General features: G+C 73.5%; 49 protein-coding genes (2 of these 49 cut by a window edge). 32 read left to right on the top strand and 17 right to left on the bottom strand.

Translation table 11 applies throughout. The features are described from left to right. The 3 genes in view from JT723_RS26770 to thpR are tightly spaced (at most 40 nt apart) and all read left to right on the top strand, a layout consistent with a single transcriptional unit that may run on beyond the window. A protein-coding gene (locus tag JT723_RS26770; protein ID WP_205047396.1) for a MarR family winged helix-turn-helix transcriptional regulator crosses the window boundary here: on the top strand, nt 1–256 show its 3' portion. The gene continues 122 nt to the left of window position 1, outside the view; 256 of the gene's 378 nt are visible here — the last part of the coding sequence; its start codon lies off the left edge, out of view; its stop codon occupies nt 254–256. Between the two features lie 40 nt (nt 257–296). Further along, nucleotides 297–1718 (top strand): MFS transporter, encoded by a 1422-nt coding sequence (locus JT723_RS26765; RefSeq protein ID WP_205047363.1) that lies wholly within the window; start codon nt 297–299, stop codon nt 1716–1718. After that, nucleotides 1715–2410, top strand: coding sequence for an RNA 2',3'-cyclic phosphodiesterase (gene thpR, locus JT723_RS26760; RefSeq protein WP_205047362.1), 696 nt, complete (start codon nt 1715–1717; stop codon nt 2408–2410). Before JT723_RS26765 ends, thpR begins: the two co-directional genes overlap by 4 nt. Before the next feature lie 145 nt (nt 2411–2555). On the opposite strand, the gene JT723_RS26755 is transcribed toward thpR, so the two are convergent. After that, on the bottom strand, nt 2556–3551 hold the full coding sequence (locus JT723_RS26755) for an aldo/keto reductase (RefSeq protein WP_205047361.1): 996 nt from the start codon (nt 3549–3551) through the stop codon (nt 2556–2558). A gap of 704 nt (nt 3552–4255) precedes the next feature. Here JT723_RS26755 and JT723_RS26750 point away from each other — a divergent pair. Beyond that, nucleotides 4256–4696, top strand: coding sequence for a helix-turn-helix domain-containing protein (locus JT723_RS26750; RefSeq protein ID WP_251512991.1), 441 nt, complete (start codon nt 4256–4258; stop codon nt 4694–4696). Between the two features lie 31 nt (nt 4697–4727). On the opposite strand, the gene JT723_RS26745 is transcribed toward JT723_RS26750, so the two are convergent. Further along, nucleotides 4728–5408 (bottom strand): GDSL-type esterase/lipase family protein, encoded by a 681-nt coding sequence (locus JT723_RS26745; RefSeq protein ID WP_205047360.1) that lies wholly within the window; start codon nt 5406–5408, stop codon nt 4728–4730. Nucleotides 5409–5455: 47 nt separating this feature from the next. Between JT723_RS26745 and JT723_RS26740 the strand changes: the two genes are divergently transcribed. Further along, on the top strand, nt 5456–6508 hold the full coding sequence (locus JT723_RS26740) for a PD40 domain-containing protein (protein ID WP_205047359.1): 1053 nt from the start codon (nt 5456–5458) through the stop codon (nt 6506–6508). A gap of 33 nt (nt 6509–6541) precedes the next feature. On the opposite strand, the gene serC is transcribed toward JT723_RS26740, so the two are convergent. Beyond that, nucleotides 6542–7660 (bottom strand): phosphoserine transaminase, encoded by a 1119-nt coding sequence (serC, locus tag JT723_RS26735; RefSeq protein ID WP_205047358.1) that lies wholly within the window; start codon nt 7658–7660, stop codon nt 6542–6544. A 132-nt stretch (nt 7661–7792) separates the two neighbouring features. On the opposite strand from serC, the gene JT723_RS26730 reads away from it, so the two are divergent. Then, nucleotides 7793–10753, top strand: a complete 2961-nt coding sequence (locus JT723_RS26730) for an FAD-binding and (Fe-S)-binding domain-containing protein (protein ID WP_205047357.1) — start codon at nt 7793–7795, stop codon at nt 10751–10753. Between the two features lie 208 nt (nt 10754–10961). Here the strand turns inward: JT723_RS26730 and JT723_RS26725 are convergent, their stop codons facing one another. Then, entirely contained in the window at nt 10962–12062 is a 1101-nt protein-coding gene (locus tag JT723_RS26725) for a citrate synthase 2 (protein ID WP_205047356.1), read from the bottom strand. Nucleotides 12063–12287: 225 nt separating this feature from the next. On the opposite strand from JT723_RS26725, the gene pdxH reads away from it, so the two are divergent. Continuing rightward, nucleotides 12288–12950, top strand: a complete 663-nt coding sequence (gene pdxH / locus JT723_RS26720; RefSeq protein ID WP_205047394.1) for a pyridoxamine 5'-phosphate oxidase — start codon at nt 12288–12290, stop codon at nt 12948–12950. Between the two features lie 286 nt (nt 12951–13236). After that, on the top strand, nt 13237–14670 hold the full coding sequence (locus tag JT723_RS26715) for a PAS domain-containing protein (RefSeq protein WP_372441385.1): 1434 nt from the start codon (nt 13237–13239) through the stop codon (nt 14668–14670). 118 nt (nt 14671–14788) lie between these two features. Here JT723_RS26715 and JT723_RS26710 read toward each other — a convergent pair whose 3' ends face one another. Further along, a complete protein-coding gene (locus JT723_RS26710) occupies nt 14789–15550 on the bottom strand; it encodes an SIS domain-containing protein (RefSeq protein ID WP_205047355.1) in 762 nt (253 codons plus the stop codon). A 194-nt stretch (nt 15551–15744) separates the two neighbouring features. On the opposite strand from JT723_RS26710, the gene JT723_RS26705 reads away from it, so the two are divergent. The 4 genes from JT723_RS26705 to JT723_RS26690 all read left to right on the top strand — a co-directional run bounded on the left by JT723_RS26705 (nt 15745) and on the right by JT723_RS26690 (nt 19087). Beyond that, nucleotides 15745–16437, top strand: a complete 693-nt coding sequence (locus tag JT723_RS26705; protein WP_205047354.1) for an iron-dependent transcriptional repressor DtxR — start codon at nt 15745–15747, stop codon at nt 16435–16437. Between the two features lie 405 nt (nt 16438–16842). Further along, nucleotides 16843–17787, top strand: a complete 945-nt coding sequence (locus tag JT723_RS26700) for an alpha/beta fold hydrolase (RefSeq protein ID WP_205047353.1) — start codon at nt 16843–16845, stop codon at nt 17785–17787. A gap of 324 nt (nt 17788–18111) precedes the next feature. Further along, on the top strand, nt 18112–18615 hold the full coding sequence (locus JT723_RS26695; protein WP_205047352.1) for a hypothetical protein: 504 nt from the start codon (nt 18112–18114) through the stop codon (nt 18613–18615). Nucleotides 18616–18820: 205 nt separating this feature from the next. Continuing rightward, nucleotides 18821–19087 (top strand): WXG100 family type VII secretion target, encoded by a 267-nt coding sequence (locus tag JT723_RS26690; protein WP_205047351.1) that lies wholly within the window; start codon nt 18821–18823, stop codon nt 19085–19087. Nucleotides 19088–19219: 132 nt separating this feature from the next. On the opposite strand, the gene JT723_RS26685 is transcribed toward JT723_RS26690, so the two are convergent. Further along, a complete protein-coding gene (locus JT723_RS26685) occupies nt 19220–23722 on the bottom strand; it encodes an FtsK/SpoIIIE domain-containing protein (protein ID WP_205047350.1) in 4503 nt (1500 codons plus the stop codon). 398 nt (nt 23723–24120) lie between these two features. On the opposite strand from JT723_RS26685, the gene JT723_RS26680 reads away from it, so the two are divergent. The 10 genes from JT723_RS26680 (at nt 24121) to JT723_RS26635 (ending at nt 33692) form a co-directional block, all read left to right on the top strand. Continuing rightward, a complete protein-coding gene (locus JT723_RS26680; protein WP_205047349.1) occupies nt 24121–24888 on the top strand; it encodes a hypothetical protein in 768 nt (255 codons plus the stop codon). Between the two features lie 19 nt (nt 24889–24907). After that, nucleotides 24908–25708 (top strand): hypothetical protein, encoded by an 801-nt coding sequence (locus JT723_RS26675; RefSeq protein WP_205047348.1) that lies wholly within the window; start codon nt 24908–24910, stop codon nt 25706–25708. Beyond that, nucleotides 25705–27012: a TadA family conjugal transfer-associated ATPase gene (locus JT723_RS26670; protein WP_205047347.1), complete on the top strand. Its 1308-nt coding sequence runs from the start codon at nt 25705–25707 to the stop codon at nt 27010–27012. The genes JT723_RS26675 and JT723_RS26670 overlap by 4 nt, the downstream gene beginning before the upstream one ends. Beyond that, complete coding sequence (locus JT723_RS26665; protein WP_205047346.1) at nt 27012–27917, top strand: type II secretion system F family protein; 906 nt, start codon at nt 27012–27014, stop codon at nt 27915–27917. The genes JT723_RS26670 and JT723_RS26665 overlap by 1 nt, the downstream gene beginning before the upstream one ends. Then, entirely contained in the window at nt 27914–28819 is a 906-nt protein-coding gene (locus JT723_RS26660; RefSeq protein WP_205047345.1) for a type II secretion system F family protein, read from the top strand. The genes JT723_RS26665 and JT723_RS26660 overlap by 4 nt, the downstream gene beginning before the upstream one ends. Before the next feature lie 95 nt (nt 28820–28914). After that, a complete protein-coding gene (locus JT723_RS26655) occupies nt 28915–29160 on the top strand; it encodes a hypothetical protein (protein ID WP_205047344.1) in 246 nt (81 codons plus the stop codon). A gap of 65 nt (nt 29161–29225) precedes the next feature. Continuing rightward, nucleotides 29226–29690, top strand: a complete 465-nt coding sequence (locus JT723_RS26650; protein WP_240166226.1) for a TadE/TadG family type IV pilus assembly protein — start codon at nt 29226–29228, stop codon at nt 29688–29690. A 7-nt stretch (nt 29691–29697) separates the two neighbouring features. Further along, on the top strand, nt 29698–30168 hold the full coding sequence (locus JT723_RS26645; RefSeq protein WP_205047343.1) for a TadE/TadG family type IV pilus assembly protein: 471 nt from the start codon (nt 29698–29700) through the stop codon (nt 30166–30168). Further along, entirely contained in the window at nt 30165–30626 is a 462-nt protein-coding gene (locus tag JT723_RS26640; protein ID WP_205047342.1) for a pilus assembly protein TadG-related protein, read from the top strand. The genes JT723_RS26645 and JT723_RS26640 overlap by 4 nt, the downstream gene beginning before the upstream one ends. Before the next feature lie 108 nt (nt 30627–30734). Continuing rightward, nucleotides 30735–33692 carry a LysM peptidoglycan-binding domain-containing protein gene (locus tag JT723_RS26635; protein WP_205047341.1) on the top strand — a complete coding sequence of 986 codons (2958 nt, stop codon included), beginning with the start codon at nt 30735–30737 and terminating at the stop codon, nt 33690–33692. A gap of 423 nt (nt 33693–34115) precedes the next feature. Here JT723_RS26635 and JT723_RS26630 read toward each other — a convergent pair whose 3' ends face one another. Continuing rightward, complete coding sequence (locus JT723_RS26630) at nt 34116–34709, bottom strand: CGNR zinc finger domain-containing protein (protein ID WP_205047340.1); 594 nt, start codon at nt 34707–34709, stop codon at nt 34116–34118. Between the two features lie 96 nt (nt 34710–34805). Between JT723_RS26630 and JT723_RS26625 the strand changes: the two genes are divergently transcribed. Continuing rightward, a complete protein-coding gene (locus JT723_RS26625; protein ID WP_205047339.1) occupies nt 34806–36050 on the top strand; it encodes an MFS transporter in 1245 nt (414 codons plus the stop codon). Nucleotides 36051–36072: 22 nt separating this feature from the next. Here the strand turns inward: JT723_RS26625 and JT723_RS26620 are convergent, their stop codons facing one another. The 3 genes from JT723_RS26620 to JT723_RS26610 form a co-directional block, all read right to left on the bottom strand. Then, a complete protein-coding gene (locus tag JT723_RS26620; RefSeq protein WP_205047338.1) occupies nt 36073–37719 on the bottom strand; it encodes a transporter in 1647 nt (548 codons plus the stop codon). Continuing rightward, nucleotides 37716–38603 (bottom strand): ABC transporter ATP-binding protein, encoded by an 888-nt coding sequence (locus tag JT723_RS26615; RefSeq protein ID WP_205047337.1) that lies wholly within the window; start codon nt 38601–38603, stop codon nt 37716–37718. The genes JT723_RS26620 and JT723_RS26615 overlap by 4 nt, the downstream gene beginning before the upstream one ends. 147 nt (nt 38604–38750) lie before the next feature. Then, complete coding sequence (locus JT723_RS26610) at nt 38751–39407, bottom strand: bifunctional DNA primase/polymerase (RefSeq protein WP_251512989.1); 657 nt, start codon at nt 39405–39407, stop codon at nt 38751–38753. Between the two features lie 418 nt (nt 39408–39825). Here JT723_RS26610 and JT723_RS26605 point away from each other — a divergent pair, with 418 nt between their 5' ends. Both JT723_RS26605 and JT723_RS26600 read left to right on the top strand, forming a co-directional pair. Further along, the gene (locus tag JT723_RS26605) at nt 39826–41205 is read left to right on the top strand and encodes an NsdA family TPR-like regulatory protein (protein ID WP_205047336.1); all 1380 of its coding nucleotides are present in this window, start codon (nt 39826–39828) and stop codon (nt 41203–41205) included. Nucleotides 41206–41432: 227 nt separating this feature from the next. Next, complete coding sequence (locus JT723_RS26600; protein ID WP_205047335.1) at nt 41433–42899, top strand: hypothetical protein; 1467 nt, start codon at nt 41433–41435, stop codon at nt 42897–42899. 57 nt (nt 42900–42956) lie between these two features. Here JT723_RS26600 and JT723_RS26595 read toward each other — a convergent pair whose 3' ends face one another. After that, nucleotides 42957–44105 carry an ABC transporter substrate-binding protein gene (locus tag JT723_RS26595; RefSeq protein ID WP_251512987.1) on the bottom strand — a complete coding sequence of 383 codons (1149 nt, stop codon included), beginning with the start codon at nt 44103–44105 and terminating at the stop codon, nt 42957–42959. Nucleotides 44106–44376: 271 nt separating this feature from the next. Between JT723_RS26595 and JT723_RS26590 the strand changes: the two genes are divergently transcribed. Continuing rightward, nucleotides 44377–44823, top strand: coding sequence for an SCO4402 family protein (locus JT723_RS26590; RefSeq protein WP_205047334.1), 447 nt, complete (start codon nt 44377–44379; stop codon nt 44821–44823). A 45-nt stretch (nt 44824–44868) separates the two neighbouring features. Beyond that, nucleotides 44869–45747: a formyltetrahydrofolate deformylase gene (gene purU / locus JT723_RS26585; RefSeq protein ID WP_205047333.1), complete on the top strand. Its 879-nt coding sequence runs from the start codon at nt 44869–44871 to the stop codon at nt 45745–45747. A 46-nt stretch (nt 45748–45793) separates the two neighbouring features. On the opposite strand, the gene JT723_RS26580 is transcribed toward purU, so the two are convergent. Then, nucleotides 45794–47170 (bottom strand): maleylpyruvate isomerase N-terminal domain-containing protein, encoded by a 1377-nt coding sequence (locus JT723_RS26580; protein WP_205047332.1) that lies wholly within the window; start codon nt 47168–47170, stop codon nt 45794–45796. Beyond that, nucleotides 47167–47778, bottom strand: a complete 612-nt coding sequence (locus JT723_RS26575; protein ID WP_205047331.1) for a sigma-70 family RNA polymerase sigma factor — start codon at nt 47776–47778, stop codon at nt 47167–47169. Before JT723_RS26575 ends, JT723_RS26580 begins: the two co-directional genes overlap by 4 nt. Before the next feature lie 236 nt (nt 47779–48014). Between JT723_RS26575 and JT723_RS26570 the strand changes: the two genes are divergently transcribed. Together JT723_RS26570 and JT723_RS26565 are read left to right on the top strand one after the other, a co-directional pair. Beyond that, a complete protein-coding gene (locus JT723_RS26570; protein ID WP_372441383.1) occupies nt 48015–48389 on the top strand; it encodes an STAS domain-containing protein in 375 nt (124 codons plus the stop codon). A gap of 375 nt (nt 48390–48764) precedes the next feature. Further along, entirely contained in the window at nt 48765–49172 is a 408-nt protein-coding gene (locus tag JT723_RS26565) for an ATP-binding protein (protein WP_205047330.1), read from the top strand. Between the two features lie 63 nt (nt 49173–49235). On the opposite strand, the gene JT723_RS26560 is transcribed toward JT723_RS26565, so the two are convergent. Beyond that, nucleotides 49236–50321, bottom strand: a complete 1086-nt coding sequence (locus JT723_RS26560) for a GlxA family transcriptional regulator (protein ID WP_265749809.1) — start codon at nt 50319–50321, stop codon at nt 49236–49238. A gap of 71 nt (nt 50322–50392) precedes the next feature. Here JT723_RS26560 and JT723_RS26555 point away from each other — a divergent pair, with 71 nt between their 5' ends. After that, nucleotides 50393–51718, top strand: coding sequence for an MFS transporter (locus JT723_RS26555; protein WP_205047328.1), 1326 nt, complete (start codon nt 50393–50395; stop codon nt 51716–51718). 111 nt (nt 51719–51829) lie between these two features. Here the strand turns inward: JT723_RS26555 and JT723_RS26550 are convergent, their stop codons facing one another. The 3 genes from JT723_RS26550 to JT723_RS26540 all read right to left on the bottom strand — a co-directional run bounded on the left by JT723_RS26550 (nt 51830) and on the right by JT723_RS26540 (nt 54715). Then, nucleotides 51830–52999, bottom strand: coding sequence for a flavin-containing monooxygenase (locus tag JT723_RS26550; RefSeq protein WP_205047327.1), 1170 nt, complete (start codon nt 52997–52999; stop codon nt 51830–51832). Nucleotides 53000–53091: 92 nt separating this feature from the next. Next, nucleotides 53092–54045: a trypsin-like serine peptidase gene (locus JT723_RS26545; protein ID WP_251512985.1), complete on the bottom strand. Its 954-nt coding sequence runs from the start codon at nt 54043–54045 to the stop codon at nt 53092–53094. A 22-nt stretch (nt 54046–54067) separates the two neighbouring features. After that, nucleotides 54068–54715 (bottom strand): TetR family transcriptional regulator, encoded by a 648-nt coding sequence (locus JT723_RS26540; protein WP_205047326.1) that lies wholly within the window; start codon nt 54713–54715, stop codon nt 54068–54070. Between the two features lie 307 nt (nt 54716–55022). Here JT723_RS26540 and JT723_RS26535 point away from each other — a divergent pair, with 307 nt between their 5' ends. Then, nucleotides 55023–55817 (top strand): VOC family protein, encoded by a 795-nt coding sequence (locus tag JT723_RS26535; RefSeq protein ID WP_205047325.1) that lies wholly within the window; start codon nt 55023–55025, stop codon nt 55815–55817. 237 nt (nt 55818–56054) lie between these two features. Then, on the top strand, nt 56055–57110 hold the beginning of the coding sequence (gene afsK, locus JT723_RS26530; RefSeq protein WP_205047324.1) for a protein serine/threonine kinase AfsK. It continues 1323 nt past the right edge of the window; the window shows 1056 of its 2379 coding nt (coding positions 1–1056); it begins with the start codon at nt 56055–56057; its stop codon lies beyond the right edge, outside the window.

Raw genomic sequence — 57110 nt, 5'->3', positions numbered from 1 at the left:
GGAGCACGTGCAACCGCCGTCGATGACCCGCATCGTGGCGATGCTGGAGTCCAAGGGGCTGGTCCGCCGGGAGCCGCACCCCGACGACCGCCGCCAGGTCGTGGTGACCCGCACCGAGCAGGCCGCCGCGATGCTGGAGGAGAGCCGCGCCAAGCGGAACGCCTGGCTGGCCGCGCTCGCCGAGGGCCTCACCCCCGAGGAGCTGGCCGTCATGCGGCAGGCCGCCCCCGTCCTCGAGAAGCTCGCTCACCTGTGACCGGACCGGAAGTACCCGAAGAGGGGGAGGCGAGTACCGATTGAGTTCGGCAGCCGGACAAGACACCGCAACCGAACCTGACCGTCCCGCGGACAAGACGGGCACCTTCAGCGCCCTGCGCATCCGCAACTACCGGCTTTTCGCCACCGGCGCCGTCGTGTCCAACACCGGCACCTGGATGTCGCGGATCGCCCAGGACTGGCTGGTGCTCAGCATCACCGGCTCCTCCTTCGCGGTGGGCATCACCACCGCGCTGCAGTTCCTGCCGATGCTGCTCTTCGGCCTCTACGGCGGAGTCATCGCCGACCGCTACCCCAAGCGGCAGATCCTGCTGTGCACCCAGGCCGCGCTCGGCCTGCTCGGGCTGCTGCTCGCCGGGCTCACCCTGGGCGGCGTCGTCCAGGTCTGGCACGTCTACACCATCGCCTTCCTGCTCGGCATGGTCACCGTCGTGGACAACCCCACCCGGCAGACCTTCGTCGTCGAGATGGTCGGCCCCGCCGTGATGCGCAACGCCGTCTCGCTCAACGCCGCCAACTTCCAGGCAGCCCGCCTGGTCGGCCCGGCCGTCGCCGGTGTGCTGATCACCGCGGTGGGCAGCGGCTGGGCCTTCCTGATCAACGGCCTGTCCTTCATCGCCCCGCTCACCGGCCTGCTGCTGATGCGCACCGCCGAACTCCACACCATCGAGCGGGCGCCGCGCGCCAAGGGCCAGCTGCGCGAGGGACTGCGCTACGTCGCGGGCAAGCCCGAACTGATCTGGCCGATCGTGCTGGTCGGCTTCATCGGCACCTTCGGCTTCAACTTCCCGATCTGGCTGTCCGCCTTCGCCAACAAGGTCTTCGACAGCGGCGCCGGAACCTACGGCCTGCTCAACACCCTGATGGCCGCGGGCTCCCTGCTCGGCGCGCTGCTGGCCGCCCGGCGCAGCCGCACCCGGCTGCGGATGCTGGTGGCCGCGGCCGCCGTCTTCGGCCTGCTGGAGGGCGCCGCGTCGCTGGCGCCCGCCTTCTGGCTCTTCGCGGCGCTGCTGGTGCCGATCGGCATCTTCGGCCTGACCTTCAACACCACGGCGAACGCCACCGTGCAGCTGGCCACGGAGCCGGTCATGCGCGGCCGGGTGATGAGCCTGTACATGATGGTCTTCGTCGGCGGCACCCCCGTCGGCGGCCCCGTCATGGGCTGGGTCACCGACACCTACGGCGCCCGGGTCGGCTTCCTGTCCGGCGGCCTGATCTCCGCCGCCGCGGCCGTCGCGGTGGGCCTGGTCCTGGCCAGGGCGGCGGGCCTGCGGCCCCGCCTGGACCTTCGGCGCGGCAGCGGACGGGCACTGGTGTCCTTCGTGCCGCGCGAGGGGGGTGCGGGTGCTTCCGGTGCCGCCTCCGAGGGCGACCCGGCGGGGGACGGCGAGGCCGCGGGCAGCGCGGGCGGGTCGGCTCCGCGGCTGACGCCCGCCGCATGAGGCTCTTCGCGGCCCTGCTGCCGCCGCCCGCCGCGGTCGAGGGCCTGGCCGCCGCCCTGGAGCCGCTGCAGTTCCTGCCCGGCGCCCGGCAGCTGCGCTGGACGGCGCCCGCGGGCTGGCACTACACGCTGGCCTTCCTCGGCGAGGTGCCCGACGACGTACGCCCCGCCCTCGACGAGCGGCTCGCCCGCGCCGCCCACCGCCATGCCCCGTGCGAACTGCGTACCGCAGGCGGCGGGCGCTTCGGCGACCGGGCGCTGTGGACCGGCGCGGAGGGCGACCTGCGGGCGCTGTCCCGGCTGGCCGACACCGTACGAGCGGCGGCGCGCAAGGCCGGGGCGCCCGGCGACGAGCAGCACGGCTTCCGGCCGCACCTGACGCTGGCCCGCACCTCGAAGGGCGTGCCGGTCGACCTGCGCCCCTTCGCCGCGGCCCTCACCGACCACCGCGGCACATGGTGGCGGGCGGACACCCTCAGCCTGGTCTCCAGCGCACTGCCGCGCTCCGGCGTTCCCGGCGAGCAGCCGGTGTACACGGCGGTCGGCACGTGGCCGCTCGGCGGTCCCGACGGGGAGGGGGCCGCCGGTGCTTCCGGCGCTTCCGGTGCTTCCGGTGCTTCCGGTTCTTCGGGTGCTTCCGGTGCCGGGGACGCCCGGCCGCCCGGGCACAAGGCACCCGGTACGGCCGGTTAACCTCGGAGGGTGGACCCCAAGACCCGTACCCGTGTGATGACCGCCGCCTTCGTCCTGATGCTCGTGGTGGTGGTCGTCGCCGCCGCGGTCCACTGACCCGCGGCGGCGCCACCCGTACGGCCGGCCGCAAGCTCCGGCGGAACCGCTACCAGGCGAAGGCCTCGGGGGAGGGGCCGGTGCCGGGGAAGATCTCCTCGAGCGAGGCCAGGAAGTCCGCCGACAGCTCCAGCTCCACCGCCCGCAGCGCGGAGTCCAGCTGTCCCGCGGTGCGCGGCCCGACGATCGGCCCGGTCACCGCGGGGCGGGTCAGCAGCCACGCGAGGCCGACGTCGCCCGGCTCCAGGCCGTGCTTGTCGCACAGGTCCTCGTAGGCCTCGATCTTGCCGCGCAGCACCGGGTCCGCCAGCGCGTCCGCCGCCCGCCCGCCGGCCGAGCGGCCCGCGCCGCCCTCGCGCTGCTTGCGCAGCACACCGCCCAGCAGCCCGCCGTTCAGCGGCGACCAGGGGATCACCCCGAGGCCGTACGCCTCCGCCGCCGGGACGACCTCCATCTCGGCCCGCCGCTCCACCAGGTTGTACAGGCACTGCTCCGACGTCAGGCCGAGCGAACCGCGGCGCCGCGCGGCCTCGTTGGCCTGCGCGATGTGCCAGCCGGCGAAGTTGCTCGACCCGGCGTAGAGGATCTTGCCCTGGGTGACCAGGACGTCGATGGCCTGCCAGATCTCGTCCCACGGCGTGGAGCGGTCGACGTGGTGGAACTGGTAGAGGTCGATGTAGTCGGTGCCCAGCCGCTTGAGGCTGCCCTCCACCGCCCGCCGGATGTTCAGCGCCGAGAGCTTGTCGTGGTTGGGCCAGGTCTCCCCGTCGGGGGCCATGTTGCCGTAGACCTTCGTGGCCAGCACGGTCCTGTCGCGCCGGCCGCCGCCCTTGGCGAACCAGCTCCCGACGATCTCCTCGGTGCGGCCCTTGTTCTCACCCCAGCCGTAGACGTTGGCAGTGTCGAAGAAGTTGACCCCGGCGGCGAGCGCCGCGTCCATGATCGCGTGGCTGTCCCCCTCGTCGGTCACCGGACCGAAGTTCATGGTGCCGAGCACCAGACGGCTGACCTTGAGACCCGTGCGTCCGAGCTGTGTGTACTCCATGGCCTCAAGCCAATCCCTTGGAGTGCGCTCGAATCAAGGGGCCATTGCGGCACCCGCGCACACCTTCCGAGGTCGGCGGAGCGGTTCCCTCCGGGGGCGGGCTCGGGGGCCTCGGGCGGGCTCGGCACATAGGGAAACCCCTACCCGTCGGCCCAGTGCCTGCCGGGCCGCGCGGGCGGTTCCGCACACTCATGCGTCGGCGCAGGTCGCCCCGCCGCGAGATCCGCGGCGGTGCGGCCGTACGCGCCCGCTGCCCCGCACCGCCCCCTGCACCGCAGCGGTGTCCCCCCATGCAGGAGGTGAAAAACCCCGCGTCCCATGTGCATACGAAGAGTCGTGACGCTCACGACGGCGGCACTGGCCTGTGTGTCCGCCGCCGCGTTAGGCCTCCCCGCTGCGGCCGCCGCGGCGCCCGCAGCGCAGGCCCGCGCGCTGCCCGCCGGCCAGGCCGCGTTCAGCGCCGCCCCGTTCACCACCGACCCGTCGCCCGCGGTCCGCGGCCGCGTCGCCGACCTCGCGCAGAAGGCGCTGGCGGCCCACGCCGGCGACATCTTCGGCACCATGGTCGAGTTCTACGCCGACAACCCGGTGGACACCCCGGACTACACCATGGGCGAGCTGATCAACATCAACGGCGACCGGCAGCCGCTGCGCTGGATGTACCAGTCAGCGAGGCCCGCGGCGACCTGCGCCCCGCGGCCGCCGTGCTGCAGGACGCCGAGGCCCGCTTCCGCGCCGCCGGCTACCCGCTTGAGGAGGCCCGCACCGCCCTGGCCCTGGGCCGGGTCCTGCGCCGCCTCGGCGACGAGAACGCCTCGCGGGCCGCCTTCGCCGAGAGCCTGCGGATCTTCACCAAGGCCGGCGCCAGGGCCTGGATCGCGGTCGTCCGGGCGGAACGCGACGGCGCCGACGCCTGCCGTGCCCCGCTGCCCGACGAGACCGGCGCCTGGTCCGAGCAGCTGACCTCCACCGAGCGCAGCGTCGTCGCCCGCGTCGCCCAGGGCGCCACCAACCGCGAGATCGCCGCGGGCATGGTGCTCAGCGTCAAGACCGTCGAGGCCGCCCTGACCCGCGCCTACCGCAAACTCGGCGCGAAGTCCCGCGTCGACATCACCCGCATCGTGATGGCCCGCCCCACCGTCTAGACCCGGGCCGGGCAGGGCGCGTCAGGACTGGTCAGGACTCGGCGTAGGGCGCCCCGAGGCCCCAGGCCTGGTACATCGCGTCGGCGAAGGCCGCGGCCAGCTTGTGCTCGCCCGACGCGTTGGGATGCGTGCCGTCGTAGGTGTCGAGCAGGATGTCGTAGTCCTGCGGCCGGGACGCCAGCAGCAGCGGCGAGGCGGGCGTGTCCAGGTCGGCGACCGCCTTGGCCAGCAGCGTGTTCAGCTCGGCGCACTGGTCGGCGAAGCCCGGGTCGAGGTCGGCGCGGGTGTTGGGGATGACCGGCAGCAGCACCATCCGCACGCGGGGCGCCGCACCGCGGGCCGCGGTGATGAAGTGCTCCACATTGGCCGCGGTCTGCCCGGCGTCGGTGTAGAAGCCGAGGTCGATCAGGCCGAGCGATATCAGCAGCACGTCAGGCCGGTGCTCGCGGACCACGTCGCCGATTACCGGCGCCAGGTGCAGCCAGCCCTCGCCCCAGCCCGCCAGATGGCGTCTGGCGCGCGGGGGGAAGGCCGGGTCGGCGTAGTCGGCGGAGACCGCCGCGTCCGCGGCCCGGTCGTACAGCCCGTCCCGCGGGCCGACCACGGAGAAGGGCTCGCCCAGCCCGCACAGGTGCTGCCACATGCGGTAGCGCCAGGTGTAGTCGCCGGCGGCGCCAACGGTCATCGAGTCGCCGACGAAGAGGTAACGCATGCCGGGCATCATCCCCGACCGCCCGCCGACCAGGGACACTGGGGTTCATGCGCGCGTACACCCCGACGGCCGCGGCCTGCGCCGCCCTCGTCCTGGCCTGCGCCTTCGCGGTGCCCGCCGCCGCGGACTCCGGGCCGTCCACCGCCTTCACCATCACCGACCCCCGCATCACCGAGTCCAGCGGCCTCGCGGCCAGCCACCTGCACCCGGGGATCTACTGGACGCACAACGACAGCGACGACGGCCCGTACGTCTACGCGGTCGACTCGGCCACCGGCAAGACCGTGGCGCGGGTGACGATGCGCGGCATCCACCCGCGGGACGTGGAGGCCGTCTCGATCGGCCCTGACGGCGACCTCTACGTCGGCGACATCGGCGACAACCTCGGCGGTGCCTGGTCCGAGGTGTGGATCTACCGCTTCCACGAGCCCGCGAAGCTGCGCGACCAGACCGTCGACGCCACCCGCTTCACCGTCCGCTACGCCGCGGGCCCGCGCAATGCCGAAGCGCTGATGGTGCAGCCGCAGACCGGCCGGGTCTACATCGCCAGCAAGAACGAGGACGGCGGCGGCCTCTACCGCGGCCCCGCCAAGCTCAGCGCGCACGGCGTCAACGTCTTCCGCAAGATCGCCGACGTGCCCTGGGTGACCGACGGGGCCTTCTCGCCCGACGGCAGCCGGCTGGTGCTGCGCGGCTACTTCTGGGCGGCCGAGTACCGCTGGAGCGGCGGCCTCCCGCACAAGCTCACCGACCTCGGCGTCCCCATGCAGCCGCAGGGCGAGGGGGTGACCTTCACGCCCGACGGCAGGGCGCTGATGTACAGCAGCGAGGGCCGCAACAGCCAGGTGTGGCGGGCGCCGCTGTCCGCGGACGAACTGCCCGACAGTGTGCCGACGGCCCCTTCCGACGCCGCCAAGGGCGCGGGCAGCACGCAGGGCAGCAGGGGAACCGCCGCTCAGGAGTCCTCGACGGGCGGCACCGGCAGCGGCGGAAACAGCAGCGGCCTCGGCGGCGACAGGGTGCTGGGCTTCGGGGTGCTGGCCCTCGCGGGGGCGCTGGGCCTTGGCCTGCGCCGGGCGATGCGCCGCCGCCGGGCATGAACCCGGCGGCGGCGCCCTGCCGGCGTCAACGGGTCAGAGCTGACCGATGACGTAGTCGATGCAGGCGGTCAGCGCCTCGACGTCCGACGGCTCGACGGCCGGGAACATCGCCACCCGCAGCTGGTTGCGGCCCAGCTTGCGGTAGGGCTCGGTGTCCACGATGCCGTTGGCCCGCAGAGCCTTGGCCACCGCGGTGGCGTCGATGCCGTCCTCGAAGTCGATGGTGCCGACGACCTGGGAGCGCTGCGAGGGGTCCGTCACGAACGGCGTAGCGTACGAGGCCTTCTCCGCCCAGCCGTACAGCCGCGACGACGAGTCGGCGGTGCGCTCGGTCGCCCAGCTCAGGCCGCCCTGCCCGTTGATCCACTCCAGCTGCTCCTTGAGCAGGAAGAGCGTGGCCAGCGCGGGCGTGTTGTACGTCTGGTTCTTCTGCGAGTTGTCGATCGCCGTCGGCAGGTCGAAGAACGCCGGGATGTGCCTGCCGGACGCGGCGATCGTGGCGGCGCGCTCCAGGGCAGCGGGCGAGAACACGGCGATCCACAGGCCGCCGTCGGCCGCGAAGGACTTCTGCGGCGCGAAGTAGTAGACGTCGGTCTCGGCGATGTCGACGGGCAGGCCGCCGGCGCCCGAGGTGGCGTCCACGACGACCAGGGCGCCCGCGTCGGCGCCGGCGACCCGGCGGATCGGGGCGGCGACACCGGTCGAGGTCTCATTGTGCGTCAGGGCGTAGACGTCCACGCCGGCTTCCGCGACCGGCTCGGGGTGGGTGCCGGGCTCGGACTTGACGATCGTCGGGTCGTCCAGCCACGGGGCCTGCTGCGCGGCCTTCGCGAACTTGGACGAGAACTCACCGAACGACAGGTGCTGCGACTTGGTGCCGATCAGGCCGTGGGTGGCGACGTCCCAGAAGGCGGTGGACCCGCCGTTGCCGAGGACCACCTCGTAGCCGTCGGGCAGCGAGAAGAGCTGCTTGACGCCGTCACGCACCTGCCCCACCAGGTTCTTGACCGGCGCCTGCCGGTGGGAGGTGCCGAGCAGGGACGTCCCGGTGGCGGCCAGCGCGTCGAGCGCCTGCGTCCGGACCTTGGAGGGACCCGACCCGAATCGACCGTCGGCGGGCTTGATGTCAGCGGGAATCTGGATATCGGCCACGAGCGCAGCGTAGCCCGTTACGGGGCGGTTTCCGCGGGCGTTCCATCCGGTGAGACGGCCTGTCGGCGCGGCTTTCGACCGGACGCGCCGGGCGGCGGCGGGCACGGGGGCGGGTCGTGCAAGGTGAGGGGTATGACGGGTGGCCGGGTCGACGAGGTGGAGCAGTCGCTGCGCGCGGTCGTGCGCGGGGAGGTGGAGTGGGGCGCGGGCGCGCGGGCGCTGGTGACGATGGACGCGTCCAACTACCGCAGGGTGCCCAGGGGAGTGGTGGCGCCGGCGGACGCGGCGGACGTGGCAGCCGCACTCGCGGTGTGCCGGGAACACGGTGTGCCGGTGACGGCCCGCGGCGGCGGGACGTCGATCGCCGGGCAGGCCATCGGCACCGGCGTGGTGCTGGACTTCACCCGGCACATGAACCGGCTGCTGGAGATCGACCCGGCGGCGCGGACCGCCCGGGTCCAGCCCGGCCTGGTGCTCGACGACCTGCGGCGGGCCGCCGCCGCGCACGGCCTGACCTTCGGCCCCGACCCCTCCACGCACAGCCGCTGCACCCTGGGCGGCATGATCGGCAACAACGCGTGCGGCTCGCATTCGGTGGCCTGGGGCACCACCGCCGACAACGTGCGCGCGCTCGACGTCCTGACCTACCGGGGCGAGGCCGTGCGGCTGGCGGGCGCCGAGCGGGACTGCGCCCTGCCCGGCCGGCTGCGGGAGGGGATCGCCCGGCTGGCGGACGGCAATCTGGCGCTGCTGCGCACCGGTTTCCCGCAACTGCCGCGCCGCATCTCCGGATACGCCCTCGACCGGCTGCTGCCCGAGCACGGCAGGGACGTGGTGCGCGCCTTCACCGGCAGCGAAGGGACGCTCGGGGTGCTCACCGAGGCGACCGTGGCGCTGGTGCCCGCGCCGGCCGCGCGGGCGCTCGCGGTGCTCGGCTACGCCGATGAGAGCGCGGCGGCGCAGGCCGCCCACCTGCTGCTGCCGTTGCGTCCGCTGACGGTCGAGGGGATGGCCGCCGACCTGGTGGGCGAGGCCGCGGCCCGCGAACTGCCGCGCGGCGGCGCCTGGCTCTTCGTGGAGACCGGCGGCGACTCCCCCGCGCAGGCCCAGGCGCTCGCGCGGGAGGTCTGCCGGGCGGCCGACGGCGTGACCGGTCACGCCGTCGTCGCCGACCCCGCGCGGCAGCGCGCCCTGTGGCGGATCCGGGAGGACGCCGCCGGAACCGCCACCCGCATGCCCGACGGCACCGAGGCATGGCCGGGTTGGGAAGACTGCGCCGTTCCCCCCGCCCGGCTGGGCGCCTACCTGCGGGACTTCCGGGCACTGATGGCCGACCACGGGCTGCGCGGGGCGCCCTACGGCCACTTCGGCGACGGGTGTGTGCATGTCCGGATCGACTTCGACCTGGTCGGTCCGGCCGGCGTCGCACGCTTCCGCCGCTTCTCCGAGGCCGCCGCCGACCTGGTGGTGTCGCACGGCGGCTCGCTCTCCGGCGAGCACGGCGACGGGCGGGCGCGCGCCGAACTGCTGCCGAAGATGTACGGCCCGGAGGTGATCGCACTCTTTTCAGATTTCAAGGATCTCTGGGACCCGGACGGCGGGATGAACCCGGGAACGCTTGTTCGTCCCGACTCCATTGATAGCAACCTCCGCTTCGCGGCGCTGCCGGCTTCCGGCTCGCGAGCCGTCGATGTGGAATTCACCTATCCGGGTGATGGCGGTGATTTCGTTGCCGCCGTCCGACGGTGCGTCGGAGTGGCCAAATGTCGCTCCTCCGCGGCCGTGAAAACCGGCGGGTCCGATGTCATGTGCCCGTCCTTCCGGGTCACCGGCGAGGAGCGGCACTCCACCCGCGGCCGGGCCAGACTGCTGCACGAGATGCTGGCGGGAGAGGTCGTCACGGACGGCTGGAGGTCCCAGGAGGTCAAGGGGGCACTGGATCTGTGCCTGTCCTGCAAGGGGTGCAGGTCGGACTGCCCGGTGGAGGTGGACATGGCGACGTACAAGGCGGAATTCCTCCACCAGCACTATCGGGGGCGGCTGCGGCCGCGTTCCCACTACGCGATGGGCTGGATTCCGGTGTGGCTGAAAATCGCCGCCCGATTCGCCCGGCCGGTCAATTTCCTTGGCAGGCTACGGTCAACCGCATGGCTGCTGAAACGTATCGCCGGGGTCGCGGAAGAGCGCGACATGCCCGAACTGGCGCCCGAGACATTCACTCGATGGTGGCATACCGGCGACACGAACGAGGGACGGCCGGAGGCGGCGGGCGGCCCGGCGCCCGGCCCGGCCGACGGGCCGTCAGGCGGCCCTGCAAGCGGCGCCCGCACGGTCGTGCTGTGGCCCGACACCTTCACCGACCACCTCTCGCCCGAGGTCGGCAAGGCCGCGGTGCGGGTGCTGCGGGCCGCAGGACTGCACGTCACCGTCCCGCCCGCCGCCGTCTGCTGCGGTCTGACCTGGGTGTCCACCGGCCAACTCGACCGCGCCCGCACCGTGATGCGGCGCACCCTGGACCGGCTGGCGCCGGCCCTCGACGCGGGCCTGCCGATGGTCGTGCTCGAACCGAGCTGCGCCGCCGCCCTGCGCTCCGACCTGCCCGAACTCATCGGCACCCGTGACCCGCGGGCCGCGCGGCTGGCCGCTTCCGTGCGGACCTTCGCCGAGGCGCTGGAGGAGTACGCGCCCGGCTGGCAGCCGCCGCGCCTGGACCGTAAGGCAGTCGGCCAGACGCACTGCCACCAGCACGCGGTGCTCGGCGACGCCGCCGACCGCCGGCTGCGCGAACGCGCGGGCCTGACCGGCGAGCTGACCGGCGGCTGCTGCGGGCTGGCCGGCAACTTCGGCTTCGAGGCGGGCCACTACGAGGTGTCGGCAGCCTGCGCGGAGGAGGCGCTGCTCCCGGCGCTGCGCGCGGCAGCGCCCGGCGCGGCGGTGCTGGCCGACGGATTCTCCTGCCGCACGCAGATCGCCCAGCTCGCCGACGGCACGACGGCCCGCCACCTCGCCGAAGTCCTCGCCGAAGCACTGCCAGGTCCGGCGCCCGATGTAACGCCCGCGCGGCCTACCGGCCCCGCTCGGCCGACCGCGTAAAGCTGCCTCGCGCGCGCCGTGATGGATCGGGGCGGGCAGGCCGCGCGGACCCGTGCCGTGCCGCCGTCAGGACATGGCCGTCGTGGCTCCGCCGGCCGACCGCGTCAGGCCGCCTCGCGCGCGCCGCGGCCGGCCGGTCCCGCCGGGCCGACCGCGTGAAGCGGCTTCGCGCGCCGGTTGCGGGTCGGCGCGCGTCGGGGAGCCGGGGTCAGGACAGGGTGGTCGGGTCGCCCTCGATTTCGTGGAGGCTGCGGGGGCCGGGGCCGATGTAGCGGGCCGAGGGGCGGACCAGGCGGCCGGTGCGCTTCTGCTCCAGGATGTGGGCCGACCAGCCGGCCGTACGGGCGCAGGTGAACATCGACGTGAACATGTGCGCGGGCACCTCGGCGAAGTCCAGCATGATCGCCGCCCAGAACTCGACGTTCGTGGCCAGGACCCGGTCAGGGCGCCGCTCGTGCAGCTCGGCGAGGGCCGCCTTCTCCAGCGCCTCGGCCACCTCGAAGCGGGGGGCGCCCAGTTCGCGGGCGGTGCGGCGCAGGACGCGGGCGCGCGGGTCCTCGGCGCGGTAGACGCGGTGCCCGAAGCCCATCAGGCGCTCGCCCTTGTCGAGCGCGGACTTCACATAGCCCTCGGCGTCGCCCGTGCGCTCGATCTCCTCGATCATGCCGAGGACGCGGGAGGGGGCGCCGCCGTGCAGCGGCCCCGACATGGCGCCGACCGCGCCGGACAAGGCGGCGGCCACATCCGCGCCGGTGGAGGCGATGACGCGGGCGGTGAAGGTGGAGGCGTTCATGCCGTGCTCGGCTGCCGACGTCCAGTACGCGTCCACGGCGGCGACATGCCGCGGGTCCGGCTCGCCGCGCCAGCGGATCATGAAGCGCTCGGTGATGGACTGCGCCTTGTCGATCTCCCGCTGCGGCACCATCGGCCTGCCCTGTCCGCGCGCGGACTGGGCGACGTACGACAGCGCCATGACGGCGGCGCGCGCGAGGTCGTCGCGGGCTTCCTCGGCGTCGATGTCGAGCAGCGGGCGCAGGCCCCACACCGGCGCGAGCATGGCCAGTGCGGACTGCACGTCCACCCGGATGTCACCGGAGTGCACGGGGATGGGGAAGGGCTCGGCGGGCGGCAGCCCCGGGTCGAACCGCCCGTCGACCAGCAGGCCCCACACGTTGCCGAAGCTCACATGCCCGACCAGTTCCTCGATGTCGACGCCCCGGTAGCGCAGCGACCCGCCTTCCCTGTCGGGTTCTGCGATCTCCGTCTCGAAGGCGACGACTCCTTCGAGCCCGGGTACGAAGTCGGACATGCGGCGGCTCCTCTAGATGCGGTCGATGCGCGCGGCGGCACTCCGGTCATGCCCCGTCACCGGAGTGCGCACCCTGCTCCATTCGGACCAGCCATTCTCGCGGCATGTGGACATGTCAGAAAGCGCGGGATGCCCGTGAGATGCCGCACACCGCCCGTGCGACGCCCGCACACCGGCCCCCGCGGGCACTGCAAGGATGGGCGGGTGCGAGAACCACACGACGACATGCAGAGCCGGTCCGACCCGGCCGCCATGCGCAAGCGCTACCGGACGACGGGCATCAGCGAGGACGACCTGGCGGCCGAGCCGTACGCGCAGTTCGCGCGCTGGTTCGCCGACGCCGTGGCCGCGACCGAGGCGGGCATCATGGCCGAGCCGAACGCCATGGTGCTGTCCACCGCGGACGCCGAGGGCCTGCCCAGCTCGCGGACCGTCCTGCTCAAGGGTTACGACAAGCGCGGGTTCGTCTTCTTCACCAACTACGGGTCCCGCAAGGGCCGCGCCTTGGCCGCCAACCCGCGGGCCTCGCTGCTCTTCCCCTGGCACGCGATCGCCCGCCAGGTCATCGTCGGCGGCCCCGTCACCAAGGTCTCGCCCGAGGAGACCGCCGCGTACTTCCGCAGCCGACCGCACGGCTCGCAGATCGGCGCATGGGCGAGCGAGCAGTCCAGCGTGGTCGACTCGCGGGCGCTGATCGAGAAGCGGTACGCGGAGCTGGCCGCGCGCTGGCCCGAGGGCACCGAGGTGCCTGTACCGCCCTTCTGGGGCGGCTTCCGGGTCGACGCGGCGAGCGTCGAATTCTGGCAGGGCCGTGAGAACCGGCTGCACGACCGGCTGCGGTACGTACGCGAGGCGGGCGGCTGGTCGGTGGAGCGGCTGGAGCCGTGAAAACGAACGACCCGCGGGCTGCTCCCCGGAGCCTTGCGGCTCCGAGCACCGGCCGGACAAGTCCGACGAGCCCGCGGGTCGGGTGAACTGCGTGGGATTGGCGCGCATCGCGCACGCCCAGTGCGCGGAGCTAGCCCGCAGCCACCTCACGTGTCCGACTGCAACTCATGCTTCAGACCACCTCCCTTCGTGTGTGCCGCAACATTAAGAACCCGACCTGGAGCAGCACAACTGATTTATGTAAAAAGCGTGTGACGCAGCCCACACGAGGGTTGAATGTTGTGACGTGCAGCCTTTCGATGCGCAACCCAAACCGCTGGGCGACGGCAGCGGTGACGACGACAGCGGCAGCTCAGCGGGGGTTCCGGCCCCGGCGGGCGCCGAGGGGCACGAGGGCGACGAGCAGCTGCTCGCGGCATTGCTCGACGGCATGGAGGCGGGCCTGTGCGCCTTCGACCGCGCCGGGGTGATCACGCACTGGAACGCCGAGGCGGCCAGGATCCTCGGCTGGAGCGCGGGCGACGCGGTGGGGCGGCGCGGCTTCGCCGGGTGGGCGGCCCGCGCCTCCGACGCGGCAGAGGTGGAGGAGCGGCTGCTCGGGGCGATGGATTCCCCCGGCCGCCATGTGCACGAGTTCGCCCTGCTGACCAAGGACGGGCGTCGGGTGCTGGTGCGTACCCAGTCGGCGGCCGTGCAGGGCGCCGACGGGCGGCCCGCGGGGGTCTACTGCGCCTTCTCCGAGGTGCATGTGCAGATCGACCTGGAGCGGTCCATCGCGCTCAGCGAGGCGCTGTTCACCGACGCGTCGTGGGGCGTGGTCCTGATAGACGCCGACCTGCGGCCCGCCGTGGTCAACGCGCGGGCCGCCCGTATGCTCCAGACCGGCAGGGACGAGGTGCTGGGGCGCCCGCTGGGCGACCTGCTCACCCTCGGCGTGGAGGAGCTGGAGAACGCCCTGCAGCATGTCCTCGCCGAGGGGGCGCCGCCCGCCACCGCCGACCTGTGGCTGGCGCTGAGCGCCGACCCGGAGCACCGGCGGCGCTGCTGGCGCAGCGGATTCGTCCGGCTCGGCTCACCGCTGGGCGAGGAGCCGGTGCCGCTGGGCGTGGGCTGGCTGTTCATCGACATCACCCGGCAGAAGGCGACCGAGACCGACGCGGCACAGGTCAGATTCCGCTACCAGCAGCTCCACCGCGCCGACCGGGCGGCAGCCGAGTGCGGCACCGCCCTGGAGGCCGCCGCACTGCAGCTGGACTTCGCCCTGGCCGGGTTCGCCGACCATGCGCTGCTCGACCTCGCGGACGACGCCGAGCGCCTGATCCGGATCGCGGCCACCCCCACGGGTGAGCCCGGTCCCTGCGAGCTGACGCCGGGAGCTGCGGAAAGCGGCATCCCGGTGGGTTACCCGCCCGCGCACCCCGCCCTCCAGGCGCTGGAGCGGATCGGCACCGTACGGACGAGTTTCGGACCGCAACCCGCGGGAGAAGACAGCGGCGGCACCAGGGCCGACGAATGGGCGGCTGCCAGGCGCTGGCCGCCGGGAACGGTGCACGGGCTGGTCGCGGTGCTGCGCAGCCGCGGCCGTACGGTCGGGGCGCTCACCTTCCTGCGCGGCCCGGGCCGCCGGCTCTTCGACCGCGCCGACGCGGCCTACGCCGAGGACGTGGCCGCGCGGGTCGCCGCGGCGCTCGACCTGGCGGGGCTCGCGGGGGAGCGCTGACCCGCGGCGCGGGGCGCCGGGACCCTGCGGCCAGGCTGGCCGGCGGCCCCTGCAGCCTCAGTGGCGGACTGGTCGCGAACCCCGCGCTGCGCGCCGGGCCGCCGCGGCCCCCGCGGGCTCAGTGGCGGAAGAAGATCCGGTCCCGGTACTGCTCGAAGATCTGCGCGTTCCACTCGTGGCCGCCGTCCACGTTGCCCGAGCGCAGCATGGGCGGGGTGACGCCGCGAGCGGCGAGGTCGGTGGCCGCGGTGGCGACGACCACCTGCATCAGGGCGCTGGTGACGACGGTGGAGGCCGGAGCGAACGGCGCGGGAATGGCGTCGTCGGACAGCACCGCGTCGCCGACCGCGATCTTGGAGTCCAGCACGATGTGGCAGTGGTCCTTGAGGAAGGTGCCCGACACGTGCCGCGAGCTGGTCTGCTCGGCGTAGGCGACGGACGTCACGCCGATGACGGTCAGGCCGAGCGCGCGGGCGTTCTGCGCCATCTCCACCGGCAGGGCGTTGCGGCCGGACAGCGAGATCACGAACAGCACGTCGCCGCGCCGGACCGGGCTGGTGGCCAGCACGACGCCAGCCAGGCCGTCCACCTGCTCCAGGGCGCTGCCCAAGGTGGCGGGCATCACGTCGACGCCGACGACGCCGGGCACGGCCAGCAGGTTCATCAGGGCCAGGCCGCCGGCCCGGTAGACCACGTCCTGGGCGGGCAGCGAGGAGTGCCCCGCACCGAAGACGAAGATCCGGCCGCCGTCCGCGACGGCGTCGGCGACGGCGGTCGCGGCGGCGCCGATCGCGTCCGACTCCTCGTCCCGCACCCGGCGCAGGAGGCCGATAGCAGCTTCGAAATACCGGTCGGCCAGGTCCTCGCGGGGCTCAGTCATGCGGATCACCGTGGGGCCGACGCGCAGCCGGTGTCAAGAATCGGGTGCGCGCGGGCCGGGCGGGCCGCGCGAACGCCCCCGCGGGGCGCTTTCCTGCGGTCCGCGGGGAGGGCGGGCGCTCGCGGCGGGGCCGGTTGTCGGTGGCATGCGTCAGAATTGGTTCAGGGCCACGCACGAATGAACGAGGGGCGCGCATGTCCGGACTGATCGACACGACGGAGATGTATCTCCGCACCATCCTGGAACTGGAGGAGGAGGGTGTGGTCCCCATGCGCGCCCGAATCGCCGAGCGGCTCGACCAGAGCGGCCCGACGGTCTCCCAGACGGTGGCGCGGATGGAGCGGGACGGGCTGCTGCACGTGGCCGGTGACCGCCATCTGGAACTGACCGAGGAAGGCCGCCGCACCGCGACCCGCGTGATGCGCAAGCACCGCATCGCCGAGTGCCTGCTGGTCGACGTCATCGGCCTGGAGTGGGAGCAGGTGCACGCCGAGGCCTGCCGCTGGGAGCACGTGATGAGCGAGGCCGTGGAGCGGCGGGTGCTCGAACTGCTGCGGCATCCCACCGAGTCGCCGTACGGCAACCCGATCCCGGGCCTTGAGGAGCTGGGCGAGAAGGGCGAGGCCGACCCCTTCCTGGAGGACGGCATGGTCAGCCTGAACGACCTGCGGCCCGGTACGGCCGCGGCCAGTGTGGTCGTCCGCAGGATCGGCGAGCCGATCCAGACCGACGCGCAGGTGATGTACACGCTGCGGCGGGCCGGTGTGCAGCCGGGTGCCGTGGTCAGCGTCACGACCGCGCCCGGCGGTGTGCTGGTCGGCAGCGGCGGCGAGGCCGCCGAGCTCGACGCCGACGTCGCCTCGCACGTCTTCGTCGCCAGGCGGTAGCTCCAGGCGGCAGGCGGCAGGCGGCAGGCGGTAGGCGGTACGAGGTACGAGGTACGCAGAGCAAAGACGTACGGGATACGCAGAGGAGAGGGGCCGCCCCGGCGCCGTGACGACGGCGCCGGGGCGGCCTTTCCCTCCCTCGTCCCTCCCCATGGGGACCCCCACGGAGGAGCCGGGACCCCGAGCTTCCCAGTGCCTCCCCGCGACCCGCTTCCCCTTCGTGCCGCGCCCCGCTGAAGATCTCCCCTCGGCCCGGTCCGTCAATCCTTGAGCGTTGTCACTCGAACGAGCGGTGTTGGGCGCGTGAGCCCCTTGTTCGAATAAAAGTTCGATAGCGTGGTTTCTGGAAGGCCCAAGGAGCCAGATCGAGGACGGACGACGACCGGAAGGAAGGGGGTGCGGCACATGAAGCAGCACGTGGACCAGCACACGACCCTGCGCTTCGAGGTGACGGGAGCGGGCGGCACGCGCCTCGCGGCCTGGGACTACGCGGCGGCGGCCACCGTCGCCCGCACCGCCGCCGAGCCGGTGGCAGAACCCGGGGGCGGCGCCGGTCCCGCCGACCGCCCCGGCGTCCTGCTGCTGCACGGACTGCTCGGCCGGGCCTCGCACTGGGCGGCGACCGCCCGGCGGCTGGCACCGCGCTACCGCGCGGTCGCGCTCGACCAGCGCGGGCACGGGCACAGCGAGCGGCCCGAGGGTCCCTATTCGACCGAGGCGTATCTCGCGGACGCCGTCGCCGCCGTCGAGCAGCTCGGCCTGGCCCCGGTCACCGTGGTCGGCCACTCCACGGGCGCGCTCACCGCATGGCAGCTCGCGGCGCACCGGCCCGACCTGGTCGCCGCGGTCGTCATCTGCGACATGCGGGCCGTCGCGCTGGGAGAGGCGGGCCAGCGCGAGTGGGAGGACTGGACGCGGTCCTGGCCGCTGCCCTTCGCCACGCTCGGGGACGCCCGCCGCTGGTTCGGTGAGCAGGACCCGTGGGCCGACCCGCCGGACCCGGTGCGGGGCGACTTCTTCGCCGAGGTCATGGTGGAGGACGAGGACGGATGGCGCCCGCAGTACGCCCCGCGTCATCTGCTGCGCTCCCGCGACCACTGGATACGGGACGCGCACTGGGACGAGCTGGCCGCCGTGGGCTGCCCCGCCCTGGTGGTGCGCGGGCTGGACGGGGAGCTGGGCCGCGCGGAGGCCCAGGAGATGGTCCGGGTGCTGCCCCGCGGCCGGTACGCCGAGATCCCCGACGCCGGCCACCTCGTCCCGTGGGACCAGCCGGACGCGTGGGGCGACACGTTGGAGCGGTTCCTGCGGGAGGTGGCCCGCGAGCCGCAGCACGCGACCCCGGCATGACGCCCGGCGAGGGTACGGCGGCACCCGGCGGGCGGGGGTGGGCGGCACAAGCGGAGGGGCGCGGATGCGGGGGCCCGCGGCGCCTGGCGGGGGCGGTGCGGAGGGTGCGGAATCGGGGTGAGGGTGCTGTGAGGGGTCGGTGATAAATGGCGGCGCCGAGGGGGATCGCGGGGGTGCGGCAGTCCGGGCCTGCCGGGGGCGTCGGGGCTGCGTGGACGGTACGCGGCGGGTCGCGGCCGGCAGGGCGGGCGGGCGCGCACACACTGTCCTGGCCTGCTGGTAGCTTGCCGTCGCTGGATTCGTATCGCGTCATGGGGGAGCACAGTGCGTCCGACGTTCACAAGATCGGGAATCGCCGCGGTGGCGGTCGCCGCCGTGCTGGCGCTGAGCAGTTGCAGCAGCGGCGACAACGACGGGGAGAAGAAGCCGACGGCCACCAGCAGCGCGAGCGCGACGGGCGGGCAGCCGACGCCGTCCGGGTCCACCTCCGCGGTGCAGGAGCCGACGGCCACGGCCACGACGCCGGTGGAGTCGGCGGGGAGCGGCGACGCGACGCAGACCGTGGAAGGCGTGTGGCTCGCGACGCAGGACACCACGAAGGTGCAGCTGGTCCTCGGCAAGGGCAAGGCGGCCCTGACGAGTACGCATCTGTGCGGCGGGGGATACACCGACCGGGACGGCATCGCGCTGACACTGACCTGTATGGACGGCGACACCGAGCGCACCACCGGGCACGGGGTGCTCGCCGCCGACGGCAAGACGCTCACCGTGCAGTGGACCGGCGGCACGACCGACGTCTTCTCGCGCACCGGGCTGCCCAGCAGCTGACGCCCCGTCGGGCGACCCGGCGCGGAGGCGGGAAGGCAGGCGGGAAGCCGGAGTTGTGCGTCCCGGTCGTGTCATTGCCGCGCTACAGGTGTGTAGCGGTGGCGGGGCTTCCGAAGCTACTACTGCATTCGTGGCCCTGTTGCGCTAGCGTCCCTCGGGCGGGCCGAAGACCCGCGGAAGTCCTGAGAATACGGGGAGGCTAGATATGTCCATCCACGGCGCTGATATTCAGCAACTGCGGGACCTGTCAACGAAGTTCAACACGGAGGCGGGCAACCTCGGCACGCTGATCGGGCACCTGCAGAGCGCGACGAGCAGCAGCGACAGCTACTGGAAGGGTCCGGCCGCGGAGCGCTTCCGCAGCGAATGGGCACAGCTGAAGCCCACCTTCGACAAGTTCGTCGCCACGCTCCACGACGCCCAGAAGTCCGCCAGCACCAACGCGGACAACATCGAGGCTGCCACCCGCTGAGCGCGCGAGCGCTCGCGGCCGCGTATCCGCACCGAAGGCGCGATACGCAGGGGGCCGGACCCGGGAACACCCCCGGTCGTCCGGCCCCTTCGCTTTTCCGCGCTGTCGCGGGGAAGTCCCCCGAGCCCGGGGTCAGTCCAGGCCGACCGCCTGGATCTGCACGAGCTCCCCGCCGCGCACCAGCAGTCCGCGGCCGGTCGGGCCGCCGCCGACGTCCCGTGGCAGCCGCACGTTGAACAGGTCGCCCTCCGTCGAGCCCTGCGGGGCGAGCAGCAGGCCGTTGCGCGAGCGCCGCGCCTCGACCAGGAAGCCGCGGTACTGCGAGCCCATCTGGTCGGCGTTGCCCGCCGCGATCAGCGCGTGGTCGCCGTCCAGACCGGACTTGACCACCTCCTCAAGGGCGGCGTCCAGCGGGGTGTCGTAGATCAGCTCGCCGTCGTCGACGACCACGACATACGGCCCGCCCTCCGCCTTGGCCGTCAGCTCGCGCAGGTCGTCCTGGCTCGCGTCGGCGCCCAGCACACCCAGCACCCCGTCGGCGCCGGCCAGTTCACGCAGCGGCGAGCGGCGCGGGGTGACCAGCACCACCGGCACCCCGCGCGCCAGCACCGAGCGGGCCGCGGCGATCAGCGTCGTGGACCGCCCCGACTTCTGCGGCCCCGCGATCACGAACCCCGGACCGGACTCCTGCAAGTCCACGCCCAGCGGCTGGAGTTCGTCGCCGCCCACGCCCAGCAGCGCCCACAGCGGCGACGGCGGGGTGAAGTCCGGCTCCAGAGCCATCGCCTCGGCGACCGTGATGCGCGGCGGCAGCGGGTCCACCCGCATCGGCCGGTTGCGGCGCGGCAGCCGGCGGTAGCGCTCGGTGGCGCCGCGTGCGATCCGCTGCAGCGCCTCGACCTGCGCCTGGCCCGACGGCTCGGGCGCCAGCAGCGCGATCTGGCTCTCCTGCACCCCGCGGTCGGTGGGCCGCAGCGCGCGCCCTGACGGCATGGCCTTGGGCACCTCGCGGGACGACAGGCCGCCGGTGGTGTAGTCGTTGGGGTCGGCCATCCGCAGGATGAGCTTGTCGGCGAAGACCGAGGAGATCTGCCCGTTGAACCCGGAGCGGTCCGCGGTCATGACGACCTTGAGCCCGGCCGCCGCGCCCTCCCGGAAGAGCCGGTTGGCGCCCTCGACCAGCTTGCCGTAGTTGTACGCCTCGAAGGTGGAGGTGTAGCCCTCCCAGTTGTCGAGCAGCAGCACCATCCACGGCAGCCGCTCCTCGGGGTTCGCGGCCATCGCCCGCTGCTCGGCCGCGCTCGACGCCCCGCGCATCGCCAGGAGTTGCTGGCGCCGCGACACCTCGGCCGAGAGCCGGTCGAGCAGCCGCGCCAGCCGCTCCGGCTGGTCGCGGGTGACGACGGCGCCGCAGTGCGGCAGGCTCACCAGCGGCAGCAGGGCGTTGGCGCCGCAGTCGATGCCGTAGAGGTGCACGTCCTGCGGCGACGAGCCGCGGGCCAGCGAACCGGCGAACGTACGCAGCGCCGTGGACCGCCCCGAGCGCGGGCCGCCGACGATCAGCACGTGCTCGCCGTGCACGACGTCCACCGCCAGCGGCGTCCTGGCCTGCTGTGCGGGCAGGTCGGTGAGCCCGTACGCGACCGGCGGCACGTCCTGCCAACTCCCGCCGGAGGCACTGCCCCCGGACGCACCGCCGGAGGAAGACCCGGCCACCCCCGCCAGTTCCTCCACCGTCACCTGCTCGGGCAGCGGGTCCAGCCAGGGCTTGCGCGGCGCCGGAAGCCCCAGCAGCTCGGCGGCGTCCCGGATCGCGTCCACCAGCACCGCCAGGTCGGTGACCATGGTGCCGTCGTCCCCGTCGTCGTCCGAGCCGCGCGGCAGGGGCCGGCCGAGCGAGGTCCAGCCCAGCGGCTGCACGCCCGCCTTGGCGCGCTGCTGCCCGCGCGCGGGCCGGCGCCCGCCGATCCGCGCCGACTGCACGCCGACCAGCGACTGGGCGCCGGAGCGCACATAGGCGCGGCCCGGTGTGGACTTGGCGATGGCGCCGGAGTCGGGGGCGTCGATGACGTCCCGCGACTCGTCGGCGTCGGTGACCCGCAGCGCGATGCGCAGGTTGGTGTTGGCGCGGATGTCGGCGCTGACCACGCCGGCCGGGCGCTGCGTGGCGAGCACCAGGTGCACGCCCAGGGAGCGGCCGCGGCGGGCGATGTCGACCAGCCCCGCGACGAAGTCGGGGAGTTCCGCGACCAGCGAGGCGAACTCGTCGATGATCAGCACCAGTCGCGGCATCGGCTCCAGCTCGGAGCGCAGCCCCCGGGCGTCGTTGTAGTCCTCGATGTCCTTGGTGCCCGCGGCGAACAGGACCGTCTCGCGGTGGTGCAACTCGGCGGCCAGCGACGCCAGGGCGCGTTCGGTCAGGTGCGCGTCGAGGTCGGAGACCATGCCCACGGTGTGCGGCAGCCGGGCGCAGTCCTGGAAGGCGCTGCCGCCCTTGTAGTCGATGAGCACGAAGTTGAGCGCGTCGGGGCGGTTGACCACGGCCAGCGAGGTGATGACGGTCTGCAGCAGCTCGGACTTGCCCGCGCCGGTGGTGCCGGCGACCAGCGCGTGCGGGCCGTCCCTGCGGATGTCCAGCACGAAGGTGCCGTCGGCGCCGACGCCGATCGGGGCGGCGGTGCTCGACCCGCCGCGCTGCCAGACCGCCGCGACGTCCCCGCCGGTCGGGTCCGGCATGCCGAGCAGGTCCAGCAGCCGCGCCGAGGTGGGCAGCGCGCTGTCGGCGTCGTCGCGGCTGACGTCGCGTACGGGGGCGAGCGAGCGCGCCACCAGGTGGCACCAGTCGCCGCCGACCTGGTCGGCCAGCACGTCGCCGAGCACTTCCAGTCCGGCGCCGCGCACATGCACCCGGCTGCCGTCCTGCGGCGACCAGCACACGGCCGCCCGCACCTCCTCGGGCAGCAGCCGCTCGTCCTGGTCCAGGCACAGCGCGTACATCCCGAACCGCGGTCCCTCCTGCAGCAGTTGGGGTATGCCGGGGGTGCGCCGCAGCAGCCGGGCGCCGTCCAGCACCACCAGGACGTACGGGTCGGGGCGCATCCGCCCGCCGCCGGAAGCGGCCAGCGCGTCGGCCTTGCGGCGGTTCAGCTCCTGCAGCAGCTCGGTGATCCGGTGGGCCGTGGCCTCGCCGTCGGTGCCGACCAACGCCACGCAGTCCTGGCCCTGTTGGGGTGCCAGGTGCGGCAGCCAGTGCGCCCAGCCCCACGCCTGGTCGGCGTCAGGCTCCGACGACAGCAGCACCATCGACAGGTCGCGCGGGCTGTGCAGGACGGCCGCCTGGGCCACCAGCCAGCGGGCGGTCGCCAGCGCCCTGTCGCGGGTCCCCGCCACCCCGACGACGCCGAGTTCGGGCAGCGGGAGCGGCACCGGCACGTCGTTGACCTGCGGCGGCACCGGGTGCGGTGCGCCCTCGGGGAGGTGGCCCGCGGGCTGCAGCTCGATGTCGGCGGGCAGGTCGGCGACGCCGATCCGCAGCCGCAGCGCGTCCGGGTCGGTGATCCGCCGCTCCCACAGCCGGCGGCGCGGCCCGGTCGCGAAGAGCAGGATCTCCGCCGCGTCGGGGAATGCCGCCCGCCGTTCCGCCCGGTCGGTCAACCGCGCGGCCTCCAGGGTGATTTCGTGGGCGGCAAGATCGGCTTTGTACTGCTTGGCGGTATTGCGGTTACGCTTCTTTCCCTCGCGCGATTCACTGATCCACTGGCCGAGCAGCATCACCGGGCTCATCACGCAGAACAGCAGCATGTACACCTGCTGCACCATGAAATACATGGCCAACCCGAATACCAGCGGCACCAGCGCGGCGATCGTCTGGAATCTGGCCGACTCGGTCTTTCCCGGCGGCTGCGGCACATACAGACGCGGGCGCGGCGGAAGGGACTTCAGCCGCGGCGGCCGGTTGTAGGCCAGGCCGCCCTCGCCCATCGGCGACAGGTGCGCGTCCGACTCGCTCGGCACGTCCAGCACCATGACGGTGCTGCCCGCCCTGACCTGCGCACCTGTCGGCCACTGCCGCTCGACCGCGACGGGGTCGCCCTCCAGGGTCAGCCCCGCGTCCGCCTCGGCCGCGAGCGTCACCCTGCCGTCGGCGCCCACCGACACCCGGGCGGCCAGCGCCGGCAGGGTGTCGTCGGGGACGGACACGGTGCAGCGCTGACCCGACCCGACGGTCGCCGTACCAAGGCCGAGTCGCGCCACCCGGCCCGCGCCCGGACCCGCGCACACCCGCAACTCGTAGCGCCCCGAGGGTTCTCCGGCCCGCATGAAGGGGCCGATCGAGTCGTCCACGGTGACCCGCATGCCGTCCCGCAGCACCGCCGCGGCCGGCGCCTGCGGGTCGCAGCCGACGCCGTCCGCCCACAACTGCGGTGTACCGGTGGCGGGTGAGGGGACGGGAGCGGTGCCGGGGAAGGCCACGACGGTGCCGCCCGACCCGCCGCCCCTGCCCGGCGGCGGTACGACTCCGGTGGCCCTGGCCAGTGCTGCGGCCACGTCCTGCGCGGTCGCGCTGTCGTCCGCCGTGACGACGACGTCCTGCGCGTCCGCTCCCTGCTGTACGACCGTCACGGTCACCCGCATGGGACGATCCCTCCCCGTCGCGGCCCGCCCCGCGGGCCGCCGAATCCCGGCCCCGCCCGAGCCGGCGCACCTGTCCAAGGAGGCTATCCGCCTCCCGAAACCTCACGTAACCCCCTTTGATGCGGGGCCGATGTGAGCAATTGGTGAACGTATCGACGAAACCGCCCCGGTCCTCCCGTACCGGCCCACTCTGGCAGCGCCGTTGGACTCCCGCCGGTGGTGCGGAACTGTTGCACGCCTGTGCCTGCCTTGTCGCGCAACACTCCTTGAGGGGGTTTATCCGGCGCTGATAGCGTGCCGTGACTTGACATCGGCAACGGGGCGACGCCGTAACGGAATACGGCGGCCACCCCCCATCGACGGCCGATTTCGGCGCACGCAGGACTACGGGGGCAGTCGTGAGGACCAGGGACCGTTCGAGTGCCGGCGGCGGCGCGGGCCGCCCGGCAGGCGTACCCGCACCGTCACTGGGAGTTCCCGGCGGTGAACGCCTTCCGGTGGCGCCGCGGGAGCGCAAGCCCGCACTGGCCGCGCTCGCCGTGCTGCTCATCCTGCTGGGCGCGCTCGGCGCCACCGTGATGGTGATGCGGGCCGGCGACAAGGTCTCGTACGTCGAGATCACCCAACCGGTCGCGGCCGGCGACCAGATACCGCAGTCCGCGATCCGCGAGGTGATGCTCTCGGAGAACACCGGGCTCGGCCTGATCCGCTGGGAGCAGCGCGGCGACCTGGTGAAGAACTACCGGGCCGCGGTCACCCTCGTCCCCGACTCGGTCCTGTCCGACCAGATGATCACCAAGAAGGACAACGTCCTCACCGCGGGCAAGTCGCTGGTCGGACTGTCCCTCAAGGACGGCCAGTTCCCCAAGGGCGGCATCAGCGTCGGCGACACCGTGGCCGCCTACGTCGTCGGCAACGACGCGGCCAAGAGCCAGAACAGCGGTGCCACGAGCGGAACGTCCGGCGACACCGGAAATGCTCCGCGCAGCACGCTGATCAGCAACCGGCTCATCGTGAAGTCGATCGGCACCGACAACTCCGACCTGGGCACCGGCGACACCAACGTCACCGTGATCGCCGACACCGCCGACGCAGGCCCGCTGACCATCGCGGCCTCCGCCAACAACGTCGCCCTGGTCCGCGTCCCGCCCGCCGGCGGGAACTGAGCGAGCGGCGGACCACGTCATGGCACTCATCGCCATCGCCGCCGACAAGGGCTCACCCGGCGTCACCACCGCGGCACTCGCGCTCGCCGCGGTGTGGCCGCGGCGCGCCCTGCTGGCCGAGACCGACCCGGCCGGCGGCGACCTCGTCTACCGCTCGCGCGGCGCGCACGGCGGGGTACTCGATCCCAACGTCGGGCTGCTGTCGCTGGCCGCGACCGCCCGACGGGGCCTTGCCGCCGAGCAGTTGTGGGACCACGCGCAGCCGCTCAGCGGCGGCCTCGACATCCTGGTCGGCATCGGCAGCGCGGAACAGGCCGCGGGACTCAGCGGGTTGTGGCCGATACTCGGCCAGGCCTTCGCCACACTGGCCGAGTCGCCCAATGGCGCCGCAGACGTCATCGCCGACTGCGGCCGCATCGGCGGCGACACCCCGGCGCTCGGCATGCTCGCGCACGCCTCCCTGGTGCTGCTGGTCGCCAGGACCGAGGCCGAGCAGCTGGCGCGGGTCAGGGACCGGGCCGGTGCGCTGTCCGCCAAGCTGCACGGCTCGCAGCGCGGCGCCGCCGCCCTCGGCTACCCGCCGATCGGCGTCGTCCTGATCGCCGAGCCCGGGCAGAGCGCCAGGATCGCCGCCCAGGCCAACGAGATGCTGGTCGCCTCGCAGATCGCCGCCCGCGTCGTCGGCACCCTCGCCCACGACACGGCGGGCGCCGAGATGCTGGGTGGCCGCCGCCGCGGCCGGCTCGACAAGTCGCTGCTGATCCGCTCGGCCCGGCAGGTCGCCGCCGACGTACCGCAGCGCTACGGGGTCTTCCGATGAGCGAGATCGACCACCAACTGGTCAAGCGGTTCCGGCAGGAGGCCGGCGACCGTATCGCCGAGCAGCGCCGGCTCGACCAGGTCGCCGGCGAGATCGCCATGTCCGCTGAGGACGAGCGGCAGTTCGCCCGGGCGATCATCGCGCAGATCCTGGAGGACTACGCCCGCGCCGAGATCACCGTCGGCCGCACCCCGCCTGACGCGCTCGCCGAGGAGGCCTACGCGGCGGCCGTGCACGCGGCGCTCTTCGGCGTCGGCCGGCTGCAACCGCTGCTGGACGACCCGGAAGTGGAGAACATCGACATCAACGGCTGCGACCAGGTGTTCGTCGGTTACGCCGACGGGCGCGAGATCCAGGTCGAGCCGGTCGCCGAGACCGACGACGAACTCGTCGAGCTGATCCAGGTGCTGGGCGCCTACTCCGGCCTGTCCTCGCGCCCCTTCGACTCCGCCAACCCGCAACTGGACCTGCGACTGCCCGACGGTTCGCGGCTGTCCGCGGTGATGGACGTGACGCGCCGCCCCGCGCTGTCCATCCGCCGCGCCCGGCTCGGCAAGGTCTTCCTCGCCGACCTCGTCGGGAACCACACGCTCACACCGGAGCTGGGCAGCTTCCTGTCTGCGGCGGTGCTGGCCCGCAAGAACGTGATGATCGCCGGCGCCACCAACGCGGGCAAGACCACCCTGCTGCGGGCACTGGCCAACGTCATCCCCCCGCAGGAGCGGCTGATCACCGTCGAGCGCGCCCTGGAACTCGGCCTCGACCAGTTCCCCGAACTGCACCCCAACGTGGTGGCGTTCGAGGAGCGGCTGCCCAACTCCGAAGGCCAGGGCGCGATATCCATGGCCGAGCTGGTACGCCGCTCGCTGCGCATGAACCCCTCGCGGGTCATCGTCGGCGAGGTTCTCGGCGACGAGATCGTCACCATGCTCAACGCCATGTCGCAGGGCAACGACGGCTCGCTGTCCACCATCCACGCCAACAGCTCGGCCGAGGTCTTCAACCGCATCTCCACCTACGCCCTCCAGGCGCGCGAACGGCTGCCCGTCGAGGCCTCGCAGATGCTCGTCGCCGGCGCGATCGACTTCGTGGTCTTCGTGCAGCGGCGCAACGACTACCAGCACGGCGGCACCCTGCGCCGCGTCGTCACCTCGGTCCGCGAGGTCAACGGCGTGGACGGCAGGGTCCTTTCCAGCGAGGTCTTCGCCGAGGGCCGCGACGGTGTGGCGATGCCGCACGCACCGCTCGCCTGCCTCGACGAACTCCTCGCCTGCGGCTACCAGCCCACGGGGGTGTGGCGGTGATGACCGGAGTCTTCTCCCTGACCGTGATGTACGCACTTCTCGCCGGTGCGCTGGCAGGCGGCGGCGTCGCGCTTCTCGTGGTCGCGATCCGCGGCTGGGCGCCCAAACCCGCGGTGGCGGGCCAGACGTCCGCCGACCGCGCCTCCGACTTCGTGCGCTTCCTGTCGCAGCGCGGCTCCGTCGCCGCGGTGGCCGGCATCGCCGTCATGGCGCTGACCCGCTGGGCGGTGCTCGGCATCGCCACCGCACTGCTGGTCTTCACCTGGGACCGGCTCTTCGGCGGCGCCGCCGAAGAGCGGGCCGCGATGAAGCGCGTCGAGGCGCTGGCGTCGTGGACGGAGTCGCTGCGGGACACCATCGCCGGCGCCGTCGGCCTGGAACAGGCCATCCCCGCCTCGGCCCGTGCGGCGGCACCGGCGCTGCGCAGCCACCTGGAGTCGCTGGTCGACCGGCTGCGTTCGCGCACCCCGCTGCCCGACGCGCTCCAGCACCTCGCCGACGAGATCAACGACGCCTCCGCCGACATCATCATCGCCGCCCTGATCCTCAACTCCCGGCTGCGCGGCCCCGGGCTGCGCGACGTGCTGGGCGCACTGGCCAAGTCCGCCCGCGAGGAAGTGGACATGCGGCAGCGGGTCATGGCGCAGCGGGCCAGCACCCGGCGCAGCGTGCAGATCGTCGTCATCGTCTCGGTGGTCGTCGTGCTCGCCCTGGCGATCTTCAACCGCGGCTTCGTCAAGCCCTACGGCACGCTGGTCGGCCAGCTGGTGCTGGCCGTGGTGTGCGCGCTGTTCGCCGGCGGCTTCTGGTGGCTGCGCAGCCTGTCGAAGGTCGAGACGCCCGCCCGCTTCCTCGTCCACTCGCCCGAACTGCACGCCCAGCGCCAGGAAGCGGGGCACCTGTGAACGACATCGCACTGTCCGCACTGCTCGGCGCCGTCACCGGGCTCGGCGTCTTCGCCCTGATCAGGGCGCTCGTCCCGCGCCGCCGCAGCGCCGCGGCGACCATCGCGGAGATCGACGCGCTGCGCGCCGCGGGACCCGCCTCGGGGCCGGCACCGCGCCCCACCGACCTGCGCGGCAGGGTCGGCCGCCGGATCGCCGCCTTCTACCTCGAACAGGGCTGGGAGATGCGCTCGTTGCGCGCCGACCTGGCCGTACTCGACCGCAGCTGGGAGGGATTCCTCGCCACCAAGATCCTGCTCGCCGCCTCCGGCCTGGTCTTCGGCCCCTTCCTGTTCGCCCTGGTGTGGCAACTGGGCTTCGGCGTCAACCCGATCGTGCCGGTCTGGCTCGCGCTGGCCTGCGCGGCGCTCTTCTTCTTCCTGCCCGACGTCGAAGTGCGCCGCGACGCCGCCGACAAGCGCAAGGACCTGCGCCGGGTCATCGGCGCCTACCTCGACCTGGTCGCGATGAACCTGGCCGGCGGGCGCGGCCTGCCGGAGGCGCTGATGGCCGCCGCCGAGGTCAGCGACGGCTGGGCGCTGGTACGCATCCGCAGCTGCCTGGCCGACGCGCGCATCACCGGCATCAGCCAGTGGGTGGCGCTCGGCCGGCTCGGTGCCGAACTGGGCGTCGAGGAACTGCAGGACCTGTCCGTCGCCTTGGGCCTGGTCGCCGACGACGGCGCCAAGGTCCGCGAGTCGCTGGCCTCCCGCGCGGAGACCATGCGGCACCGCGAACTCGCCGAGATCGAGGGGTCCGCAGGCGAGAACTCGCAGTCCATGCTCGTGGCGCAGCTGATGCTCGCCGCGGGATTCCTGGTCTTCCTGATCTTCCCGGCCGCCATGCGCGTCTTCCAGGCCTGACCCGACCGCAGGCGGCCACCCGTACGCCGAACGCGCCCCGACCGGGGCGGCAGCAAGTGCCCGAGCAAGTGCCGTAGCCAGAAAGGAACCGGACAATGAACAGTCCTCATCCCCTTGCCAGAGCGACACAGCCGCTCGTCGCCTTCGTCCGCCGGCGCATCGAATGGGCCAGGACCGAGGGCCGCAGCGTCGGCGCCTCGGCCGTCGAGTGGGTGATCATCTCGGCCATCGTGGCGGCCCTGGTCGCCGGGATCGGCGTGGCCATCAGCAAGGCCCTGGACACCAAGAAGGACAGCGTCACCAGCTGCATCGACAAGGCGTCCAAGGACACCAGCTGCTGAGGACCGCGGAAGCGGTCCGGCAGCGCCGATGACGGGAAGCCGACGGGGGAGATGAGCTGACGGGGATGAGCAGCCTGCATACGTACCGCCGAGCCCTGCGCGGCCGGCTCGCCGCAGCGCGCGGCGACAGCGGCGTGGGCCGGCGCGGGAGCGGCGACCGCGGCATGACCGCGATCGAGTTCGTGTTCCTGACGCCGATCGTCTTCGGCGTCATCTTCCTGACCGTGCAGTTCGCGATGTACTACTTCGCCGCGCACGTCGCGCAGGCCGCTGCCCGCGCCGGGGCCAGGGAAGCCCGGGCGCAGGCGGCCGTGCACGACGACTGGCAGGACCGGGCGCGCACCAAGGCGAACGGCTACATCGACCAGCTCGGCGGCAGCCTGCTGACCTCGCACCACGTCGACGTCCAGCGCGACGGCGACAACGTCAGCGTCGAGGTCGTCGGGCATGTGCCGTCGATCCTCGGCATCGGGATCACCGTGGACGAGCGGTCCCAGGGGCCGATCGAACGCTTCGTGCAGGGCGGGTGAGGCGCGGATGACGACACTCACGGCCGCGGTCGCCCGACTGCGCGGGCGCGCCCAGGCGGCGCCCGCGGCGGAAGGGACGTCAGGGGCGGACGCGGGGATCTCCACGATCGAGATCGTCATCCTGGCGCCGCTGCTGATCCTCTTCATCCTGGTGCTGGTCGCCTTCGGCCAACTGGTCGACGGGCGGGGCGCACTGGACGGCGCCGCGCGCGACGCCGCACGGGCCGGCTCGCTCCAGGGCGAGCGCGGCGCCGCCGACCGGGCCGCGCTGCAGGCCGCGACCGACGACCTCCAGGGCATCTGCGAGGGCGCGGTCCACATGACCACCGACGGCACCGACTGGACCGCGCAGGGCGGCCACTACGCCGTCCAGCTGTCGTGCACGGTACGCGGCCTCGCCGTCGTCGGGCTCAGCATCCCCACCACCATGAGCAGCCAGTTCGCCGCACCGCTCGACCCCTACCGGAGGTACGAGTGAAGCGGCTGCACGCACGGCCGGCCGCCGCAGGCGGCAGCGACCGCGGGTCGGGTGCCATCGCGGTCGTCATCTTCGCGCTGCTCTTCATCGCGCTGGCCGCCTTCGTCGTGGACGGCGGCATGACCGTCGCCAAACGCGAGCGCGCCGCCGACCTGGCCGAGCAGGCCGCCCGCGCCGCCGCCCAGGACATCGACGTGGACGCCCTGCGCAGCGCCGCGGACCTGGGCGCGACCGCACCCATCAACTACACCGACTGCGACGCCGACATCCGCACCTTCCTTGAGGCCGCCGGCCTCGACGGCGACGACGTCCGGGCCTCGCACTGCGTGGCGCCGACCAACGCCGACCAGGTCACCGTGCAGGTCCAGCTCACCTACCAGCCGATGCTGAGCGGCTTCTTCCTCAGCGGCGACCAGCACGCCAAAGGGGTCGCGTCCGCCCAGTCACTGACCCGCTGAGAGCACCCGACCGACGACGTACCGACCGACGACGCACACGTACCGACGACGTACACGTACCGACGCAGCGACGACGTACAGCCAGCCAGAGGAAGCAGGGCAGCAGCGATGGCACGCACGACCGCCACGGGACGCACCCACCCGCAGCAGGGGCCTGCTCAGGGCCGACCGCCGCGCAGGCACCGCACGTTCGGCGACGTCGTCCGCGCGCTCGGCGCCTTCGTGGTGCTCGCCGTCCTGGTGGTCGGTGTGCCGGGTGCGCTGCTCTACTTCATCGGCTCGCCCTTCCCGCACCACTTCGACTCCGACGTGCTGCGCCAGCCGATCACCACCGAGACCTTCGTCAACTCCCTCGCCGTGGTGGTCTGGCTGGCCTGGGCGCAGTTCGCCGCGTGCGTGCTGGTGGAGGCCAAGGCGGCGGTGTCGGGCGTCGGACTGCCGCACCACATCCCCGCATCCGGCGCCAGCCAGCTGCTCGCCCGCCAACTGGTGGCCGCGCTGCTGCTGCTGGGGGTCGGCGCCGCGACCCTCACCCCCGGCCTCGGCCAACTCGGCACCCATCACAGGGCGCACCAGGAGGCCAGGCCCGGCGTCGCGGCAACCGCCCAGCAGACACCGGGAGTTCCGCACCAGGCCCAGTCCTCCGCCGTCGTCACCCCGCACCAGGACGGCGGCGCGCGGGCCGGCACCGCACACGGCGTCGAACGCAGCCAGCAGGCCACGAAGTTCTACCGCATCCAGCCGCCCGAGGGCCGCCACCACGACTCGCTGTGGGACATCGCGCAGCGCCACCTCGGCGACGGCCGCCGCTACAAGGAGATCTACGAACTCAACAAGGACCGTGTGCAGCCCGACGGTTCCCGGCTCTCGCAGGCCAGCCTGATCCGCCCCGGCTGGGTCATGGAGATGCCGGGCGACGCGCACGGCGGCGACCTGGTCGAGATGCCCGTCGCCGCCCCGCACGTCGCCCACGACGTCAAGCACTACGCGGAGCACGGCGGCGCCAAGGACACCACCGCGGAAGGCGCCCACGCCGACCCCGCGCCCGCCGTCGCCGGGCACGACGTGCAGGCGCCGCCCGCCGAGCCCGCTCCGGCCCGCGCGCCCGCGCATGCCGAGACCCAGGAGCACGCCCCGGCGACCGCCACCGCGGCGGACCAGGGCGCCCACGGCGGCGGCCTGTCCGCGCTGCCCGAAGCCCTGATCGCCGCCCCGCTGCTCGCCGCAGGCCTGCTCGCCGCCCTGGGACGCCGGCGGCGCACCGCACTGTGGCAGTCCGTCGCGGAAGGCGTGCTGCGCACCCCGCGCACCCCCGCAGGGCCGCAGGCCGACGCCGCCGACGCGCTGCGCATCGGCGCCGACCCCGACACCGTCGCCTTCCTCGACCGCGGCCTGCGCGCACTGTCCGCCCGGCTCGACACCGAAGGCCGCCAACTCCCCACCGTCTACGCGGCCTGGCTCACCGCCGACGAACTCCACCTCCAACTCGCCTGGCCCGAAGGGCGGCCACCCGCCCCCTGGCAGCTCGGCCAGGACGACACCTTCTGGCGGCTCGCCCGGGCCGCACTCCCCGAGGACGCCGACACCGCGGCGGCAGCCCCGTACCCCGGACTCGCGGTGCTCGGCACCCTCGACGGCGCGCGGCTGCTGCTCAACCTCGAAGCGGTGCCCGGCATCGTCTCGCTCAGCGGCGGCAGGGCCGACCGCGAAGCCGTACTCGCCGCCGTCGCCGCCGAGTTGGCCACCAACGGCTGGTCCGACCGCATGACGGTCACCCTCGTCGGCTTCGCCGAGGACCTCACCGCGCTCGCCCCCGCCCGGGTACGCCACCTCGCCGACGTGCCCGAGGTCATCGAGACCATGGCCGCCGAGACCGCGCAGCGCCTCGCCGCCCTGCGCAACGCCGGCCAGGACAGCGTCCTCACCGGCAGGACCGGCCGCGCCCAGCACACCCAGTGGGCACCCCACCTCGTGCTCGTCGCCGCCCGGCCCACCGAGGAGGAAGCCGAACGCCTCGCCGAACTCGCCGCCGACGCAGGCCGGCTCGGCATCGGCTACCTCGTCGCCGCCGGCACCACCGCACTCCCCGGCGCCGCCTGGGAACTCCACGTCAGCGCCGACGGGCGGCTCACCGCACCCCTGCTCGGCCTCGACCTCACCGCGCAGCGGCTGCCCGCCGCCCAATACGCCGCCGTCCTGCGGCTGTTCGCCGAAGCCGGCAACGGAGGCGACGGTCCCGAACCCGGCCCCGACGCACCGCCCTTCCTCGTCGACCTCAGCGACCAGGGCCGCCCCGGCATCTACGCCAGGCTGCTCGGCCCCTTCGAACTCATCGGCGTCGACGCGCCGCCCGCAGAACGCAGCGCCCTGCTGCACGAAGCCCTCGCCCTGCTCCTGCTGCACCGCGAAGGCGTCCACCCCCGCGTCCTCGCCTCCGCGCTCTGGCCCCGCGGCGTCACCGAGGACGTACGCGACGCCCTCGTCGAACGCCTCCGCGACTGGCTCGGCACCGACCCCGACGGCACCGCCCGCATGTCCTTCGACGACACCGGGCGCATCGTGCTCGCCACGTCCGTCGTCTCCGACTGGGACGTCCTCCAGACCCTGCACCACGAAGCAGACCGTGGCGGGGCGGCGGGCGACGCGGCCGCCCGCCGCCGGCTGCTCACCGACGCGCTGTCGCTGGCGCGCGGGCGGCTGCTCGAAGACCGCGCCCCCGGGCGCTACGGGTGGCTCGCGCACGAGATCGTCGACGCGCAGCACCCCGTGCTCGTCGCCGAGATCGCGCTCGGGCTGTCGTCGCTGCACCTCGACGCCGCGAAGCCGAAGGCGGCTGTCGCCGCCGTGGAGACCGGGCTCGGGGTCGCGCCCGACGACGAGCGGCTGTGGCTCGAGCTTTTGCGGGCCGCGCATGCCACGGGGGATTCTGCGCGGGTCGAGGCCGCCGCGGCCACGCTGCTGGCCCGCGCCGCCGCCCTCAACGGCCCCTCGCGGGGCCTGCCCCCCCGAGTCGAGGCCCTCCTCGACGACCTCCACCCCACCTGGCGCACCCGCCTCGCCAACTAGCCCCCGGCGGTGAGCCCGGGAGTCCAGACGCCTGCCCCTTGCGGTGCGCTTGCCCCTTGCGGTGCGCTGTGGCTGGTCGCGCAGTTCCCCGCGCCCCTTCAGGTCCTGCCCCTTGCGGTGGGCGGTCACCTTCCCCGCCGCGGTGGCTGGTCGCGCAGTTCCTCGCGCCCCTGGGTGGGTGCCACTTGCCGTGGGGTCGCACCATTCGGTGCGTTGTGATGGGGCGCGCAGTTCCCCGCGCCCCTGGAAACGCTCACCCTGGGGGAAGAGGGCACCCCTCCAGGGGCGCGGGGAACTGCGCGCTCAGCCCGAAGGGGCGGAAAGCAAGCAACGCCACGGCAAGTGGCAATCACCCAGGGGCGCGGGGAACTGCGCGACCAGTCACGACGGTGCTGAGGTCGACCGCTCACCGCAAGGGGCAGCTCACCGTCTTCCCGCGGAGCGGAAAGACGACTTCTTGGACTGGTTGCCGCACGTGTCCATCGAGCACCAGCGGCGGGTGCCGGGGCGGGAGTGGTCGAGGAAGAGGGCGCCGCAGGTGGGGGACGCGCAGGCGTGGACGCGGGGGAGGAGGGCGGGGGAGGCGACGAGGTCGAGCGCGTCGCGGGCGACGAGCGCGAGCACCGCGCGTACGGGATCCTCGGCGCGGTGCCGCACCGCACCGTCGGGGGCGAGGTGGGGCACGGGCACGTCCGCGGCGGCGGCCCGGTTGAGCCGGGCGCGGACCGCGGGGGCGGGCGCGACCGCGGCGCCCGCGGCGACCGCCGCGGTGACCAGGGTGTACGCGGCCTCGCGCAGCGCCCGTGCGGCGAGCACGTCGGCCGGGCCGGGCCCGGGCGCTGAGCGCGGGCCTTCGACCGCCGGCCCGCACTGCCGTACCCACGCCATGAGCGCGGCCGGGTCGGCGAGTTCCTCCGTCGCCCGGGGAGTGCCGCGGTAGCGCAGGGTCCGCAGGTAGTCCAGGCACAGCCGTCCCGAGCCCTGCCGGAAACGCGGCGGTGCGGTGATCTCCTCCATACGGCTCAGCCTACTGGTGGAACCGGTTTGACTGGTACCTTCGCAGCACCGGTCAAACCGGTTCCCGCCCGTGTCCGTCCGCGCAGTGAGGTGTCGATGTCCCAGCCCAACGGCCCCGCAGAGCTTGCCGATTCCGCCGCCAGGACGGCCGGCCCTGCCGTACCGGACGCGGCGCAGGCGGGGCCGCCGCGGCGCCTGGTGGTCCTGCTCGCCGTGTCCTGCGGACTGACGGTGGCCAACCTGTACTACGCCCAGCCGCTGCTGAGCGAGCTGCGGCGGTCCTTCCACATCGGCTCGGTCGTCGCGGGCAGCCTGGTGACCGCCACCCAGCTCGGCTACGCGCTCGGCCTGCTGCTGATCGTGCCGCTGGGCGACGTCACCGAGAAGCGGCGGCTCGCGACGCTGCTGCTGTCGCTGACCGTCGGCGCGCTCGTCCTGGCCGGTGCGGCACCGGACTTCGCGGTGCTGCTGGCCGCCTCGCTCGTGGTGGGGTGCACGCTCACCGTCGCGCAGATACTCGTGCCCTTCGCCGCGGACCTCGCGCCGGACGCGAGCCGGGGGCGGGTGGTCGGGCAGGTGATGAGCGGGCTGCTCACCGGCATCCTGCTGTCCCGCACCGTCGGCAGCGTCGTGGCGGGCGCGACGAGCTGGCGGGTGGTCTACCTCGGCTCGGCCGCGCTGATGACCGTACTGACGCTGGTGCTGCGCTCGGCCCTGCCGCCGCGCCCGCCGGCCGCCGCGCTGCGGTACGGGGCGCTGCTGCGCTCGACGGTGCGGCTGCTCGGGGTCCATCCGGCGCTGCGGCGCCGGGCGCTGTACCAGGCGGCGATGTTCGGGGCGTTCAGCGTCTTCTGGACGACGATCTCCTTCGTCCTGACCGCGGCGCCCTTCCACTACCGGCAGTGGCAGGTCGGGCTGTTCGCCCTGGCGGGCGCGGGCGGCGCGCTGATCGCCCCGCTGGCCGGGAGGTGGGCGGACCGCGGACTGGTCCGGCCGATGACGGCTGCCGCCTTCATGGCCGCTGCGGTCGCCTTCGGTGTGGCGGGGGTGGGTCGGCACAGCGTGCTGGCCCTGGGTGCGGCGGCCGTGCTGCTGGACATGGCCGTCCAGACCACGCTGATCCTGGGGCAGCACGTGGTCTACCAGCTGGACGGCGGCGCGAGGGCGCGGCTCAACAGCGCCTTCATGGCGACCTTCTTCGTCGGCGGCGCGGTCGGGTCGCAGGCCGGGTCCGCCGCCTACCACCTCGGCGGCTGGCCCTACGCGGCCGCTCTGGGCGCCGCCCTCCCGCTGCTGGCCCTGGCCACGACCTTCCGCCGCCCGCCGGCCGGGAGAGCGTGACCCCGACCCGGGACCTGCCCTCTCACTTGCGCACCGTCGCGAGGATCTCGGGGAGGCGGTCGAGGAGTCGGGGCGCGGTGAAGCGCAGGGCCAGCGCGGCCAGCGCGGCACCGTAGAGGGCGCCGACCGGGAGGGCCAGCCAGAGCAGGCCGTGGTGGCCCGTGAGGTGCAGGGCGACGACCGGCCCGAGCACCGGCAGGCACAGCGCCGCCCCGGTGAGGGTGCCGCCGAAGACGTTGATCATCACCAGGCCGCTCTGGCCGGGGGCGGCGTTGGAGAAGGGGTTGTCGCGCGGCACCGCGTACGGGTAGCGCACGCTGGCGAAGCCGCCGGTGGCCACCAGCGCGCCGGTGAAGGCGAAGGACAGGCCGAGTGTCTCGGCGAGTGCGTCCGCCTGCCCGAGCAGGACGGCGGCGCCGGTGGTCACCACCGTGACGTAGGGGACGGCGATCACTGCGATGGCCAGCGCCCGGCCGCGCAGTTCGGCCTCGGCGTCGCGGCGGTCGGCGATCGTGGCCATGACGGTCCAGAAGGCGGAGCCGTCGAGACCGAACTGGTTGTACATCTGTATGCCGAGCAGGCCGGCGGCCCACAGGCACTGGTAGACCGTGCCGTGCTGGACGACGGCGACCAGCGGCAGCAGCAGGCCGACCGCCAGGCCGGTCGCGAGCGCCGCCTTGGCCCGCGGGTCACGCCACATGTAGCGGAACTGCCGCTGCATGACCGTGCCCGTACGCCCCGAGGGCAGCCGCAGGCCCAGCGGGGAGCGACCCGCCGACCGGTCGCGGCCGCCGGACGCCTCGGGGGCCGCGGCGATCGTGGACGCGTCGGGCGAGACCATCAGCCGGAAGAGGCTGCGGTGCCACCAGCGCAGCACCAGGGCGGTCGCCGCGACGGTCACGGCGAGTTGCACGGCCGCCAGTCCGTACGCGCCCCGGCCGGTGGAGCGGACCGCGTCGACCGCGGTGGCGGGCGGTATCCAGCGCAGCACGGACGCCGCCGACGTGGCCCGGTGCAGCCCGTCGGTGCCGGACAGCGAGCTGAGCCCGAGGTTGACCAGCTGGGCGCCGACCGCTACGAAAAGACCGCTGAGCAGCGCCAGGTCGCGGCCCCTGCGGCTGGTCAGCAGCCGGGTGTTGGCCGCGGCTATGGCACGGGACAGTGCGACGCACAGGACCAGCAGCAGGGCGACGGACAGGGCCGAGACGACGACCGCCGCCGGGCCGTGCGCGACCGCGGTCACCGCGCCGGCGGCCAGCAGCAGGGTGAAGAGCGGGCCGACGCCGACCAGTGAGGAGGTGAGCAGCGCGGTCAGCAGGGGGCGCGGGCGCAGCGGCAGCATGGCCAGCCGGGTCGGGTCGAGGGTGTCGTCGCCGCCGAAGAAGAACAGCGGCATCACCGCCCAGCCGACGCCGAGCACCACGGCCACGGTCACCGAGACCGCGGGTGCGTAGTGGTTGCCGCGCAGCGCGATCATGCCCGCGCCGTTCGCCAGCGCATAGAGCATCGTCAGGCCCACGCCGATGCACCAGCCGACGGTCCGCCCGCGGGACTGGCGCAGTCCGTTGCGCATCAGCGACAGCTTGAGCCGGACGAAGACGCCGGTGACGGAACCGCCGGCAGAGCCCGTGGCGGGCGGGGAGACGGAAGGCGGCGCCGCAGCGGTCATCGGGAACCGCCGCCCAGCCAGTCGAGGTCCTGGCCGGTGCGCCGGTCGGCGCCGACCAGGGACAGGAAGGCGTCCTGCAGGGTGGGCGCCTCGCCGCGCACCTCGGCCAGCGGACCGCGCGCCACGATCCGGCCCGCGGCCATGACCGCGACCCAGTCGCACAGGCTCTCCACCAGCTCCATCACGTGGGAGGAGAAGACGACGGTGCCGCCGCCCGCCGTGTAGCGCTCCAGCACGCCGCGGATGACCTGGGCGGACACCGGGTCGACGCCTTCGAAGGGCTCGTCGAGGAAGAGCACCTCGGGGTTGTGCAGCAGCGCGGCGGCCAGGCCGATCTTCTTGCGCATGCCCGTCGAGTAGTCCACCACCAGCTTGTGCTGGGCGGCCGTCAGGTCGAGCACGTCGAGCAGCTGGCCGGTGCGCTTGTCGACCTCGGCGCCGGGCAGGCCGCGCAGCCGCCCGGTGTAGGCGAGCAGTTCGCGCCCGGAGAGCCGCTCGAACAGCCGCAGGCCCTCGGGCAGCACACCGATCCTGGACTTCACCGCGACCGGGTCGGCCCACACGTCGTGGCCGTTGATCTGCACCAGGCCGTCGTCGGGCCGCAGCAGCCCTGTGACCATGGACAGCGTGGTGGTCTTGCCCGCGCCGTTCGGCCCCACCAGGCCGATGAAGCGGCCCGCGGGCAGGTCGAGTTCGATGCCGGCGACGGCCGCCTGCTCGCCGAAGCGCTTCCACAGCCCGCGCACGCGCACCGCGGGCACCGGTCCGCCGTCCGGCGCGCCCGCGCCGCCCTGCGCCTGCCCGCTGCCGCCTGCCGTCCCGTAGTACGGCAGGGGCGCTCCCCGATCCGCCCGCGGCGGTGTGCCGTCCGGCTCCTGTGCCATGTCGCGGCCCTCTCCCCGTGTCCTGCCCGCGCTGGTCCCACGCGTGCTGCCACCCTACGGGGGGCCACTGACAGTGACGAGTGGCGGGCGGTGAGTGCGGACGGTGAGCGGGGTCGCAGGCCGGAAGGGTCGGGCAGGCCGGGCGGGTCAGCGGGCGCGGGCCGCGGCCGTCTCCCGCCCGCACGCGTACGCCAGCGGGCTCAGCAGCTCCTGCGCCTCCGGCAGCCAGCGGTTGGCCTGGGACGGCGGCCGTACCCACTGGGCGCACCCGCCCGGCGCGGTCCTGGTCGGCGGCGCGACGACCCAGCTGCCCTCGCCCAGCACCGCCAGGTCCAGCGACTCGGGCGGCCAGCCGAGGCCGCGCAGCAGCTCGGGGACCTTCGCGCCCGCGCCCGGCAGGACGAAGAAGAGCAGCCGGCGTCCTGGGGCGCCGAGGACCGGGCCGAGCGGCAGGCCCATCCGCTCCATCCGGGCCAGCGCCAGGCAGCCGGCGTCCTCGGAGACGTCGATGGCGTCGAAGGTGCGCCCGGTGGGCAGCAGGACCGAGGACTGCGGCTGCTTCAGCCACATGCGCCGCACCGCGGGTGCGGTGCCGCTGCCGCGGCCTGCCCAGTCGGGGCGCACGGGATGTGCGCCGGGCGCGGCGCAGCCGGCGGACCCGCAGGAGCAGCGGGGCGCACCGGAGGCGGCGGGCTCCAGCCAGGAGCCGGGCAGCACGTCCCAGTGCCGTTCCTCCGCGTAGCGCACCGCCGCGTCGAGGAGTTGACCCGTGAACTGGCGCGGGACTCCGATGCTGTCTTCCACGCGCTGCACAACTCCCCGGGTGACGGGGGGTTACGGGGGGATGTCGCGGCTCATGGCGGGCGCACGGATGCACTGCCGGGGGCGCGTACGGGCAGCGGGCCTTCGCCGCGGGTAGGCACTGGGGGGCGGCCCGCCGGGCGGCTCCGGTGAAACACCGGCAAAGCAGGGCATTTTCCGCCCGGAGTGTGGGAAGCATCCGCACGGGGAGCCGCAGGACACCGGCGCGCTGCCCCGTATCGATGCAGAGCCGTACGGGAGACGGGCCGTACGGACACACAGGCAGTGCCGTTCCGGGACGGGCCCGGACCACGAAGAGCCGTACCGACACCCAGCCGTACGGACAAGAGCCCTACAGACACAGAGCCGTAGCGACGTCAGTCACCAGGACGGGGTTGACGAGGACGAGGGGGACACCACCATGGCCGCACGACCACTTGTGGCGCGGCAGCCCAACGAGCGGCTCCAGTCGCTGATCCAGGAGGCCGGCTGCTCCAACGCCGGGCTCGCCCGCAGGGTCAACATGTGCGGGGCGGAGCACGGCCTCGACCTGCGCTACGACAAGACGTCGGTGGCCCGCTGGCTGCGTGGCCAGCAGCCGCGTGGCAGGGCGCCGGGGATCGTCGCCGAGGCGCTGGGGCGCAAGCTCGGCCGTGCGGTGTCGATAGACGAGATCGGCATGGCCGACGGCAAGAACCTGGCCACCGGCATCGGCCTGCACTTCGCGCCGACCGTGCTGGGCGCGATCGAGCAGGTCTGCGAGCTGTGGCGCAGCGACGTCGGCAGGCGCGACTTCCTCACCGGCTCCACGGTCGCCGCCTCCGCGCTCGTCGAGCCCAGCAGGGACTGGCTGATCACCCGGCCCGACCAGGGCGTGGCCCGCAACGGCGGCGCAAGGGTGGGTGCTTCCGACGTCGAGGCGGTCAAGGCCACCACCCAGGCGCTCACGGAGCTGGACCACAGGTTCGGCAGCGGCCATGTGCGGCCGGTGGTGGTGCACTACCTCAACAGCGTGGTCTCCGGGCTGCTGGCGGGCAGTTACCGGGAGTCGGTAGGGCGCGAGTTGTTCTCCGCCGTGGCCCGGCTGACCGAACTGGCCGGGTACATGGCGGTGGACACCGGCCAACCCGGCCTGGCGCAGCGCTACTACATCCAGGCGCTGCGGCTCGCCCAGGCCGCGGGCGACCGCGGCTACGGCGGCTACATCCTGGCCGCGAGCATGAGCCACCTGGCAGCCACCCTCGGCAATCCCCGGGAGATCGCCCAACTCGCCCGCGCGGCCCAGGAAGGAGCCAGGGGACAGGTCGGCCACACAGCGGAGGCGATGTTCTACGCGGCCGAGGCGCGCGGCCACGCCCTGCTGGGCGACGCCCGCACCTTCGCGACCGTCGCGGGGCTCGCGGTCGGCGCCATGGAGCGCTCGGAGCCCGACCGGGACCCGGCGTGGATCGCGCACTTCGACCACGCCTACCTGGCCGACGAACTGGCGCACTGCCACCGCGACCTGGGCCAGGCCGCGCCCGCCGCCCGGCGCGCGGAGGAGGCGCTCGCCGCGCACCCGGCCACCCGCACCAGGCGCAGGGCGATCGACATGCTGCTGCTGGCCGGCGCCCAGGTGCAGCAGCGGGAGGTCGAACAGGCCTGCCAGACCGGCACGCAGGCCGTCGCGCTGCTGTCGGGACTGCGCTCGGACCGCGGCGCGGAGTACCTGGAGGACTTCCGCAGGCGGCTCGACCCGTTCTCCGCCGAGCCCTCGGTACGCGAGTTCGGCGCCCGGCTCGAAGCGCAGGACGCCGCATAAACGGTCGAACGGCAACTCCACACCGAATCGTTATCCGACCGACACCGTTCGCGTGGAACGCCGCAAAGTGCTGGAGAAACCCGGCGGCGCCGCCTCCCGCGGCGCCCCGGACCGTACGTCAAGGCGAGGCCCCTGCGTTCACTCGTTCGGGTTCGTGGCCCCTCCCGCCCTTCACCCGGTAGCGTGTCCAGACGTCCGACACTTGGTGAAGGCGGGAGTCAACGGCGATGCACAGCAACGGACGCGGCGAGGAAGCGCCCGAACCGTACCGGGGCGTCGTCCTCCCGGCCGGGCAGCAGCCCCCCGTGGCCTACGGCGGCGACCAGGTGCAGCCCGCGGGCGGCACCCCCTGGGGCGACCCCGGGCAGCCGGCCGGCGCCCCGCCCGTACCGCCGCAGCCCCCGGCGTACCCACCGCAGGCCGTCGAGCCCGCGGACGCCACGCAGATGCTGCCGCCGTACCCGGGAGCGGGACCCGCGGCCGCGCCGATACCCGCGCCCGCGCCGATACCCGCGGCCCCGCCGCAGCCCGCCGCCCCGGTCGCCGACGCCACGCAGATGCTGCCGCCCTACCCGGGTGCCAACCCGCCCGAGCCCGCGCCCGCCGAGTCCACCCAGGCGATGCCGCTGTCGATCTTCCAGGAGCAGCAGCCGCAGCAGGCGCCGCAGCAGCCCTCCTACGACGCCTACGGGCAGCCCCAGCCGCCGCAGGGCTACGCCGGGCAGGAATTCCCCGAGCAGCCGCAGTACGGCGAGCAGCAGCCCTACGGCGTCCCGCAGCCCTTCGCCGACCCGCAGTCGTACGGCGGCCGGCAGCAGTTCGCGCAGCAGACCGGCTACGACCAGCCGGGGCAGCAGCCGGGGCAGCAGCACGACAGCGACTACGACCACCTGTTCAGGAACGACGTCCCCGGCCCCGAGCCGCTGCGCCAGCGCATCATCCAGCCGCCGTCCGCGCAGCAGCAGGCCCAGCAGGCGCAGCAGCAGGGCTACGGCCAGCCGCCGTGGGAGCCCGGCTACGACGACTATGACGACGACGACCGCAGGCGCGGCATGTCGCCCAAGGTCGTGATCGGGATCGTGGTGGCCGGCTGCGTGGTGGCGGGCCTGGTGGTCGGCGCCATGATGAACGGCGGCGGCAAGGCCAGCGCCGACAACAAGCCCAGTGCGTCCGCCACCGGCAAGGCCGACGGTTCCGGCTCCGCCTCGGCCAGCCCCAAGGCCGCCGCGGGCGGCGACGCCGAGGCGCAGGCCAAGGCGCTGGACTCGCTGCTCAACACCAGCGGCGCGAGCCGCAGCTCGGTGGTCGGCGCGGTCGAGTCGATCAGGAACTGCAAGAACCTGCCCGGCGCCGCCTCCGACCTGCGTGCCGCGGCGACCCAGCGCACCGGCCTGGTCACCCAGCTCGGCGGCCTGTCCGTCGACAAGCTGCCCAACCACGAGGCACTGACCACGGCGCTCACCAAGGCCTGGCAGGCGTCCTCCGCCGCCGACGGCCACTATGCCGCGTGGGCCGACCAGGCCGCGGGCGGCGGCAAGGTGTGCAAGGGCGGCCACGCCCGCACCACCGCGGAGGCGCAGGCGGGCAACAAGGAGAGCGGCACCGCGACGTCCCAGAAGAAGGCCGCGGTCAAGCTCTGGAATGCCATCGCCACCAAGTACGGCCTGACCCAGCGGCAGTACAGCCAGCTCTGAGCGGGCGGGCGGCGGACGGGCTCCGGGTCCCGGGCGTCAGGCCCGGGACCCCGGGTGTCAGTGGAAGCTGCTGGCCCTGCGCATGGTCGCCGCCACGTCCACGAAGCCCGCGCCCACCTGCACCAGCTTGCCGTCCTTGACCACCTGGTAGGTGACCTTGGAGTCCACCAGGCGGGCGTGGTCGGGGATGTCGAGCAGGTCGGTGTCGGTCCAGCCCAGGTCGGGGGTGAGCCCTCCGGTGGACAGCTTCGTGGTGTGGTCGAGCGCCCGCTGCACGGTCTCCGCGGTGACGGCCGCGCCCTTGTCCATGGCCCTGACCACCTTGCTGAAGACCGTGTAGGCGATCCAGGTCGTCTGGACCCCGGGGTCGGCGACGTCGATGCGGTCGTCGGAGAAGGCGTACTTGTTGACGACCGCCTTCATCTCGTCCCACTTGGGGTCGGCGGCCGGCGGGTACCAGTCGGTGACCACGGCGTTCTCCAGCGGGCTGTTCGGGCCGCCGGTGGCGTCCACCAGCGACTGCTGGACGCTGCCTATGACCGAGGAGAGCCTGACCTTCGGCGGCTTCTCGCCGAGCCGGCGCAGCGAGTCGAAGAAGGTGCTGGTGTGGTCGCCGAGCACCGCGGACACGCAGTTGCTGGCCTTGTTGTCGCCGACCGCCTGCTGGGCCACGTCGGTGTAGTCGGTGGCGTCGTCCTGCGTGGGCAGGTCGCGGGCGGCCGGGCGGCCGGCGGCGGTCAGTGCCTGGTCGAGGAAGATCGGGAACTGGTCGCCGGTGATGGTGTCGGGGCGCACAAGAGAAACCTTCTTGCACAGCTTGGACAGCTGGCCGCCGCTGCCCGCGAGCAGCGCCGGCAGCCCGCCGTTGACCGGGTAGGACAGCGGGCTCTCGAACTCGTCCTGCGTGATGCCGTAACCGCCGACGTAGGGGATGTCGGTCGAGGCGAGCGCGGCGGTGAAGGCGCCGCCCTGCTGGCTGTAGGAACCCACGACGGCGACCGCGTGGTTGTCGGCGGCCTGCTGGGCGCACTGCGAGACCGCGACCGAGTCGTTGCGCTCGTTGCAGGTCAGCACCTTGAGCTTGCGGCCGTTGAGACCGCCGGTGTCGTTGACGTAGTGCTCGAACGCCTGCGCCATGGCGACCATGCCCGGCATGTTGGTCGACCTGGTGTCCTCGGGCGCCCACGTCATCACCACGACGGGCACCGGGGAGCCCCCCGCGCTTCCCGGGAGCACGCCGCAGCCACTGAGCAGCGCACCTGCGGCCAGCAGTGGGACGACAGCCTGGCGAGCCCTGCACATGCGCCGTTCAGTCATAGATACGGAAGATTCCGGTCCGCGCCCAACACGAGGGTGACCCGACGGGAACGGGGAGTCACTTTCAGGTGAATTACAGGTGCCGCCGTTCGATTGCGTACGATTGCCCGTCGTGCAAGGTTCGGAGAAGTCTTCCCGTCGCGGCCGTGTCTCCTCCACGATGGGAGGCATGCCCCTCAACGACATGCCGTGGTGGCGCTGGCGCAGCAATGTGCGCTCGGCGCTGCACATGATCAGCGACCCGGTCTTCCAGCGCGAGGTCTGGCAGACCGGACGCGCGGGCTACGGCGACGTCACGGACGCCGTCTACCGGCTCGTCGAGGACACCTGGCTCGACAACTGGTCGGCGGACAAGTACGTCGGCACCATATTCCGCGACCAGCAGGAGGCCGCGCTGGTCGACGTCGCGGTGCTGCGGGTGCTGAAGATCCTGCACCAGGTGGGCGCCGACGCACCGGCCTCCGCGTATCTGGACCACCCCGGCTGGCCCGACGCGGTCCAGGCCGCGCGGGAGGCGCACGTCCTGATGGCCGGCGCGGACGGCGAGGACCCGGACAGCCCGCCGCGCTCGCTGGAAGTGCTGGCGATCTACACGCGTTCCGCGTGACGGACACCCCGGCGCCCGGGCGACCTGGTGTGCGAGGCTGACGGGGTGAACGAACAGCCGTCGCAGCCGCCCGTCGAACCGCAGTACGTCCTGACCCTGTCCTGCCCCGACAAGCAGGGCATCGTGCACGCGGTCTCCAGTTACCTCTTCATGACCGGCTGCAACATCGTGGACAGCCAGCAGTTCGGCGACCGCGACACCGGGCTGTTCTTCATGCGGGTGCACTTCGCCGCCGAGCCGCCGGTCACCGTGGACAAGCTGCGCGCCAGCTTCGCCGCCGTCGCCGACGCCTACCACATGGACTGGCGCATCCACCCGTCAGCCGAGCGCATGCGCATCGTGCTCATGGTCAGCAAGTTCGGGCACTGCCTCAACGACCTGCTGTTCCGCACCAGCATCGGCGCACTGCCGGTGGAGATCGCCGCCGTGGTCTCCAACCACACCGACTTCCGCGAACTCGTCGGCTCCTACGGCGTCCCCTTCCACCACATCCCCGTCACCCGCGACACCAAGGCACAGGCCGAGGCGCAACTGCTCGACCTGGTGCGCGGCGAGGGCGTCGAACTGGTGGTGCTGGCCCGCTACATGCAGGTGCTGTCCGACAACCTGTGCCGGGAGCTGTCGGGGCGGATCATCAACATCCACCACTCCTTCCTGCCGAGCTTCAAGGGCGCCAAGCCCTACCACCAGGCGCACGACCGGGGCGTGAAGCTGATCGGCGCGACCGCGCACTATGTGACGGCCGACCTCGACGAGGGGCCGATCATCGAGCAGGAGGTCGAGCGGGTCGGCCACGAGGTCACCCCCGAACACCTGGTGGCCATCGGGCGCGACGTGGAGTGCCAGGCGCTGGCGCGCGCGGTGAAGTGGCACAGCGAACACCGGGTGCTGCTCAACGGCCGCCGCACGGTCGTCTTCGCTTAGCCCCTCCGGCCCCTCCGGCCCCTCCGCCGGTTCGGGCGCGGACCGCTCACAGCCGTGACAGCGACGCGGCGGCGTAGAGCAGGTCCCGGATGACGTCGCGGTCGCCCTCCTGACCGAAGGCGACACGCTCCGGCTCCAGGTGGCCCGCGGCGAGCTGGCAGAATTCCACGCCGTCCAGCGCCACATGGGCGACCGTGTGCTCGCGCGAGGCGACCGTGCCCGGCGAGTCGAGCGGCAGATACCACCGGCCGCCGCCCGCACCCTCGATCTCCAGCAGCAGCGATCGCCCCGGCGCGCCCGCGGAGGCCAGCCGCCCCGCCGAGTCCGCGAGCCCGTCCCTGCGCCGCCCCGCGATCGCCGCCGGCAGCATCCTGGCCGCCAGGTCGATCATCCGGTTCATGTTGCGCGGCGCGGGCGGGTCGTACGGGTACGCCACCGCCTCGGCGATGTCGGAGGCGTGGATCCAGCACTCGAAGGCGCGGTCCACGAAGGCGTCCCGCAGCGGCAGCGCGAACGCCCCGTAGTCGACGTCGACGCCGGCCGCACCGCCGCCGGCGAAGGACACCGTGCGCAGCAGGGTGTGGCTCTGCCCGCGCCAGGTGTCGCGCAGCTCCCCGGCCGGGTCCCCGGCCGCGCCCGCCGCCTCGGCCTCCCGGGCGGCGGCCTGGCGGGCCGCCCACAGCGCCTCGGTGCGCCGCATCGGGTCGAGCGGCAGCCGCGGACCGCCGGCGTGGTCCGCCTGCGGTACGTCGAGGGCCATCGCCACCAGGCCGTCCACCGCGGTGAGATGGCTGATGACCTCGCCGACGGTGACCTGCCGGGTCACCAGGGCGCCGTCGTACCAGCGCAGGTCGACCGGCTCGTGCCAGTAGCTGTCGCCGAGGTCGCGCAGCAGCGCGTCGAGCCGTGCGGCCTCCGCGTCGTAAGGCCCCGCCCACTCGGGCACCGGGATACGGGCCGGGCGGCGGCCCAGGCAGCCTTCGAGGACCCTGGCGCGCAGCAGCGGGTCGAGGTCCAGGCTCTCCTCGCGGTGCAGCAGGCCCACCGCGTCCCGCAACCGCAGGGCCTCCTCGGCGCAGGCGGCGCAGTCGGTCAGGTGCACCTCGACGGCCAGCGACTCGTCGCGCGAGCACACCGCGAGCGCCCATGCGCCCAGCAGGGACTTGAGGGTGCCGTGGTCGTACAGCGGCAGCCTGTTCTGCTGCGCGGTCCCGGCCGCGGGCTCGGCCGCCGCCTGCGGACTGTGCGGGGGCGGGCCTGCCGGCGTCTCGGGCTCGGGGACGGGGGCCGGGACGGGGCGCGGACTGCCGGGCCGGCCGGACTGGTCGTGTTGGTCGCGCTGGTCGCGTTGGCTCGGCACCCGGGGGAGGCCGTCGCCGCCGTCCGCCGGGCCGCCGCCGTTGCTGTAGGCGGGGCCGCTCACGGACGGCCTCGGCGGGTCTGGCCGCGGGGATCGAAGGGGTCGCCGGCGTCGCGGGCCTCCAGCGGGCGGATCTGCTGGGCGTCGGCGGGTTCCATGGCCGTGGACAGCAGTTGCAGGCCGAGCCGCAGCCGGCGGCGCGACTCGTCGGCGCTCACCCCGAGCCCTTCTGCCGCGTCGCGGTAGTCCAGGCGCTCGCGGTAGGCCAGTTCGAGGGCGTCGCGCAGCGGCGCGGGCATCGAGGTGACGATGAAGTCGGCGCGGGCCGCGGTGTTGGCCTCGCGGACCCTGGCCTCCACCTCGGTGGGCGTGGACCGGCCGCGGCTGGCGTACTGGCGCAGCCGGTGCACCGCCTGGCTCTGGGTGAGGGCGGCGATCCAGGACCGCAGGGAGCCGTGCTTGGGGTCGTAGTCGTCCGGGTTCTCCCAGATGTAGCCGAAGACCTCGCGGGTGATCAGGTCGGCCGCCTCGTCGTCGTCGAGCACCCGGTGGGCCAGGTTGTGCACGAGTGAGGCGTAGCGGTCGTACAGCTCGCCGAGCGCGGCCTCCTCGCCGCGCGCCAGCCGCTGCTGCATCTTGCGGTCCCAGCGCGGCGGTGCGGGTGTCGCCATCTGCCGCCCCCTTGCGTCGTCGGCCGCGTCACCTGGCCAGGTGCCCGCTGCACTCGACCGTACCCGGCGGTCGCCGCGGCATGCGTCCCTTTGCACCAACCTGGCCCCTCATGTGATCGGTTCTGTCGGTCTGTTATCCGGGTGTGACCGGAAGATTGCAGAGTTACGGCTGAGAACGGGCATAGGGTCGTTGTGATGAGGAAGCTGAACCCGACAGCGAGGCGAGGTGCGGTCCCGTGCTGGTGACCCGGGCCGAGCAAGACGGCTGGGCGGTGGTGACGGTCGCGGGCGAGATGGACCTGATCTCGTCGCCCGCGGTACGGCAGAAGGTGCACGACGCGGTCGCGGAAGGGCGGCGCAGCGTCGTGCTCGACCTGGCAGACGTGCGCTTCTGCGACTCCAGCGGGGTGGGTGTGCTGATCGGTGCCCGCCGGCTGATGCGGTCCTGCGCGGGGCGGCTGCGGATCGTGTTGCCCGAGGAGGGCGCCGCCGCCGGCGAGGGCGCACACGTCAACCGGGTGCTCGCCGCGCTCGGGGTACGCCGGCTGTTCGAGGTCTTCCCCGACCTCGCCGCCGCCACCGACGACACCGCCCAGCCGCTGAGCGCCTGACCGGCCGACCCCCGCCGCCCCGGCCCTCCGGCGAGGGCCGATTACGGAGCGTCGGCACGGTGTTGTGTCCGATGTGTGACTTGTTACGCGGTGGAGTCGGCGCCCTCCTCGGGTACGCTCCATCGGGTGCGCGTACGTTCACGGCAACTCACAGGTGCCGCCCGGTCGAACCGGGTGGCGCCCAGGTCTGGGCACTGCACGCCCGGCCCGGAGCGCCGCACAGTATGCAGTACACGTGGTCCATTGCGCTGGAATATGACGGAAGCGCTTGTTGGAGTGACTGTCGGTCAATCATGCTGTGTGAGGTCGGGATCACGCACGGTGATCCCGGGTCGGCGTGAGGCCATGTGTCCGCCCGTTCGGATGGTGTGAGCAGTGCAGATGCTGCAGGTGCAACTGGAGGTCGGCGTGGACCCCGCGGAAGTGGGGCGGGCGCGCCGCTGGGCGAGGTCGCGGCTGGTCGGCTCCGGAATAGGTGCCGACGAACCGGTCGCCGAGACTCTGATCCTGCTCATCTCGGAACTGGTCACCAACGCCGTCGTGCACACCGGCTGCCCCGCGGTGCTGCGCATGCTCTTCCCCGCCGCGCCGGCCGCACCGGTACGCGTCGAGGTCGCCGACACCAGCGAGACACCGCCTGCCCCGCGGCACGCCCAGCGCGACGAGACCGGCGGCCGCGGGCTCGAACTCGTCGACGGCCTCGCCGACCGCTGGGGATGGCAGCCCGAGGGCGCGGGCAAGCAGATCTGGTGCGAGGTCGACCGCGCCGCCGCCCTGCGCTGAGCCGCCGGCCCACCGACCTGCTGCCCTGCTGACCCGATGACCCGATGACCCGCTGATCCGCGGTCAGCCCCGCCCGGCCGGCTGGAAGGTGCGCCGATAGGCGGTCGGCGACACCCCGAGCGTCACCTGCAGGTGCTGCCGCATCGAGGCCCCGGTGCCGAAACCGGCCTTCCTGGCCACCTGGTCCACGCTCAGGTCCGTCGACTCCAGCAGCTGCCTCGCCAGTTCGACCCGCTGCTGCGTCAGCCAGCGGCCCGCGCTCATACCGACCTCCTCCCGGAAGCGCCGGGTGAAGGTGCGCACGCTCATCGACTCCCGCTCGGCCAACTGCCGCAAGGTGAGCGGCTGGTCCAGCCGGTCCAGCGCCCACGCCCTGGCCCGCTCGGTGCTCGCCAGCTGCGGGTCCGGCAGCGGCCGGTGGATGTACTGCGCCTGCCCGCCCTCCCGGTGCGGCGGCACCACCGTACGGCGGGACACCGAGTTGGCCACCGCCGTACCGCAGTCCCGGCGCACGATGTGCAGGCACAGGTCGATGCCCGCGGCCACCCCCGCCGAGGTCAGCACGTCCCCGTCGTCCACGTAGAGCACATCGGGGTCGACCCTGACCTGCGGAAAGAGCCGCTGGAAGTGGTCGGCGCTGGTCCAGTGCGTGGTCGCCGGCCGGCCGTCCAGCAGGCCCGCGGCGGCCAGCAGGTACGAGCCCGTGCAGATCGACACCACCCGGGTCCCCGGCCGGATCACGGCGAAGGCCTTCTGCAGCGGCGCGGTCAGCACGCCCTCGCTGTGGACCGGCCCCAACTCGTGGGACGCGGGCACCACCACGGTGTCGGCCTGCGCCAGCGCCTCCACCCCGTACTGCACCACGATCGGGAAGTCGGCGTCGGTCTGCACCAGGCCCGGCTCGACGCTGCACGTCACGATCTCGTACAGGTGCGCACCGTCCTCCGCGCCCACCGCCGCCCCGAAGATCCGCAGCGGGATGCCCAGTTCGAACGGGATCACCCCGTCCATCGCGAACACCGCGACATGGTGCCGCTCCGGATGCCGGAAGACCCCGGCGGAGGTCTTCTGTGCGGGTGCGGGTGGCGGCTGGGGAGCCGGGGAGAGAGTCGACGGGAGCGGGGAGGTGGGCAGCTGCGGGACGGCCATGGCCCGATTCTTGCACATCATGGCCATCGGGCCACTCGTCGCGCCGTGCCGGCCACCCGGAGACTGACCACGTGACGCAGACATCTCAAGCTCCCGCGCCCGCCGCCGGCGGACTCCCCGCCACCCCCGGCCGCCGGCCGCGCCTGCACCGCGCCTGGGTGGTCGCCGCCGTCACCTTCGTGACGCTGATCGGTGCTGCTGCATTCGCCTCCCTCCCGGGTCTGCTGATCGACCCCCTGCATTCCGAATTCGGCTGGTCGCGCGGCATGATCGGCCTGGCCGTGTCGATCAACCTCGCGCTGTACGGCATCACCGCCCCCTTCGCCGCAGCGCTGATGGACCGCTTCGGCATCCGGCGGGTGGTGGTCTGCGCCCTGCTGACGATCGCGCTCGGCGCGGCGCTGACCGTCTCCATGACGCAGGTCTGGCAACTCATCCTGTGCTGGGGCGTCCTGGTCGGCCTCGGCAGCGGGTCCATGGCCCTCGCCTTCGCCGCCACCGTCACCAACCGGTGGTTCGTCGCCCGCCGCGGCCTGGTCACCGGCGTCCTCACCGCGGCAGGCGCCGCAGGGCAGTTGGTCTTCCTGCCGCTGCTGTCCTGGATCACAGAGAACCACGGCTGGCGGCCGGCCGCCGCGATCGTGGCGGGTGCCGCGGTCGCCGTCGTCCCCTTCGTGTGGTTCCTGCTGCGCGACCACCCCGCGGACGTGGGCCTGGCCCCTTACGGCGCCGCGGAGTTCGTGCCCAAGCCGCCGCCGGCCAGTGGCGCGGCGGCCAGGGCGCTGCGGGCGCTGCGCGACGCCTCCCGCACCGGCACCTTCTGGCTGCTCGCGGGCTCGTTCGCGATCTGCGGGGCCTCCACCAACGGTCTCGTCAAGACGCACTTCGTGCCCGCCGCCCACGACCACGGCATGCCCGTGACGGCAGCCGCCTCCCTGCTCGCCGTCATCGGCGTCTTCGACATCGCGGGTACGGTGGCCTCCGGATGGTTCACCGACCGCATGTCGCCGCGACGGCTGCTGGCCGTCTACTACGGCCTGCGCGGACTCTCGCTCATGTTCCTCCCCATGCTGCTGGACGACAGCGTCCACCCGCCGATGGTGCTCTTCATCGTCTTCTACGGACTCGACTGGGTCGCCACGGTGCCGCCGACGATCGCCCTGTGCCGCGAGCACTACGGCGAGAACAGCGCGATCGTCTTCGGGTGGGTGCTGGCAGCCCACCAGATCGGTGCCGCGCTCGTCGCCTACCTCGGCGGTGTGGCCCGTGATGCCTTCGGTTCGTACAACGTCGTCTGGTACACCTCCGGTGCTCTGTGCGCGCTGGCCGCGCTGATGTCCCTGGTGATCCGCCGGCGGCCGGTCGCCGCGCCACCCGCGATGGCGGTCGTCGTGTGAACGGACCGCCTCCCGGCCCCGGTTCCGCATCCGCCGACGATCACTCGAACGGGTGACCGAGTCGGGCGGCATCCCGCAGGGGACCCGCAGGAGCCGGGGCGTCGCCGCAGGTCAGCGGTGGATGCGGGCCGCGGCTCTGGCGATCCGCCCGGCGTCGATCGCCATCTCGCGGAACATCCCGCTGATCGGGTTGGTGAACCCGGTGAAGAACAGCCCGGGAGCGCCCGGCGGGGTGCGCGGCCCGTGCACCACCGGGCGTCCCCGCCCGTCGAGCACCCCGAGGTGGCCGACGAGCCCTTCAAGGCCCCGCCGGTAGCCGGTCGCCGCGATCACGACCTCGGGGGCGATCTGCGAGCCGTCCGCGAGGTGCACCTGCTCGTCCTCGAACCGCTCGACGGCGGCGACCGGTTCGACCCGCCGCGAGCGCACCGCGTCGACGAGCCCGACGTCCTGCACCGGGATCGCCCCGTCGAGCACCCGCGCGTACAGCCCGCTCTCCGGCCGCGGCAGGCCGTACGCGGACAGGTCGGGCACGCTGATCCGCTCGATGTAGGGCGCCACCCGGTCCACCAGCCGCGGCGGCAGCCGGCGCACGAGGATGCCGCTGGCCTGCGCGGGCCAGCCCGCGGTCGAGCGGCGCATGATGTGCGGCGGGGTGCGCACCGCCAGCCGCACCCGGCCGGCACCGCCCTCGACCAGGTCGACGGCGATCTCGGCGCCGGTGTTGCCGGCCCCGACGACCAGCACGTCGCGGCCCGCGTACGGGGCGGCGTTGCGGTAGGCGGAGGCGTGCAGCAGCTCGCCGGGGAAGGTGTCGCGGCCCGGCCACTCGGGCACGTGCGGCGAGTGGTTGTGGCCGGTGGCCACCACGACCACGGGTGAGCCGAGGACCCGGCCGCCGGTGGCGGGCAGCTCCCAGCCGGACCCCGCGCGTTCCACCCGGTCCACGGTGATGCCGGTGGCGATGTCCAGGCTGTGGTGCTCCGCGTACTGCTCCAGGTAGCGCACGACGTCGTCGCGGCCGACCCAGCGGCCGTACGAGCGGGGTATCGGCAGCCCCGGAAGGGCGGAGAGTCTTCGGGTGGTGTGCAGGTGCAGCCGGTCGTAGTGGCCGCGCCAGGACGCGCCGAGCTGCTCCGCGCGCTCCAGCACCAGCGGGCGCAGGCCCTGCCGGCGGAGCGCCGCCGCCGCGGCCAGGCCGCCGGGACCTGCCCCGATCACGATCGCGTCCGGCGTCGCGGCCAGTCCCGCTGCCGCGGGGGGTGAGGTGGGGTCGGGCATGCGGAACTCCTGTGCTGGGCCGGTGTACTGGGTGCGACGAGAGCGTAACCGCTGGGGTGCGGGGCGCAGCGCGGCCGGGGCGGTGGTACGCGTCAGGCGCCGGACGCGGTCGCGGTGCGGTAGAGCGCGAGGACCGCGTCGGAGAACAGCGGGCTGTAGGAGATGCGGTCGTCGGGACCGCCGCCGTCCAGGCCGCCGATCAGGCCGACGACCGTACCGGCGCCGCTGCGTGAACTGCTGCTGCGGGCGCCGCTGGTGCCGCCGGTCCCGCTCGTGCCGCGGGCCAGCAGCCACGGGCTGCCCGACGTACCGCTCGGGAAGCCGCCGCAGGCCAGCCGCAGTTGGTGCCGTTCGTCGAGGCGTTCGGTGGTCGTCGTGCAGGTCACCGCCCGGTCCGCGGGGTCGCTGCCCAGCCGCGGATAGCCGACGACGGTCACGCGGTTGCGGTAACCGGGGGTGCGGGCCAGCCGGTTGGCGCCGGTGACGTCCTCGATACGGCGCCCGTCGCGGTCCTGCCGCACCCGGGCGAAGGCGACGTCGTAGTCGGAGGCGTCGTCGTCGTCGGGCACCCACCGCGGATCGGTGAAGACTTCGCCGACCGCCCAGATCCCGTACGGCTGCCGCCCGGCGCCGGCTCGGTACTGCGGGACGAAGCCGATGTCGCTTCCCGGTTCGCAGTGTGCCGCGGTCAGCAGGAGGTCGCGGCCGGGGCTGTGGACCACGCTCGCGGTGCAGTAGTGGGCGGCCAGGTCGTCGCCGACGGAGAAGAGCACGCCCACGGTCGGCACGCCGGCGAAGGGCACCGCGGTGTCCGGCGGCCCCGGGGCCGCGGAGCCGGCGGCCGGTCCCGCGCCCCGCACCGTCCCGCCGCCGGGAACGGGCAGGGCCGGCATGGCCCCGGCCATCCGCTCCGGCGTCCAGAACCGGGCCGCCGCCTGGGCGGTCCACCGCGGCGCGGCGGGGGCGCCGCCGTGCACCGGCCACAGCACGGCGAGCAGCACCAGCAGCGCGGCGCAGACCGGTGGCAGCAGTCTGCCCCGCAGCACGGGCCGCACCGCTGCCGCACGGCTACTTCGGCGGCTTCTTGCCCGTCACCCCGAGGTGGACGAGCAGCGCCAGGTTCGGCTTGAGGTCGGCCTGCTTGACGCCCGAGCCGGTGAAGCCCTTCTGGTGGGCGGCGACGCCGGCCAGCATGGTCACCAGGGAGCCGGCGATGGCCGGTGCGCTGACGTCCTTGTCGACGCGGCCCTTGCCCTGCAGCTCCTTGATGGACTCGGTGAGCGAGCCGGTGACGGCGGTGAGGATCTTGGTGCGGATCCTGGAGAAACGTTTATCCCCCTCTGCGGCACCGAGATCGATGACGCGGAGGATGGCGTCGTTCTTCCGCCAGAAGGAGAGGAAGCCGTCGACGAGTTCGTCGGCCGCCGCGGCGCCCGACTTGCCGACCCAGGAGCGGCCCGCGACCAGCTCGGTCAGGCCCGCCCCCTCCTTCGCCATCTCGTCGGCGAGCTCCAGGACGGCGCCCTCGACGTCGGGGAAGTACTGGTAGAAGGTGGCGGGCGAGGTGCCGGCCATCCGGGCGACGTCGATCACCTTGACGTCCCGGTACGGCGACGTGCTGAGCATCTCGCTCAGGCAGTCGAGCAGCTTCTGCCGCGTCGCCTGCCCTCGGCGACCCGCGACACGTCCGTCGACGGTGCGAACTTGTCCTGTCATGCCGTCAGTTTACCGACGTGTGACCCCCGCGCGATTTGGCCGCGTGCAAATGGGGAGGGGGTGGTTGGTGGTGCGGAAGTCGCAGGTCAATGGGGGTTTTCCGGGCGTAAGCGGAACCTGTTTCCCGACCGTCTCGCGGGAAGATATGCCCTGTTTGTTCACTTCTGCGGGGTGCGGGGGCCGGGTCCCCGAAGAATTGACCATATGTTCGAATCCAGGCCCGTGCTGTGGGGAAGATCACTGACTACGGTGGCAGAAACGGCCGCCGAGCAACCGGCGACCACCATGCGGGAGAGGGGACGGGATCATGTCCGCATTCACCGAAGGCACACCCTGCTGGGCCGACGCGGCACTGCCCGACCTGGCGGCCGGCCGGCGCTTCTACGGGGAGCTGTTCGGCTGGACCTTCGAGGACCAGGGCGAGGACTTCGCGCACTACACGATCGCCTTCCGCGACGGTAAGTCGGCCGCCGCGCTGATGACCAAGCCCGACCCGGCGATCCCCACCGCCTGGACCGTCTACTTCGCCTCGACGGACGCGACGGGGGCGGCCGCCCGCATCGGCGCGGCCGGCGGGCAGGTCGTCTTCGGCCCCGACAAGGCGGGCGACGTCGGGGTGATGCTGGGCGCGGTCGACCCCGGGGGCTCGGCGTTCGGGGTGTGGCAGGCGGGCGACCACGCCGGCTTCGAGATCAGCGACCAGCCAGGCTCCTTCTGCTGGACGGAGAACCACACGCGGGAGACCGCGGCCGTCGACCGCTTCTACGAGACGGTGTTCGGCTACCGGGCCGAGCAGATCGGCGACGGGCAGCACTTCGACTACAAGGTGTGGTCGCCGGCGGCCGACCCGGAGCTGCAGATCGGCGGGCGGATGAAGCTGGGCGCCGGGCAGCCGGGCGACCAGCCCGCCGCCTTCCGCATCTACTTCGCCGTGGACGACTGCGACGCCGCCGTCGCGACGGTCCGGGAGCTGGGCGGCCGGGTGGCGGACGGACCCACCGACTCGCCCTTCGGCCGGCTCGCCACCGTCGCCGACGACCAGGGTGCGGTCTTCACGGTCATCGACCGCACGCGCAGGGAGGGTGCCGGGGACGGAAGTTGACGTAAGCCGCACCCTTTCCGGCGCGTTGCGGCGCGGCCGGTACGGCAGGTGGCGGATGATAACGAGTTCGCTCCCTGGGCGTGTCGTGACGGCCCCGGGTTCGCAACCGACGCCCTTCCCAGGAACAATCAGGTCCGTACTCTGGCGTGGGCGCGGGGAAACGGACCGCGAAGGGCAGGACGCCGGACGCGGAGCACGGCCGCAACAACGCGGGTACGGGGAGGTGGCAGGGCAGTGATGGAGCAGCTGACGCAGCACGACCCGAGACGGATCGGCCCTTTCGAGGTGCTGGGACGGCTCGGCGCCGGCGGCATGGGGCTGGTCTATCTCGCCCGCTCGGCATCCGGCCGCCGGGTGGCGATCAAGACCGTGCGCGCGGAACTGGCCGAGGACCAGCTCTTCCGGGTCCGCTTCACGCGTGAGGTCGAGGCCGCGCGCGCCGTCTCCGGCTTCTACACCGCGGCCGTGGTGGACGCCGACCCGCGGGCCGCAGTGCCCTGGCTCGCCACCGCCTACGTCCCCGCCCCGTCACTTGAGGAGATCGTCAACGAGGCGGGGCCGATGCCCGCCCAGGCGGTGCGCTGGCTCGCCGCCGGCATCGCCGAGGCCCTGCAGTCGATCCACGCCGCGGGCCTGGTGCACCGCGACATGAAGCCGTCCAACGTGCTGGTGGTCGAGGACGGCCCGCGGGTCATCGACTTCGGCATCGCCTCAGGGGTGTCCAACACCCGGCTGACGATGACCAACGTCGCCGTCGGCACCCCCGCCTACATGTCCCCCGAGCAGGCCCGCGACTCGCGCAGCGTGCGCGGCGCAAGCGACGTCTTCTCGCTCGGCTCGACGCTGGTCTTCGCCGCGACCGGGCACGCGCCCTTCCACGGTGCGAACCCGGTGGAGACCGTGTTCATGCTGCTGCGCGAGGGACCCGACCTGAGCGGGCTGCCCGACGAGCTGCGCCCGCTCATCGAGTCCTGCATGCGGATGGAGGCCGAGGCCCGGCCCACCCCGGCTGACCTGCAGGCCCAGCTGGCACCGCACCTGTTCTCGACCGGCAGCGACGACACCGGCACCGCGTCGGCGTGGCTGCCGCCCGGCGCGGTCGCGCTGATAGAGCAGCGCCGCAGCGGCCGGGTGCCGTCCGCCGTGGACAGCGGGCGCGGCGCGCACGCGGCGGGCCGCCCGCGGCCGTCGGAGCCCGAGCGGCTGCTGCCGCCGCGCCCCGCCCAGCCGCCGCCGGTCCCGGTGCACGCACCGGCAGGCGAGGACAACCACAGCAGGCATGGCGCACCCGAG

This window comes from Actinacidiphila bryophytorum (genome assembly GCF_016916835.1).
Lineage (GTDB): Bacteria > Actinomycetota > Actinomycetes > Streptomycetales > Streptomycetaceae > Actinacidiphila > Actinacidiphila bryophytorum.
Note: the sequence above shows the minus strand (reverse complement) of the source record. Positions and strands in the feature narration are given on the sequence as shown.

Coding starts and splice junctions, on each gene's coding strand:
- thpR (WP_205047362.1), top strand. CDS start 1,715: ATGAGGCTCTTCGCGGCCCTGCTGCCGCCGCCCGCCGCGGTCGAGGGC.
- JT723_RS26755 (WP_205047361.1), bottom strand. CDS start 3,551: ATGGAGTACACACAGCTCGGACGCACGGGTCTCAAGGTCAGCCGTCTG.
- JT723_RS26745 (WP_205047360.1), bottom strand. CDS start 5,408: ATGCGTTACCTCTTCGTCGGCGACTCGATGACCGTTGGCGCCGCCGGC.
- JT723_RS26740 (WP_205047359.1), top strand. CDS start 5,456: ATGCGCGCGTACACCCCGACGGCCGCGGCCTGCGCCGCCCTCGTCCTG.
- JT723_RS26730 (WP_205047357.1), top strand. CDS start 7,793: ATGACGGGTGGCCGGGTCGACGAGGTGGAGCAGTCGCTGCGCGCGGTC.
- JT723_RS26725 (WP_205047356.1), bottom strand. CDS start 12,062: ATGTCCGACTTCGTACCCGGGCTCGAAGGAGTCGTCGCCTTCGAGACG.
- pdxH (WP_205047394.1), top strand. CDS start 12,288: ATGCAGAGCCGGTCCGACCCGGCCGCCATGCGCAAGCGCTACCGGACG.
- JT723_RS26710 (WP_205047355.1), bottom strand. CDS start 15,550: ATGACTGAGCCCCGCGAGGACCTGGCCGACCGGTATTTCGAAGCTGCT.
- JT723_RS26705 (WP_205047354.1), top strand. CDS start 15,745: ATGTCCGGACTGATCGACACGACGGAGATGTATCTCCGCACCATCCTG.
- JT723_RS26700 (WP_205047353.1), top strand. CDS start 16,843: ATGAAGCAGCACGTGGACCAGCACACGACCCTGCGCTTCGAGGTGACG.
- JT723_RS26690 (WP_205047351.1), top strand. CDS start 18,821: ATGTCCATCCACGGCGCTGATATTCAGCAACTGCGGGACCTGTCAACG.
- JT723_RS26685 (WP_205047350.1), bottom strand. CDS start 23,722: ATGCGGGTGACCGTGACGGTCGTACAGCAGGGAGCGGACGCGCAGGAC.
- JT723_RS26675 (WP_205047348.1), top strand. CDS start 24,908: ATGGCACTCATCGCCATCGCCGCCGACAAGGGCTCACCCGGCGTCACC.
- JT723_RS26670 (WP_205047347.1), top strand. CDS start 25,705: ATGAGCGAGATCGACCACCAACTGGTCAAGCGGTTCCGGCAGGAGGCC.
- JT723_RS26665 (WP_205047346.1), top strand. CDS start 27,012: ATGACCGGAGTCTTCTCCCTGACCGTGATGTACGCACTTCTCGCCGGT.
- JT723_RS26655 (WP_205047344.1), top strand. CDS start 28,915: ATGAACAGTCCTCATCCCCTTGCCAGAGCGACACAGCCGCTCGTCGCC.
- JT723_RS26650 (WP_240166226.1), top strand. CDS start 29,226: ATGAGCAGCCTGCATACGTACCGCCGAGCCCTGCGCGGCCGGCTCGCC.
- JT723_RS26645 (WP_205047343.1), top strand. CDS start 29,698: ATGACGACACTCACGGCCGCGGTCGCCCGACTGCGCGGGCGCGCCCAG.
- JT723_RS26635 (WP_205047341.1), top strand. CDS start 30,735: ATGGCACGCACGACCGCCACGGGACGCACCCACCCGCAGCAGGGGCCT.
- JT723_RS26630 (WP_205047340.1), bottom strand. CDS start 34,709: ATGGAGGAGATCACCGCACCGCCGCGTTTCCGGCAGGGCTCGGGACGG.
- JT723_RS26625 (WP_205047339.1), top strand. CDS start 34,806: ATGTCCCAGCCCAACGGCCCCGCAGAGCTTGCCGATTCCGCCGCCAGG.
- JT723_RS26620 (WP_205047338.1), bottom strand. CDS start 37,719: ATGACCGCTGCGGCGCCGCCTTCCGTCTCCCCGCCCGCCACGGGCTCT.
- JT723_RS26615 (WP_205047337.1), bottom strand. CDS start 38,603: ATGGCACAGGAGCCGGACGGCACACCGCCGCGGGCGGATCGGGGAGCG.
- JT723_RS26605 (WP_205047336.1), top strand. CDS start 39,826: ATGGCCGCACGACCACTTGTGGCGCGGCAGCCCAACGAGCGGCTCCAG.
- JT723_RS26600 (WP_205047335.1), top strand. CDS start 41,433: ATGCACAGCAACGGACGCGGCGAGGAAGCGCCCGAACCGTACCGGGGC.
- JT723_RS26590 (WP_205047334.1), top strand. CDS start 44,377: ATGGGAGGCATGCCCCTCAACGACATGCCGTGGTGGCGCTGGCGCAGC.
- JT723_RS26575 (WP_205047331.1), bottom strand. CDS start 47,778: ATGGCGACACCCGCACCGCCGCGCTGGGACCGCAAGATGCAGCAGCGG.
- JT723_RS26560 (WP_265749809.1), bottom strand. CDS start 50,321: ATGGCCGTCCCGCAGCTGCCCACCTCCCCGCTCCCGTCGACTCTCTCC.
- JT723_RS26550 (WP_205047327.1), bottom strand. CDS start 52,999: ATGCCCGACCCCACCTCACCCCCCGCGGCAGCGGGACTGGCCGCGACG.
- JT723_RS26540 (WP_205047326.1), bottom strand. CDS start 54,715: ATGACAGGACAAGTTCGCACCGTCGACGGACGTGTCGCGGGTCGCCGA.
- JT723_RS26535 (WP_205047325.1), top strand. CDS start 55,023: ATGTCCGCATTCACCGAAGGCACACCCTGCTGGGCCGACGCGGCACTG.